The sequence below is a fragment of the Azospirillum doebereinerae genome (assembly GCF_003989665.1).
In the GTDB taxonomy this organism is placed as follows: Bacteria; Pseudomonadota; Alphaproteobacteria; order Azospirillales; family Azospirillaceae; genus Azospirillum; species Azospirillum doebereinerae.
Window position 1 is genome coordinate 167,387 of record NZ_RZIJ01000010.1, and the last position, 46,539, is coordinate 213,925.

Genomic DNA, 46,539 nt, shown 5'->3' on the forward strand with positions numbered 1-46,539 from the left:
TGGTTCCGCCGCACATCGACGCCGGCACCCGCATCGTCGTCGACACCGCGTCCGGCGAGTACGTCGAGCGCGCCAAGGACTGACACCGGCAACGGTTCGTCCCGATACCACCGGCTCTCGCAATTCGCGGGGGCCGGTGTATTCTTTTCCGGTTCCCGCACAGCACGGTACAAGACACGGTCATGGCCACCCGCTCCGCTCTCATCAACGTGATGGTCCGCGCCGCTGAAAAAGCGGCCAAGGGTCTCGTCCGCGACTTCGGCGAGGTCGAACACCTCCAGGTCTCGCGCAAGGGGCCGGCGGACTTCGTGTCCAACGCCGACCTCAAGGCCGAGAAGCTCCTGCGCGAGGAATTGCAGAAGGCGCGCCCCGAGTTCGGGTTCCTGATGGAGGAAAGCGGCCAGTCGAAGGGCAGCGACGCCACCGCGCGCTGGATCGTCGACCCGCTGGACGGCACCACCAACTTCCTGCACGGCCTGCCGCACTGGGCGATCTCCATCGCGCTCGAAAAGGCCGGCGAGATCGTGGCCGGCGTCGTGTACGAGCCGATCGGCGACCAGATGTTCTGGGCCGAGAAGGGCCAGGGCAGCTTCGTCAACCACCAGCGCCTGCGCGTCTCCGAGCGCCGCCGTCTGGAAGACTGCCTGCTGGCGACCGGCATCCCGTTCAAGGGGCGCGGCGACCACGCCGGCTTCCTGGCCGAGGCCGAGTCCGTGATGAAGGAGGTCGCCGGCATCCGCCGCTTCGGCGCCGCCTCGCTCGACCTCGCCTATGTCGCGGCCGGCCGTTTCGACGGCTACTGGGAGCGCGGCCTGTCCCCCTGGGACGCGGCGGCCGGCGCCCTGCTGGTGACCGAGGCCGGCGGCTTCGTCGGCGAGATCGGCGGCGGGCGCAACCCGGTGTTCGGCACCTCGATCCTGGCGACCAATTCCCACCTCCAGGTCCCGGTCACCCGCCTGCTGAAGGGTGTGGCCGACAAGCTCAGCCTTTCGGCCAAGGCCTGAGGGGGTCTTCGGGGCTGGGGCAAAGCAGGTCCGGCCCCGCCCCTCGCCCCGAACCCCATTGTCGCGGGAACCGCCGATCGGCTATGGTTCCAGAGCCTTTTGGGGGGTAGTGGGAACATCGTGTTGGACCTTTGGGGTTTCACCGGCCGCATGCGCCGCAGCGGGCCGAGTATGTTTGGACGCACGGGCGCGCTCTGCGCGCTCTGCGCCGCTGCGGCCGTCGTTGCGATGGCGCCGCCCGTCCAAGCGGCCCCGCAGAAGCTGACCTTGGAAAACGCGGCCCCCCTGCCCGTTCCGCCCCGGCCCAACCTCGGTTCGCCCAAGGCGATCAAGGCGCCGCCGCGTTTCGTGACGCCCCAGCTTCTCGACACGCCGCCATTGCCGGAACTGGTCGAAGGGCCGAATCGGCCGTCCCCCGCCGCCAAACCGGCCACCACCCCGAGCGCCGTTCTGTCCCCCACCCCGGCTCCGCCCCCTGCGGTCGCCGCCCGGCCCGGAACGCCAGTTCCTCCCTCCGCCTCCCCGTCCGTGGCACCCACCCCGTCGCGAACGGAGACGGCCTCCCTACCCCCTCCGCCGGACGCGGCACCCCCTGCGGCGAGCGCCACCCCTTCCAGCGTTTTGAGCCTTGTGTTCGATGGGGCCGCCACCAATCTGCCGGATGCGACCGAGACCACGGTCGACCGTATCGTCCAGCGCCTGCGCGCCAGCGATACCGCGCGGTTGCAGTTGCGCTCCTACGCCACCGGAACGAGCGAAACGGCACGCGAGGCGCGGCAGCTCTCCCTGGCCCGCGCCTTGTCGCTGCGCGAACGGTTGACCGCCTTCGGCGTCCGCAGCGGCCGGATCGACGTCCGCGCGCTGGGGATCGACAACAACGGCGGCGATCCCGACCGCATCGACGTCGAGTTCCTGAACGAGTAACGCCACCCGAACCGAGGCCCGATGAGCGCAATCGCACCGCCCCGACCGCTGGAGGTCTCTGCCCTGATGACGCGACCGGAACGCTTCCTGACCCGGATGATCCTGTTCCTGCTCGTGGTGACGGCGGTCTGCGGGCTTCTGTTCCCGGCGCTGCGCTCCGCCTTCATGAACAACGCGGCGCTGAACGGCGTCATCCTGGCGACGCTGCTGGCCGGCATCGCCTTCATCTTCCGCCAAGTCCTGATGCTGCGCCCGGAAGTGGCGTGGCTGGAGAAGTACCAGAGCGGCGTCGCCGTCACCGCCATGGACGAGCCGGTGCTGCTGGCGCCGATGGCCCGCATGCTGGGCGAGCGGCGCGGCCGGCTGACCCTGTCGGCGCTGTCGATGCGCTCGCTGCTCGACGGCATCGCCTCGCGGCTGGACGAATCGCGGGAGCTGTCGCGCTACCTGATCGGGCTGCTGATCTTCCTCGGGCTGCTCGGCACCTTCTGGGGCCTGTTGCACACGGTGCAGTCGGTCGGCGGCGTCATCGGCAGCCTGTCGGTCCATGGCGGCGACGTCGGCGCCATGTTCAGCAACCTGCAACAGGGGCTGGAAGCGCCGCTGGTCGGCATGGGGACCGCGTTCAGCTCCTCGCTGTTCGGTCTGGCCGGGTCGCTGGTGCTGGGCTTCCTGGAACTCCAGGCCAGCCAAGCCCACAACCGCTTCTTCCAGGACCTCGAGGACTGGCTGTCCAGCGCCACCCGCCTGTCGAGCGGCGTCGGCGGCGGGCTGGAGACCGGCGACCACTCGGCACCGGCCTATCTGCACGCCCTGCTGGAGCAGACCGCCGAGAACATGGAAGCGCTCCAGCGCACCGTCGCGACCGCCGAGGAAGGGCGCCGCGCCGCCAACGCCAACCTGATGGCGCTGACCGAGCGGCTGACCACCCTGACCGACCACATGCGGGCCGAACAGCAACTCCTGCTGCGGTTGGGCGAGAACCAACTGGAGATGAAGTCGCTGCTCGACCGGCTGTCGGAGGCCGCCATCGGCGGGTTCGACGACGGCTCGCGCCAGCACCTGCGCAACATGGACATCTATCTGGCTCGGCTGGTCGAGGAATCCTCCAGCGGGCGGGTCCAGTCGGTGCAGGAAATCCGCAGCGAGATCAAGATGCTGGCCCGCACCATCGCGGCGCTGGCCGAAGAGGCCGACCAACCGCAGCGCTGACCCGCCGCCGAACCTGCCGTCCATAAGGGACCAATCATGGCCAGCCTCAGCCGCCGCAACAGTCACCGCGACGCCAACGCCTGGCCCGGCTGGGTCGACGCGCTGTCGTCGCTGGTCATGGTGGTCATCTTCCTGCTGATGGTCTTCGTGGTGGCGCAGTTCTATCTGGCCTCCGCGCTGACCGGCCGCGACGAGCAGCTCGTCACGCTGAACCGCAAGGTCGCGGAGATGAACGACCTGTTGGCGCTGGAGCGCGAGGCCAACGCCGACCTGCGCGTCAACATCACCCAGCTGTCCACGGAATTGCAGACCTCCGTCGCCACGCGCGACGACATGGCGCTCGCCATGGGCCAACTGCGCGAGGACCGCGACCGCACCACCCGCACGCTGGAGGAATTGCAGCGCAACGTCCGCGTGGATCGGGAAAGCTTCGAGCTGAAGCTGAAGGAGATCCTCAGCCTCCAGAACGACATCAAGGCGCTGCGCGAGGCCCGGCAGAAGCTGGAGGGCGACCTCGCCGCCGCCGTCGCCGCGACCACGCTGACCGAACAGCAGCGCCAAGCCTTGCTGACCGAACTCGGCACCACGCGCGACCGCGCCAAGGCGCTGGAATCGCAGCTCGCCGAATCGGGCGAGAAGACGATGCTGGTCCAGAAGGAGATCGACCAGCGCGACATCCGCATCAAGGAGCTGCTGACCTCGCTGGCCGGCGAGCAAGCGGAAACCGGCCGGAGCCGCCAGCAGGTCGACATGCTGAACCAGCAGCTTCTGGCGCTGCGCGAGCAGTTGGCGCGTATCGCCACCGTCCTGGAAGCCTCGGAAAAAGCGTCGGCGGAGCAGAAGGTGCAGATCGCGGAGCTGGGCTCGCGGCTGAACCAGGCGCTGGCCGCCAAGGTGCAGGATCTGTCGCGCTACCGCTCGGAGTTCTTCGGCCGGGTGCGGGAGGCGCTGGGCACGCGCCCCGACGTGCGCGTCGTCGGCGACCGCTTCGTCTTCCAGTCGGAGCTGCTGTTCCCTTCCGGCTCGGCGACGCTGGAAGAGGCTGGCAAGCAGCGGCTCGCCGATCTGGCCCGCACGCTGATCGAGGTCGGCAAGGCGATCCCGCCGGACATCAGCTGGGTGCTGCGGGTCGATGGCCACACCGACGTGCGCCCGGTCCGCCTGCAATTCCCGTCGAACTGGGAGCTGTCCTCGGCCCGCGCCATCTCGGTGGTCAAATACCTGATCGACCAGGGCATTCCGGCCGAACGTCTGGCCGCCGCCGGCTTCGGCGAGTTCCAGCCGCTCGACAACGGCGGCACGGAAGAGGCGATGGCCCGCAACCGCCGGATCGAGATCAAGCTCGACCAGCGCTAAGCAACGGAACCGCGCCGGCCTCCGCAACGTTACCCTCCCATCGAACGAGGAGGGTACCCACCATGAAGGTTGTTTTCGCGACGATCGCCGTGGCCGCGCTGGCCATCGGCGCGGCGGCCCTGCCGCAGGACGCGGAGGCCAAGGGCTGTCTGAAGGGCGCCGCCGTCGGCGGGGTCGCCGGGCATATGGTCGGCTCGGGCCATGGTGTCGCCGGGGCTGCCGTGGGCTGCGCCGTCGGACACCATCAGGCCAACAAGAAGGACGAAGCCAAGCAGCAGGCCGAAACGTCCCAGAACCAGAATCAAAACACGCAGACCACCACGCCGCCGAAGAAGTAAACGGCGGCGCGCAGGCGGGTCACGCGTCGCCGGAGGCCAGCGCCACGGCGACGCCCCGCGCCTGCATCAACTCGGCGCAGCGGCGAACCAGGGTTTCACCGGCGTAGACCGCCCAGCCGCTCTGGAAACCGGCTTCCTCGTAATGCAGATCGACACGGCGGCCGGAATGCTCCACGGCGTAGCGGTGCGGGCTTTCTTTCGTCCAAGTGGGCTTCATCGACATGGTGTCACCGTTTGTGGCGTTGAAAACATGTCGAAGTGTGCGGTGGCCGGGTTAATGGCTGGTTAAGCCAATCGTCCTATTCCTGTACGAAATCGGGGTAGAACCCCACCCTTCGGACCAGCGCTCAGCCCTTCCACTCCTCGCGCAGCACGGCGTAGAGAACATGGTCGCGCCACGCGCCGTCGATGCGCAGATAACCACGCGCGTAGCCTTCGTGGGTGAAGCCGACCTTTTCCAGCAGGCCTCGGCTGGCGAGGTTGGTCGGCAGGCAGGCCGCCTCGATGCGGTGCAGCCCCATCTGTCCAAAGGCGAAATCCAGCACCAGCCGCGTCGCTCCGGACACGTAACCGCGCCGGGCGTGGCGCTGCCCCGCCCAATAGCCCAACGTTCCCATCTGGGCGACGCCGCGCCGGATGTTGGTCAGGCCGAGGCCGCCGACCAGCGCGTCGGTCTCGCGGTCGAAGATCAGGAAGCTGTACCCCTCGTCGTCCCGCCATTCCTGGGCCTGCCGGCGCAGCCGCCGGCCGAAGGCGGTGCGCGTCAGCGCGTCCGCCGGCCATGTCGGTTCCCACGGGGTGAGGAAGCTGCGGGAATCGGCCCGCAGGTCGGACCATTCCCGCCAATCGCGCGGCAAGGGTGGACGGATGTAGCAGGACGGTCCGTCCAGCCGCATCGCCGGAGGGCTGATCAGGCCGCCACCGAGCAGACGGATCATGGACATGAGGGAGCGCTCTGCCCCCTCCCTAACCCTCCCCCGCTGACGCGGGAGAGGGGACTGCCGCTGCCGTCCCCTCTCCCGACGCAGTCGGGGGAGGGAGGGGCCCACGCGCAAGCGTGGGAGGGAGGGGGCAAGAGCGACGCGTTCATCGTCAGGCGAGACGCTCCACGATGCGGTCGTAATCCTCCAGCCGGTCGATCGGGCCGAGGGCGGCGACGGTCGGGCGGCTCCGGCGCAGGCGCTGGGCGGCGTTCACCACCGAGGTCCGGTCCACCCCGTCGATCTTGGCGACGACCTCCTCGACCGGGATCGGGCGGTCGTAGATCAGCAGTTGCTGGCCGAGCTGCTCGCAGCGCGACATGGTGCTTTCCAACGCCATCAGCGTGCCGGCCTTCAACTGCGCGCGGGCGCGAGCCACCTCGTCCTCGGTCACGTCCTCGCCGACCTTGGCGAGTTCATCGCAGACGACGGGCAGCAACTCGGTCACCTCGTCCTCGCCGGTGCCGGCGTAGACGCCGAACAGGCCGCCGTCGTGGTAGCCGCCGGTGAAGGTGTAGATGGAATAGACCAGCCCGCGCTTCTCCCGCACCTCCTGGAACAGGCGGGACGACATGCCGCCGCCCAGCAGGGTGGAGAGCACGGAGTGCGCGTAGAATTCCGGATCGTGGACGCCAACCCCGTCGAAGCCGAGCACCAGATGCATCTGCTCCAGGTCGCGCGCCTCGCGGTAGTCGCCGCCGGCGTAGCGCGCCGCTTCCGCCGCGGGCGGGGCGTGGCTCGGCAAATCGCCGAAGGCCTTGAAGGCCATGTCGACCATCCGGTCGTGCTCGATCCGTCCGGCGGCGGACAGCACCATGCCCGGCGCGCCGTAATGCCCGCCGATGTAGTCCACCAGCGCCTCGCGCGGCAGGCTGCCGACGATCTCCGACGAGCCCAGCACCGGGCGGCCCAGCGCCTGCCCCGGATAGGCGGTGGCCTGGAAGTGGTCGAAGATGATGTCGTCGGGGGTGTCGGCGCTCTGGCCGATCTCCTGCAGCACCACGGTGCGCTCGCGCACCAGTTCCTCGGCGTCGAGCGCCGAGTGCTGGATCATGTCGGCCAGGATGTCCAGCGCCAGAGGGGCGTCCTCGTGCAGGACCTTGGCGTAGTAGGCGGTCTGCTCGCGGGTCGTGTAGGCGTTCAACTGCCCGCCGACGTTCTCGATCTCCTCGGAGATGCGGAAGGCGCTGCGGCGCTTGGTGCCCTTGAACAGCATGTGCTCGACGAGGTGGGCGACGCCGTTGACGCTCGCCGCCTCGTTTCGGGTTCCCACCCCGACCCAGCAGCCCAGCGAGACGGACTGCACATCGGGCATGGTGTCGGTCGCGACGCGGAGCCCGTTGGGCAGTGTCGTCACACGGATGGAACTCATGCGGCCTCCTGGGCGGCGCGGGCGCGGGCAACGACGAAATCCTGGACCGCCGCAACGTCGTTGGGCAGTTCGGACAGGCGTTCCTCGCGCTCGTAAAGGTCGGAAAGACGGGGCGGCAGCGGCGGCCGGCGGCCGGTCGCCTTCTCCACCGCGTCGGGGAACTTGGCGGGATGGGCGGTGGCGAGCACCACCATCGGGATGGACGGGTCGAGCGGGTCGGCCTTGGCCGCCGCGACGCCGACCGCCGTGTGGGGATCCAGCAGGTAACCGCTTTCCTCCCAGGTGGCGGCGACGGTGGCCATGGTGGCGTCCTCGTCCACCCGGTGGCCGGAGAAAATCGCCAGCGCGTCGGCCAGCTGGGCGTCGGTCACGGCGAATTTGCCCTCGGTGCGGAAGCGGTTCAGGGCGTCGGTCACGGCGCTGCCGTCGCGGCCGAGCAGGTCGAACAGCAGGCGCTCGAAGTTGGAGGAGATCTGGATGTCCATGCTGGGACTCAAAGTAGGCACGACCGGCGCCGCGGACATGGTCCCGCTCGCAAAAAAGCGCGCCAGGATGTCGTTGGAGTTCGAGCCCACCACCAGCTTCTCGATCGGCAGCCCCATCGCCCGCGCGCCGTAAGCGGCGTAGACGTTGCCGAAATTCCCGGTCGGCACGGTGAAGGCGATCTTGCGGTCGGGCGCGCCGAGCGCCACGGCGGCGGTGAAGTAATAGACGATCTGGGCCATGATGCGCGCCCAATTGATCGAGTTCACCGCCGACAGGCCCATCCTGTCGCGGAACCCCGTGTCGTTGAACAGCGCCTTCACGATGTCCTGGCAATCGTCGAAGGTGCCGTGCAGCGCGACGTTGTGGACGTTGGAGGACAGCACGCTGGTCATCTGCCGGCGCTGCACCTCCGAGGTGCGGCCCTTCGGGTGCAGGATGAAGATGTCGATGTTCTCGCGGTCGCGGCAGGCCTCGATGGCGGCCGAGCCGGTGTCGCCGGAGGTGGCGCCGACGATCGTCACCCGCTGCCCGCGCTTGGCCAGCACATGGTCGAACAGGCGGCCGAGCAGTTGCAGCGCCACGTCCTTGAAGGCCAGCGTCGGCCCGTGGAACAGCTCCAGCACCCAGGTCCGCTGGTCGAGCTGGACCAGCGGCGTCACGGCGCCGTGGTCGAAGCCGGCGTAGGCGTCCTCGACGATGGCGCGGAACTCGTCCTCGGCGATGGAACCACCCAGGAAGGGCCGCATCACCCGCACGGCGATCTCGCTGTAGGGCAGGCCGCGCAGAGCCCGGATCTCGTCGGCCGAGAACTGCGGCCAGCTCTGCGGGACGTACAGGCCGCCGTCGCGGGCCAGCCCGGCCAGAAGAACGTCTTCGAAACCCAGGACCGGGGCCGCGCCCCGCGTGCTGACGTACTGCACCGTTTCCACTCCGTCCGATGAGGATGGCATAGTTAGCGGGGTGCCGTCATGGGCGCAAGCGGCGTGCGCCCCGCTCCCAAGTCAAAGAAGGGCATGCCCAAGAAAAAGGCCCCCCGTCCTTGCGGACGGGAGGCCAAGCGCGCGAAAACCGGGCGCGCGATGCGTGGATCAGGCGGCGAGCAGGTCGCTGTCGTGATGCACCGTGTGCAGCAGCGACGGGTCGACGAAGCCGCCGAGATCCGTGGCCGAGGCCGTGTGGGCGTCCGCCGCGACCGAGGCCGCCGCCGCGTCGGCCGCCTTGGCCTGGATCGCCGTGTGCGCCCAGACATCGGTCCCGTCCGCCCCGTCGAGGGAAGCCGCCTTCGCCTTGGCCGCGCTGCCGCCGCCGGCGAACAGGCCGGGCTTCACGGCGTTCATCTTGGTCCAGTCGACGCTGGTCCAATCGTCCTTCAGGATGCCGCCGGTGTCGCCCGAGTTCGGATTCCACGACCAGTAGGTCCAGCTGGCCCCCTGCTTGCCGGCGCCGAGGTCGTTGGTCCCGTTGCCGTCGAAATCGCCGTTCATGTACTGGACCAGCTTGGCCATGTACTGCTGGTCCTGCGCGGTGTCCAGCTTGCCGCCGAATTCGCCGACCAGCACCGGGTGCTTGTCCTGCTTCAGCATCCAGCCCCAATTGTCGTCGTAGACCTCCGGCAGGTTGTTCGGGAAGTCCTCGTCGTTGAACCAGCTCATCTGGTGGATGGACGGGCCGTAGGAGTGGACCGAATAGACCAGCTTGTCCGGGGTGTTGAACTCGACGCCGTGTTCCTTGGCGCCGCGCAGGTTGCCACCCCACCACTCCCAGCTGTCGTTCTGGATCTCGACGCCCTCGACCATCAGCAGCCAGTCCTTGTTGACGGACTGGATGGCGTTGCCGATGCGCTCGGCGGCGGCGGCCCAGTCGGTGGCCGCGTTGCCGTCGCCCCAGGTCGCCTGACCGTGCGGCTCGTTGTGCAGATCGGCGGCGACCACCGTGTCGTTGCCGGCGTAGCGCGTCGCCAGCATCTTCCAGTTCTCGATCATCTTGGATTCCGGGTACTTGTCCGTGTACCAGAGCCCGTTCTCGTTGGCCGAGGCGCCGTCGTCCGAGCGGTGATGGTCGAGGATGATCTTCAGCCCGATGCGGCCGGCGTATTCGACGATGTGGTCGAAGACCTCCAACGTGGTCTTGCCTTCGAGGTCCGGGTTCTTCGAGTAATCGATGCCCGTCGGCACGCGGTCGCCGTCGAGCATCGCGTCGCTCCACGGCAGCCGGATGGCGTTGAACCCGAGGGTCTTCATCTGGTCCATCATGTGCCAGTAACCTTTGGTGTCCATCCCGTTCGGGTTGAAGGCGTAACCCTCCGCCCCGAACCAGTTGACACCCGTCAGCTTCACATTCTGACCTGAGGAATCGACGATCTGGTTGCCGTCCGTGTGCAGGAAGCCATTGGCGATGCTCATGGTGCGAAATCTCGTTTCCGTTTGCGTTGGACCGGAGATTGGCCGCGTATGGTTAACGAGATGTTACCGGTATTCGCATCGCCAGGAGCGTGCGGGACGGCGTTGTGATCAAATCGAGACGGCGAAGAACACAGGCCGCTGCAAGAATTATCGCCCAAGCAATGCAGAGCCTCGTGTTGTGTCTGTTGTCGAAAATTTTAGATGAATCCGCAGTACCGTCTAAGACGGGGTGCCGGCTATCCCTTTTTGCAGCGGTTATTTTTGATTTTCAGGCAAAGGCCGCCGATCTCAGCGTCGTTTCCACCCCGACGGCGCCGAGATGGCTCTCCACCCAGCGGTCGCCCGCCTTGCGCCCGGCCTCGCGCAGCCAGGACAGGAAGGCCCAATCCGTCATCATCTTGGAGTAGACACCGAGGTCGCCCAGTTCCGCATCGGCGTCGATCAGGTGCAGGCGGGGCGCCGCCCCGCAGGCCATCAGCGCCCGCAACTCGCGCACCAGCGGCGCGTTGAAGGTGATCTGGCTCAACCGCGCCGCGATGGCCCCCGGCTCCTCCGGCGTGTCCGGACTGGTCAGTGGGTTGATCGTCACCACCGCGATGTCGACGCCGGGACAGGCCGCGATCAGCGGGAACACCGCCGGGTTGGCGACGTAGCCGCCGTCCCAGTAATCCTGCCCGTCGATCCGCACCGCGCGGAACAGATGCGGCAGGCAGGCCGAGGCCAGCAGATGGTCCACCCCGACCTGTGTCTCGTCGAACAGGGTCAGCCCGCCGGTCCGCACGTTGGTCGCGCTGACGAAGAGGCGCAACCCGCTGTCCTTGATCAGCGCCGGCTCGATCACCTCGCCCAGCAGCGCGCGCAGGGGATGGAAGTCGGCCGATTGGATCTGATATGGCGTGATCCAGCGCCGCGCCCATTCCACCAAGTGCGTGCCCGGCGCGTTGTCGACGTTCCAGCGCCCGAACATCCGGCCGGTCAGGGTCGGCTGGATCGGGCCGAGCCGCCCGGCGGCGCTGACCTTTTCCCAGAAGCGGTCGAGTTCCGCCCGCGCGCCGTGCCGGCCGCCGCGCGCCCAGCCCTGGACCAGGATGGCGGCGTTCATCGCCCCGGCGCTGGCCCCGCTGACCCCGGCGATGTCGAGGCTTTCCTCCTCCAACAGCCGGTCGAGCACGCCCCAGGTGAAGGCGCCATGCGCGCCGCCGCCCTGCAGCGCCAGAGCCAGTCGGGTCTTGGGCCGGTCCATCGGAGGACGGGGGGAGGCGGGGGTTGGTTGCGGCGGAACCGGAACGGACGCTCCGGCGCCGCCCGGGCGGCGCCGCAGGGCGCCCCAGAGCTTCGCGAGTTTCGCCATGATCGGATCTCCACGGTTATGCTGCATTGCAACATTAGATCTCCCTATCCCACCGACAAGACCAAGCCGGGTTTCGGAGGAAAAGACCCAAGCGCCGGTGGCGTGGAAAGGCCCGGCTGAATGCTCTAAGCATAAGGTCCCGCAACGTCGCGAGTGCCTCACCCCGTGCCGACGATCATACCCATCGAGGATCCGGAGGATCCGCGCATCGCCGCCTACCGCGACGTGCGCGAACGCGATCTGGTCGGGCGCGACGGACAGTTCATCGCCGAGGGCGCGGTCGTCGTCCGCAGCCTCGTGGAGGCGGAGCGCCACCGCGCTCTGTCGCTGCTGATCGCCGACAAGCGGGTCGAGGCCCTGGCCCCCCTGCTGGCCAAGCTGCCGGAGGGCACGCCGGTCTACACGGCGGGACAGGCGGTGCTGGACCGCATCGTCGGCTTCGCGCTGCACCGGGGCATCCTGGCGCTCGGCGAAAAGGCACCCATGCCGAGCGTGGCCGACCTTCTGGCGGGAACCGGCGCGCGGGCGCGGGTGGTGATGCTGTTCGGCATCGGCAACCACGACAATCTGGGCGGCATCTTCCGCAACGCCGCCGCCTTCGGCGCGGACGGGGTGATCCTCGATTCCGGCTGCTGCGACCCGCTCTACCGCAAGGCCATCCGCGTGTCGGTGGGCGCGACCCTGCTGGTCCCCACCGCCCGGCTGGAAGCCGGGGAGGATCCCCTGGCCCTGCTCGACCGCGCCGGTTTCCAGGCGGTGGCGCTCAGTCCCGCCGGGGCCGAGCCGCTCTCCGCGCTGGCACCGCCGCCGCGCGCCGCCCTGCTGTTCGGGTCGGAGGGCCCGGGCCTGCCGCCCGCCCTGCTGGCCGGCAGCCGCACGGTGCGCATCCCGATGACCGGAAGCTTCGACTCGCTGAACGTGGCGACCACCAGCGGCATCGTCCTCCACCATTTCGCCGCCGATCCGGAGCAGAGCCGATGAGCAACCCCATCCAGGACACCGGCGACCATGACGACGGCGACGAAGCCCTCGCCGCCGCCGACCCGCATCTGGTCCACGACCTCGCCCTGGCGCACCCGGAGGTGACGACGCTGGCGGCGGCCGGGCTGGCGCGGATGATCGACGCGGAGGGGCGTGGGCTGGTTCCGCTCGGCCTGCCGCTCCCCAAAGGCAAGCGCGACCTGCTGGTGCCGGCCGAGCGGCGCGACGCGATCCGGCTGGAGATCGGCGGCCGCATCGACCGCGCCCACCGCCGGGACGCCCTGCTGGCCCAGGGGCGCCGCGCGCTGGACGGCACCCGCACCGCCCTGCTCTCCGCCGAGGATCGCACCCGCGTGCGCGCCGTCCGCACCGACGAACTGCGCTGGCCCGGCCTGCCCCTGCCCGTCCGCCTCCAGGCGAGCCGCAGCCTCGACGCGCTGGAGCTGTCGGATTTGGGCGACGCCGAACTCGCTGGCCGGCTGGAACACGACCCCGCCTTGGCCGGCGCTCTGGACGACTCCCTGTCGCGCGTCGCCGCCGCGCTCCGCGCCTACGCCGAAGAGATCGGCGAGCCGGCCGACGACTGGACCTTCGCCGCCTTCGCCGACCGGCTGACCCGCGCCGCCCGCAACCGCTTCGACGCCGACGATCTGCTCGACCGCTGGGAGCGCGAGCACGACCAGTGGCGCCGCGACCGTGCCGAGGCGCGCGGCCGGGCCTACGTCGACCGCCATTTCGACTTCGCCCGCTTCGAGCGGCTGTTCCCGGTGGCGCGCGGCCTCAATCGCAAACTGGTGCTGGTGATCGGCCCGACCAACTCCGGCAAGACGCACCGCGCCATCGGCGCCTTGAAATCCGCCCGCGACGGCGTCTACCTCGCGCCGCTTCGCCTGCTGGCGCTGGAGGTGATGGAGCGCCTGAACGCCGAGGGCACCCCCACCACGCTGGTCACCGGCGAGGAGGAGATCCGCACCCCCGGCGCCCGCCACACCGCTTCCACCATCGAGGTGATGGATCCCGACCGCCCGGTCGCGGTTGCGGTGATCGACGAGATCCAGATGCTGGCCGACCCGGACCGCGGCTGGGCCTGGACCGCCGCGCTGATGGGGGTGCCGGCGGAGACCGTCTACATCCTCGGCGCGCCGGAGGTCCGCCCGCTGGTCGAGCGCGCCGCCGCCCATCTCGGCGAGCCGCTGGAGGTGGTGGAATTGGACCGCAAGACCCCGCTGACCGCGCTGGACCGCCGGCTCGACTGGCCGGAGATCGAGCCCGGCGACGCGCTGATCGCCTTTTCCCGGCGCGAGGTCCATTCCGTGCGCGACACGCTGCTGGCGCGCGGCCTCACGGTGGCGACCGTCTACGGCGCCTTGGCGCCCGCCGTCCGGCGGCGCGAGGCGGCGCGCTTCCTGTCCGGCGAGGCCGACGTGGTGGTGGCGACCGACGCCATCGGGATGGGGCTGAACCTGCCTTGCCGCCGGGTGCTGTTCACCGCCCTGGAGAAGTTCGACGGCACCGCCATCCGCCCGCTGACCGCGACGGAGGTCAAGCAGATCGCCGGCCGCGCCGGCCGCTTCGGCCAGTTCGAGGAGGGCTTCTACGGAGTGGTGGCGCGCGGCACGCCGGCCCAACTGCGCCAGCTGCTGGAGCGCCCCGACCACCGGCTGCACCCCAACGCCCCGCTGTCCGTCCGCCCGACCCGCGCCATGTTGGCCCGGCTGGCCGGCCACATCGGGACGCAGGAGACCCGGCTGCTGGTCGATTGCTTCGCCGACGCCGCCGTCGCCGGATCGCCCTTCCGGCTGTCGGACCTGTCGGGGCTGCGGCGCGCGGCGCTGCTGCTGGACGCCCGTCGGCTGAGTCTGTCCGACCGGCTCGACCTGCTGCTCGCCCCTGCCGACCTGGAGGACCCCGCCGACGCCAAGGTCTACGCCGCGATCCTGGAGGCCGTCGAGGCGCGGGAGACTCTGCCGCTCGGTCGCCTGATTCCGCCCCGGCTGGACGGACTTGAAGCTGACCTGTTGGAGGGGCTGTCGCGCGCCTGCGATCTGTATTTCTGGGCGGCGCGAAAGTTTCCCGATTCTCTGCCGGACCGCGACCACGTGCGCGCAACCCGCGACGCGATCGGCCAGCGCTTGTCGGAACGGCTGGCGTCGCGCGCGCGACGCCGCGAACCGCCGCCCGCCGCCGGCTTCCGGGGGGCGCCGCGCAAGCGCTTCGGTCCGAAACGGCGTTGAGAAGGAGTGAGAATGAGACAGTGAACGATTTGCCCTTTACATTGTTCTGAACACACGGATCATCTCTCCCCGCGGGGTGGCCGGAGATAGGGAGAGGCTATCGCTGCGCATGGAAGTCCCGATTGGACCTTCGCGCCCCGCGATGCCACCTTCCAAGAACCGGCCACGCGCGTGTCCGGCAACCGTCGTCGTTCAGGAGCCTCCGGCGTGACCACCCCCTCTTCCCGCGCGCAATCCGCCACCGCTCCGGTTCCGATGCCCCCCCGCCGTTTCTGGACGATGATGGGCCCCGGCTTCGTCGTCGCCGTCGGCTACATGGATCCGGGCAACTGGGCCACCGACATCGCCGCCGGGTCGAGCTTCGGCTTCGCCCTGCTGTCGGCGGTGCTGATCGCCAGCCTCGCCGGCATCTTCCTGCAAACCCTGATCGTCCGGCTGACGCTGGCGACCGGCAAGGATCTGGCCCGCCTGATCCGCGACCGCTTCCCGCGCCCGGTGGCGATGGTGGTGTGGGCGGTGTCGGAGCTGGCGATGGTCGCCACCGATCTGGCCGAGCTGCTGGGCAGCGCCATCGCGCTGAAGCTGCTGTTCGGCATCCCGATCCTGGCCGGGGTGGTGATCGCCGCCGTCGCCACCTTCGCCATCCTGGCCCTGCCCGGCGCGCGCGGCCGGGCGCCGGAGCTGGTGGTGGGCGCGCTGATGAGCGTGGTCGTCGTCTGTTTCGGCTGGGAGTTGCTGATCGCCAAGCCCGACGCTGGCGCCCTGCTGGCCGGTCTGGTGCCCACCGTCGAACTGGCCCGCGACCCGGAGATGCTCTACCTGTCGCTCGGCATCATCGGCGCCACCGTCATGCCGCACAACCTGTTCCTGCATTCCGGCTTGGTGCGCTCGCGGCTGGCAGCGGAGGCGACCGACGCCGAGCGGCAACGCGCCGCCCGCTGGCTGACCATCGATCTGGCGAGCGCCCTGACGCTGGCCGGTCTGGTCAACGGCGCCATCCTGGCCGTCGCCGCCGTCGCCTTCCAAGGCATCGCGCCGGAAGCCAGCCCGCCCGGCATCGAGGACGCCCACGCCCTGCTGGACAGCACCATCGGCACCGGTGCGGCCCTGATCTTCGCCGTGGCCCTGCTGGCCGCCGGGCAAAGCTCCACCACCACCGGGACGATGGCCGGGCAGATCGTCACGGAAGGCTTCCTGAACCTGCGGATGCGCCCGCTGATGCGCGCGCTCGTCACCCGCAGCGCCTCCCTGGTGCCGGCGCTGGCCATCCTGTGGACCTCGGGCGACGGCGCGGCGGACGAGTTGCTGGTGCTGAGCCAGGTGATCCTGGCGCTGACCCTGCCCTTCATCCTGGTGCCGATGCTGCTGCTGCTGCGCAACCGCGATCTGATGGGCGGTTTGGCGATGGCGCCGCTGACCCTGCGGCTGGCCAGCGCCATGGTGCTGGTGCTGACCGGCCTGTCGGGCTGGCTGGCCGGGACCACCGCCATGGTGTCCTGACTGACGGGCTTGCTGCGGTAGCGCGTCGGACGCTCGACCGGGAGCGGGGAATGGTCCATGGTGCGCGCCCCGCTTCCCCCATTCCACCGGACACTTCTTATGGACCCCGCTCTCGAACAGCGTCTGACCGATCTCGAAAGCCGTGTCGCCCATCACGAGCGCATGGCCGAGGAAATGTCGGAGGTCCTCTACGAGCAGAGCCGCACCATCGACCGGCTGACGCTCCACCTGCGCCGCCTGCGCGAACAGATGGCGGAGGTCGAGGCCGGCGGGGGACGCTCGCCGCAGGACGACCGCCCCCCGCCGCATTACTGAGCGGGCGCCGGCTCAGGCGTAACCGTCGTAGACGACCTCGGTCATCATTCCCGTCGCCATGTGCAGCAGGTTGTGGCAGTGCAGCGGCCAGCGGCCGGGGTTGTCCGCGTCGAAGGCCACGGCGACGCTCCCTCTTACCGGCACCAGCACCGTGTCGCGCACCGCCCCGGCCAGCGGCGCGCCGTTCAGCGCGACCACCTGAAAGTGATGGCCATGCAGGTGCATCGGGTGGGCCATGTCCGACGCGTTCTCCAGCGTCAGGACCACCCGTTGTCCCTTGGCGACCGTCAAGGGCGCGTGCGCGCCGAACGCGCGGTCGTCGAGCGTCCAAGCATAGGGCATCATCGATCCGGTCAGCCGCAGGCGGGCCGTGACGTCCGCCGCCCGCGCCGGCAACGGGGCGAGCGCGGTGAGGCGCCCCTCCAACCCCAGGTCGAGCGCGCCGGTGGCCTCGGACGACCGGCCGGACAACTTCGTCACCGCCGCACCGGCGCTCGCCAGAACGATGCCGGTGCGTTCCACCGCCCCTTCGCGCAGAGCCAGGATTGGAAAGGCGCCGCCCTCGGCGGGCAGGGTCAGGCGGATGTCCAGACGCTGGCCCATCGTCATCCCGAAGCGGCGCCCCTCCACCGGTCGGACCGGCGTGCCGTCCACCGCGATCACGCGGCCGGTCAGGCCGCCAAGGTCGATGTGGAAGGCGGTCGAGGTCGCTCCGTTGATGATCCGCAGCCGCACCCGGCCGCCCCGCTCCACCCGCACCAGTTCGGGATCGTCGAGGGTGCGGTCGTTGGCGAGGTAGGCGTCGTACTCGACGTCGTTCAGGTCCATCGCCATGGCCCCGCCGCCCATCCCGTGCATGGCGTGGCCGGAAGCGGCCGGGGCCGGCATGGCGTGGTTCATGCCGGCGTGACCGCCGCCATGCCCGGCTCCATGGCCGGAGGGCACCGCGCCACCGGTCAGGCCGGCCAGCAACTCCGCCGGATCGCGGAAGGTGAAGTCGTGCAGCAGGACCACCACCTCCTGCTCGTCGGCGAGCCGGTCGTCGGCGCTTCGCACGATCAGCGGCGCGGCCATCAGGCGCTGCTCCTGCAGACCGTGGTGGGAATGCATCCAGTGTGTTCCCGGACGCGGCTCGTAAGCGTAGGACACCGTCGTGCCATCGGGGATGTTCGGGCGGTTGAGGTCGGCGACGCCGTCCTGGACGTAGGGCGGGGTCTGTCCATGCCAGTGGATGACGCTGTCCTCGCCCGATCGGTTGGCGAGGTCGACCAGGAAACGTCGGCCGGGATCGAGGGTCAGACCGGCGGTGCCATCGGGCTGGCGGATGCCGAAGACGGTGGCGGCCTTGCCGTTCACCTCCAGCGTGCGGCCGTCAACCGTCAGCCGGGTGGCGGCGCCGGCAGCAAGAGCACGCGGAAATGCGGGAAGCAGGGCGGCGCAGCCGCCGGCGGCGGCCGTGGCCAACAGGCGACGGCGGGAAACTGGGAGAGTCATGAGGGACTCCGGAAAAGGCAGGGATGAGGATGAGGGATGCCCCTAACCAGGGCAGCGGTCATCCCAAGCGTGGCGGCGGCAAATCCGGCGGCACGCCCACACCGTCCAGCAAGGAGGCTCCCGCCGGACGATCCGCTCCTCTGCCCGGCTCGGGCGCCGACAGGCTTTCGGCGGCGAGGCCCACAGGCATGGCAACGCAAGCCAGCCCCGCGCAGCAGGGAGGACGCGCCCGGCCCTGTCCGTGATGGCAGGGCGCCGCGTCATCCGGCATGGACAGCCGCGCAACGGGCGTCGCCGTGCCTGTGGCGTGCTGATGCGCGGCGTGGGCGGATGCCTTGTGGTTGGCCATGGCGGACGCACCACCGGACCACGACAGCAGGACAGCCAGAGCCAGGACGCTCATCAGCGCCGGCATCGCCCGTCCAAACCTTGTCCACAGCCCTGCCCGCATGCGGCGCCATCCCGTTTCCGACCCGCCACACATAGGCCGAAGGGCGCGGACGGTCAATCGGCCACCCCTTTCGGGACAGCTCCCGGCCTATGGTCATAGCCGATCGCGCGAGCATGGAAGTGCAACAATCAACCCCTATATTGGCGGTCACCCGAAACCACCCCCAGCCCCTTGTCATGACCGCCACCACCCGTCCGGCCCACCACGCCCACGCCCGTCAGCTTCATTGCGCCTGCTGCGGCCGTCCTTTCGCCCGCCCGTCGATGCGCGGGCCGGCGCCGCTCTATTGCTCGGCCGATTGCCAGAAGCAGATGCGCGTGCGGATGCGGGTGTGGAACGAGGTTGGGCAAGCCCGGCCGGAGCGCTTCCGCCGGGCGTCCTAGCGGCCCGCCGTCAGGCCCGTTCGGCCTTCTGACCGGTCTTGGGCAGTAAGACCGCGAACAGACCCAGCAACGGCAGGAACGAGCAAACCAGATAGACGAAATCGATGCCCATCCAATCGGCCAGCACGCCGAGCCCGGCCGCCCCGATCCCGGCGAACCCGAAGGCCAGACCGAAGAACAGCCCCGACACCATGCCGACCCGGCCCGGCACCAGTTCCTGCGCGTAGACCACGATGGCCGGGAAGGCCGAGGCCAACGCCAGCCCGATGACCGCGCTCAACGCGATGGTCGCCGTCAGCCCGACATGGGGCAGCACCAGCGTGAAAGGCAGGATCCCAAGGATCGTCGTCCAGATGACGGTCTTGCGGCCGATCCGGTCGCCGATGGGGCCGCCGATCACCGTGCCCGTCGCCACGGCCGCGAGGAAGACGAACAGGCAGAGCTGCGCCGTCCGCGCCGGCAGGTCGAAGCGGTGCATCAGGTAGAAGGTGTAGTAGCTGGTGATGCTCGCCAGATAGATGTATTTCGAGAAGATCAGCACGACCAACACCGACATCGCCCGGCGGACCTGGGCCTGGGTCAGGTCGGAATGCCCGGCCCCCGCCCCACGCGCCGCACGGCGCGTGTGCCCGTTGTGCTTGGACCAGTTCCCCAGCCCCGCCAGGACGACCATGCCCGCCAGCGCCGCGAAGGCGAACCAAGCGAGGCTGCTCTGCCCATGCGGCAGGATGACGAAGGCGGCCAGCAGCGGCCCCAGCGAGGAGCCGAGGTTGCCGCCGACCTGGAACAACGACTGCGCCAGCCCATGCGCGCCGCCCGACGCCAGCCGCGCGATGCGCGACGCCTCAGGATGGAAGATGGAGGAGCCGAGCCCCAGCAGGACTCCACCGGCCAGCAGCATCGGGTAGCCGGTCGCGAAGGCCAGGGTTACCAACCCGCCCAGCGTGGCGCCCATGCCGATGGTCAGCGAATAGGGCATCGGCCGGCGGTCGGTGAAGAGGCCGATGAGCGGTTGCAGCAGCGAGGCCGTGATCTGGTAGATCAGCGTCAGCACGCCGATCTGCGTGAAGCTGAGGTCGAAGCCCTCCTTCAGGATGGGATAGATCGCCGGCAGAAGCGACTGCATCATGTCGTTCAGCAGATGGCAGGCGCTGATCGCCCCCAGGATGGAAAACGCGGTCGTGCCGGCCTTGGGCCGGGCAATGGCGCTTTGGAACACGGTGGAAACCCTTTTTCTCCCCTCGGCCGGACCGGCGGCCGGGCGGGACGTTGCGCGTCATGGACCGTAAGCATATGAAGGACGGAAGAGGCCCGCCACCGAGGTCAGGCCGATTTTCTACGAGACTGGGCCATGGTCCGGAACGTTCCCATCGACGCCATCGACGCGGTGCCGCGCCCGCTGATCGTGACGGGCCACGACTACCAGGACGGCGGCATGCTCGCTCCCCACCGGCACCGGCGCGGGCAGTTGCTCTCCGGCGCCACGGGGGTGCTGGTGCTGGCGACCTCGCAGGGGCGGTGGGTGATGCCGCCGCAGCGCGGCCTGTGGATCCCACCGGGCGTCGTCCACGAGGTGCGCATGATCGGCGCGGTCAGCACCCAGAGCCTCTACCTGGAACCGGAATTGACCGGCGGCATGCCCGACCGCTGTCAGGTCGTCGGCCTGTCGCCCTTCATGCGCAGCCTGATGACCAGGGCGATGGACGTGCCGGTGGATTACGAGCCGGACAGCCACGCCGGGGCGCTGATGGCGCTGATCCTGCACGAGCTGCGGCAATTGCCGGTGCTGCCGCTCTCCCTGCCCTTTCCGGGGCACGCCGCCCTGGCGGAGCGGTGCCGGCACTTCCTACGCCGGCCGACGACGCACGCGACCATCGAGGAGTGGAGCGACGCGCTGGGCCTCAGCCGGCGCGCCTTCACGCGGCTGTTCCGGCAGGAGACCGGCCTCAGCTTCGTCGAATGGCGCCAGCAAGCCTGCCTCGTCGCGGCGTTGCCCCGGCTGGTGGCGGGGGAAGCGGTGACGACGGTGGCGCTGGACCTCGGCTACGACAACCCAGCGGCCTTCACGACGATGTTCAAGCGCGTCCTCGGCGCGCCGCCGCGCGCCTACCTCAAGCAGAACGCTTGAAACACGGACTCAGCGGATGTCCACGGTCGCGCTGTCGCTGCGCCCGTCGGCGTCCAATACGGTGATGCGCACCGGCCCCGGCCCTTCGGGGCGCCACACCACCTCGCGCCCGATGGGCGACAGGGCGATGCGCCGGCCGTCGATCAGCCAGGACAGCGGGCGCCGCCCGCCGGTGGCCAGCAGGGTCAGCGGCTCTCCCCGCCCGTCGGGTCCAAGCGCCTCCAGTTCCATGTCGCCGCCGGGGAACAGCAGGCGCGGACGGTCGGGCTTCTGAGCCGCCGTCACACCGGGTTCGCCCGCGTGCAGCCGGCGCAGAAGCTCCGGCGGCGCCTCGGACAGGATGGGACCAGCTGGGCGCCCGTGGTCGCGCGGCAGCAGGTCGTAGACCTGGAAGAGCAGCGGCGCCGCCGTGTTGCGGCCGTAGCGGTCGGGGCTGGGCGTTCCGTCCGGCCGGCCGACCCAGACACCCACCGTGTAGCGCTCCGTCACGCCGAAGGCCCAGGCGTCGCGGAAGCCGTAGCTGGTGCCGGTCTTCAAGGCGATGGGACCGCCGGCCCGCAACTCCTGCGCTTGGACGGTGCCGGGCGGCGGCGGCGTGCCCTCCAGGATCGCGCGGACCTGCTGCGCGGCGGAGGCGGACAGCAGGCGGGTTTCCGCCCCCTCGGCACCGGGAACCGCCCGCAGCGGCGCCACCACGCCGCCGCGCGCCAACCCGGCGTAGAGCGTCGCCATATCCCACAGATTGATCGACGCGCCGCCGAGCGCCACCGGCAGGCCGGGCGTCGTGCTGCCCGCCGGCATGACCAGCCGGGCGCCGGCCCGGCGCAGGGCGTCGGCGAAGCGCAGCGGCCCGACCTGATCGAGCACCATCACCGCCGGCACGTTCAGCGAGCGCTGCAACGCCTCCTGGATCGTCAGGTCGCCGTTGAAGGCGCGGTCGAAGTTGCGCGGCGCCCAGTCGCCGAAGCGGGTGGACACGTCCGACACCTGGGTCAGCGGGTGGACGACCCCGTCGTCGAAGCCAAGCCCGTAGATGAAGGGCTTCAGCGCCGAGCCCGGCGAGCGCACCGCCCGCACCATGTCGATGGGGCCGAGCCGCCGCTCGTCCAGCGCGTCGGAACTGCCGAGATAGGCCAGCACCGAGCGGGTCCGGTTGTCCACCACCAGCACCGCCAGACCGGCGCGCTCGTGCAGGGTCTCCGCCTCGCGGCGGGCAAGCGCCTCGACGGCGCGCTGCAAGCCGCCGTCCAAAGTGGTCGTAACCAGCGCCTCGCCCGGACGCCGCGCCCGTACCGAAGCGGCCAGATGCGGCGCCGAGGCCGGCAGGGGCTGGCGGACGGACGGCACCGGCTCGGTCTTCGCCTCCGCCACCGCCTTGGCGGAGAGCAAGCCGGCCTCCAGCGCCCGGTCGAGCACCTTGTCACGCGCCGCCCGCGCCCGCTCCGGGAAGCGGTCGGCGCGCAGGCGGGACGGCGCCTGCGGCAGGGCGACCAGCAGCGCCGCCTCCGCCGCGTCCAGCTCGGTCGGCGGCTTGCCGAACAGGGTCAGCGCGGCGGCGCGGATGCCCTCGACGTTGCCGCCGTAGGGGGCGAGGGTCAGGTACATGCCGAGGATCGCGCGCTTGTCGTAGCGCCATTCCAACTGCGCCGCGCGGGCCGCCTCGATCAGCTTGGCCGACAGGGTACGCGGGCGCGGCTCCAGCAGGCGGGCGACCTGCATGGTCAGGGTTGAGGCCCCCGACACCACACGTCCGGCCCCCAGATTCTGCCCGACCGCCCGCAACACCGCCAGCGGGTCGACGCCAGGATGACTCTCGAACCGCCGATCCTCGTAGGACAGCAGCAGATCGACGAAGAGCGGTGCCACCGCACTTGCGTCAGCCGGCAGCCGCCACGCGCCGTCCCGGTTGGTGAAGACCCGCAGGGGCTGCCCGCCCCGGTCCGCCACCGTCACCGACAGGTCGCCCAGCCGGGCGAGCGGCGGCGGGAACAGCGCGTCCAGGGTCAAGGCCGTCCCGGCCAGCGCCACGGCTCCCGCCGCGACGCCGGTCAGGACTTTACGCAACCGCGCCCTCAATCGGTCACTCCGCCGGATGGACGGTGATGCGGCCGATGGTCTGCCGGGCGAAGAAGCGCGGCTTGTACATGTCCTCCACCGACGCGCCCGGCAGCTCGTAGACGCCCGGCGTGATGGCGCGGACGATGAAGGCCAGCTTGAAGCTGCGTTCCTCCTCGGTCAGGTCGAAGGCGGCGACGAAGCGGTCGTCCCGCGCCTCGGTGGTGTTGGTCCCGGTCAGGGAGCCGAGCCACGGCATGTCCGTCACCTCGCCGGCCCCCAGCTTGGCGTTCTCGATTTCCCAGCCAGCCGGCAGCGGGTGGGTCAACACGGCCTGATGGTACAGGCTGGTGTTGGCCTCGCCCTCCAGCACGACGACGAACACGTCGTTCTGGCGGATGGCGTCGAGGTTCAGCGGCTCGCCCTTGCGGGTGAAGAAGTTGCGCTTGATGCGCAGCCCCTCGCGCGCCGCCGGGGCGGGCGCCACCGGCACGCCGGACACCGACACCGCCTGCCATACCGCCGCCTTGCCGTTGTTGGCGACCGGAAGCCCGGCCCTCAACTGCGCCAGCGTCGGCGTCAGGTCGACCCGCGCGCCGTCGCGCTTCACCCCATTCAAGGTCATCTCGACCCGCGCCGGGGCGCCGCGCAGCAGCGCGTCGGCGGCCAGCACCGCCCAGGCCTTCTCCTGCGTGTTGGTGCGGTTCGCCGCCGTGGCGGAGACCGGCAGGCGGTCGAGCAGCGCCGGCAGGCGGTCGCCGATCATGTTGACCTCCGCCGCCAGCGCCACCAGCGCCGCCGCGTCGCGCACGGTGGAGCCGTAATCGATCCGCCACTCGTCGCGCGCCAGCCGCGAGACGGCCGAATTGAAGGCGCTGGTCGCCCGCTCGGTGTCGCCCATGCGGGCGAGCGCCGCCCCGAGTTGGCCCTTGGCGAGCGGGCTCGGCAGCGATTCCAGCGCCGTGTCGTGCAGATAACGCGCCGGCCCCGGCAGCGAGATCCCCGCCAGCGCCAACGTGTGCAGGGCGTAGGCGCGGACCGCCAGTTCCTCCGGATCGCTCGCGCTGGAGATGGCGCGCTGACGCAGCCACGCCAGCGCGTCGGTCAGCGGCTTGTCCGGCACCGCCTGCCCCTTCTGCTTGGCGCGCACCAGGAACTCGGTGGCGTAGGCGCTTAGCCAGCCGTCGGCCGTGTCTTGGGCGCCCCACAGCCCGAAGGCGCCGTCGAAGCGCTGCTTGTCCAGCGTGCGCGAGACCGCCTGCTGGATGCGGCTTTCCAGCCCGTCGTCCGGCTTGCGGTCGGTACCCAGCGCCAGCTCCACGTCGCGCACCGACAGCAGCGGCAGGGCGCGGCTGACGGTCTGCTCCAGGCAGCCGTAGGGGTAACGGTCGAGCGCGCGTAGGATGCCGCCGACGTCGAAGGGCGGCGCGGTGGTGAAGCTCGCCGACCACGCGGTGGTGCCCGGCACATAGGCGGCCAGCTCCGCCCCGTCGAAGCGCCAGCTTTCGCCGGGCGCCACCTGACGGGTGACGAACTGGGTCTCCACCGCGCGCGCCGGGCGGACGGTGATGCCGTACTCGTGGGTGACGGCGAGGTTCTCCGGCCCTTTCACCGACAGGGCGACCTGACCGATGCCGGCCGACAGGCCCTTCAACGGCACGATGAGGGTCTTGCGCTCCCCCTTTTCCAACGGGACGGAGAGCGAGCCGCCCTCCACCGACACCGCGTCGCGGCCGGTCACCGTCACCGCGTAGGTCCCGGCGGCAGCCTCGACGTTGTGCAGGGAGAGGGTCACCCGGCTGTCGTCGCCCGGTGCCAGGAAGCGCGGCAGGATCGCGTCGGCGACCAACGGGTCGCGCACGGTCACCGGCTTGGCCGCCGAGCCGACGCGGTTGCGGCTGTAGGCGACCGCCATGACGCGCAGTTCGCCGTTGAAGTCGGGCACGTCGAAGGCGATGCGGGCGATGCCGTCCGCCCCGACCTTCACCGGCCCTTTGAACAGCGACACCACGGTGAAGGGCACCACCGGCAGCCCCGCCCCGCTGGAATCGCCGCCCTGTCGCATGGCGCCATAAGGCCCGTCCAGCGCGTCGATCAGGCGGCCGTAATCGTCGCGGATGTCGAGGCCCAGCGTCCGCTTGCCGAAGAAATGCTTGCCGGGCTCCGGGCTGGCGAAGTCGGTCAGGCGCAGGATGCCCTCGTCGACCGCCGCCAGCGTGACGTAGGCGTCCTCCACCGTGCCGCCACCGGCCGGGGCGACCTTCACCGCGACCTCCAGCTTGCCGTTCGGGCGGATGGTGGCGGGCGCGTCGAGCGTCACGTCCAGCGTCCGCACCGAGGGGTCGATGCCGACCCAGGAGACGCCGACCGCGCGCACCGGCTGCCGCTCCCGCCCCTTGACCGGCGGGCGGAAGGCGGTGGCGGTGACGTAGGCGCCCGGTCCCCAGGCGGCGTCCACCGGCAGTTCGACCGTGGCGCCTTCGGCGGGGATCGACAGGTTGCGCACCTCGAAGAGGCGGTCGGTCGCCACGGTCAGCAGCAGTTCGCCCGCGAAGGCCGGCACGATGTGGACGCGGGCGGTGTCGCCGGGGCGGTAGCTTTGCTTGTCGGTCGAGACCTCCAGCTTGTCGGGCGTGCCGCCGTTGTCCTCGCTGGTCTGCCAGCCGGCGTAGAAGCGGTAGGAGGAGGAAACGCCCGCCGCCTTGTCCGTCACCTCGACGCGGTAGCGGCCGAAGTCGCGCTTGCCCAGCGCCAGCACCGCCGGCTTGTCCGCCGTCGTCGCGACCGTGCCCGACGCCAGCGGGATGTTGCGCGTGCTGGCGTTGTAGCTGTAGCGGCCGTTCTGCCGGTACCATTGGTAGACGGTACGCTCCTCGACCAGCTCCCAGCTCAGGCCGGGCTTGACGATGGCGGTGCCGTCGGGGGCCACCGCCACGAGGTCGAAGCTCGCCTCCTGCCCCTCGCCGATCCGCCCATCGGCGAAACGCGGGCGCAGCCCCAGCGCGTGGGCCTTGGCGCGCACCGGCACGGTGACCGACTTGCGCACCGGGCGCCCGCCCGGCTCGGATAGGTTGACGGTGATCTGCGCGCGCAGCGGCTTGCTGGTGTCGGGCACGTCGGTCAGTTCGACCGCGACGCGGGAGCGGCCCTCGGCGTCGGTGGTCGGGAAGGACAGCTCGTTGAACTTGGAGTCGAAACCGTCCTGCACCCGGCCGAACCGGTAGTCCCTGAAGGCCGGGTACGGCGCCGGATCGGGCTGGAGCAGCACCTCGGCGGTGCCGTCCAGGCCGGCGGCGGGCGGGCCGTAGAGGAAGCGGCCCTGCGCCACCACCTCGAAGGGCTGGCCCGGCACCAGGAACGGCCCGCCGGCCGTCAGGTCGAGCGCCAGCTTGATCGGAACGAAATCCTCGACCTGGAAGGAGCCGCGCCCGACCGGCTCGCCCTTGGGGTCGCCGTAGACCAGCACCTGCCAGCCGCCGAGCGGCGCCGTGCGCGACAGGGTCAGCGGCACGAAGAAGCCGCCCGCCGCCTGGGACTGGACCGGGCCGGAAAAATACTCGGTGCCGCTGGGGCGCAGGATCTTGACCGTCAGCGGGAAGTTCTCGACCGCGTCGGTCTTGTCGTCGCGCAGCAGGACCGACAGGTTGACGGTCTCGCCCTGCCGGTAGACGCCCCGGTCGGTGTAGACGAAGGCGTCCATCGGCCCCGGCGCCGGGCGTCCGCCGACGCCCCGGTCGCTGAGGTCGAAGGCGGCCCCGGTCAGGTCCTGCACGGCGAAGTCGCTGCCGAGATAGGCCATCACCATGTTGGGCGCGTTGCCGCCGGTCTTCAGCAGGCCGGGCGCGAAGCGGGCGCGGCCAAGCTCGTCGGTCTTCGCCCGCGCCAGTTCGGCGTTGTTGGCGGCGACCAGCGCGACCTCGACCCCGACCAGCGGCTTGGCCGTGCCGTAGGAGCGGGCGAAGACGGTCAGCCCGTCGGCGCCCCGGACGCTGGTCAGCCCGATGTCGGAGACCAGCACCCACTGGGTCGCCAGTTCCTCCCACGGGTCGGCGTCGGCGACGTCGGTCGGCTTGGCGGTGACGGCGTAGAGGCCGGGCTTGGGGTCGTCGCCGACCGCCTTGCGGAAGGGAAGCGCGGTCAGCGTGTCGCGGTTGCGGTCGACCTTGACGTCCAGTTCGCCCTTCCACACCAGTTCGCCGGTGCGGTCAGCCAGTTGTTCGGCGGCGTTCTCGGTCAAGGGATTGAACAGCCGGCCTTCCTGCGCGCCGGCGATCAGCGCGCGGTCGTTGACGCGGTAGACCTGGACGGCGATCTTCTCGGTGTTCACGGTCACCAGCGGGATGCCGTCCGGCCCGCTGCGCGGCAGGATGAAGGCCGAGCCGCGGAAGGACGCCATCGCCGGCCGGTCGGGGACGCGGACCGACTGGGTCTCGTCGGCCTTCAGGTCGATGCCGTCTTCGCCGGGCAACCCCTGGCGCAGGGTGACCCGGTAGGCCGAGCCATGGGCCAGACCGCGCACGCACAGCGTGTTCTCGCGGGTCTCGACCGACAGCTTGGTCGCCGGCTCGACCCGCAGGAAATCGTCGAAGCGGACGCCCCGGCGTAGGCTGAGGGTGTCGGTGAACTGGAAGCAGGCGCGCGGGCCGTCGTCCGGGTTGACGGTGACGCCGGTCAGGCGCAAGCCCGCCTTGCGGCGCATGGCGAGCCAGCGGCCTTCCAGTCCCGGCGCGTAGGTGTCGATGACGGCCGCTTCCATCCGCCCGGCGATCTCGCGGATCGAGGCCAGCGCCTTCACCGCCTCCTCCGGCTTGCCGAAGGATTCGTCCATCAGCGTGGCGATGCGCCAGAGGATGGCGACGCGGTCCTCGTCCTTGGTGTTGGCGCGGCCGGCCAGCACGGCGGCGTGCAGCGCGCGGTCCTTGTTGGGCGCCGGCAGGGCCGACCACGCGGCGCTCAATTCCAGCCAGACCGAGGGCGTGTTGGCGCCCTGGGTGATCGCCTGCTCGAATTTCGGGACGGCGGCGGTGGCGTCCTTGCGCTCCATCGCCGCGCGGGCCTGTTTCAGCGCCTCGGCCTGGAGCTTCGGATTCGGTTGCGGCGGGGCCTTGGCGAACAGGCTGTTGGCGTAACCGGCGGCGTCCGCCAGCGCCCCCGGAGGCGTGAAATCGGCCCTCACCGGGCCGCTTGAGACAAAGACCACCATCAGGACCCAGACCAGCGTCAGCAGCCTTGCCATCATCTCGCCTTCAACCGAGTTCGCGTGCGGGTTCCCTTATACGTTGATAACCATACGGTGACGACCCAGACTGCTGGGGTAATGCCCGTCCGGCCTATGACCCTATGACCGCCAGCCGGACGAACTCACGCTCGGCGGCGCTGCGGTGACGGTCGCGGTGGCGCACGAGGTGGAAACCGCGCTCCGGCAAGGCCAGCCCGCCGACCGCGACGAGGCGCCCGTCGCGCAATTCGTCGGACACCACCAGATCGGACAGCACGCTGGCGCCCAGCCCAGCCAGCAGGGCGTGGCGGATCACCGAACCGCCGGGCAGGGTCATCGCGACGGTCAGCGCCGCCGGGTCGAGGCCCACGTCGCGGATCGCCGCCTCGAACAGGGCGCGGGTGCCCGAACCGGGTTCGCGCAGGATCCAACGGGCGGCGGCAAGGTCGGCGGGGGCCACCGCGCCGCGTCCGGCCCAGGGGTGGCCGCGCCCGACCGCCAGCACCAGACGGTCGCCGGGAATCACGTCGCTCATCAGGGACGGGTCGCTCACCGCCCCCTCGGCGATGCCCAACTCGGCGCGGCCATCGCGGACGGCTTCGGCCACGTCCTCGCTGTTGCCGATGGACAGGTCGATCCGGATGCCGGGGAAGGCGGCGGCGAAGCGCGCCAGCCGGGGCGGCAGCCAGTGGTTGCCCACCGTCTGGCTGGCGACCAGACGCAGCGTGCCGCGCGTCAGCCCGGACAGTTCGGCCAGCATCGCGCCGGTTTCCTCCACCTTGCGCAGGATCGACCGCGCCTCGTCGCGCAGCAGCGCACCGGCGGCGGTCAGTTCCACCCTGCGGCCGATGCGGTCGAACAGGCGCAGGCCGTGTTCGGCCTCCAGCGCAGCGACGGCGGCGCTGACCGCCGGCTGGGACAGGCGCAGCGTCTCTGCCGCACGGGTGAAGTGGAGGGCGTCGGCGACCGCCGCGAAGATGCGCAACTGCTCCAGGGTCATCGGCGAGGGCTCCTCCGGCGGTGGGGAGAGAGCGCCGGCCCCATTTGCCCCCTCCCCATCCCTCCCCCGCCTGTGGCGGGAGAGGGGGCCGGATGCTTGTCGGCGTTCGGCGGCAGTCCCCTCTCCCGCGTCAGCGGGGGAGGGTTAGGGAGGGGGCACACGGGTCGGCGCCCGACATCAAGCGAACCACAAAATGCCGACCAAGCTGAAACATGCAAGGAACAGCGTCGCCCCCAGCCCGAGCAGCAGCGGGCGCGGCCCCCTGGCCAGCAGCTTCGACGGGTCGGCGTCCAGCCCCATGGCGCCCAGCGCCATCGCCAGCAGGAAGGGCGCCGCCTGCCCGGCCCAGCCGCGCAGCATCTCCGGCACCAGACCGGCGCTGTTCAGCGCGATCAACCCAATGAAGCCGGCGACGAACCAGGGAAGCGGCGCCGGCACCGCGCCCGTTGCCGCCCCGTCCCGCCGGGCCAGAGCGGCGCCCAGCCCGATCACCACCGGGGCCAGCAGCATCACCCGCCACAGCTTGGCGATGGTGCCGATCTCCCCCGCCTCGCGGCCGTCCTGAAAGGCGGTGGCGACCGCCTGCCCCACCTCGTGGATCGAGGCGCCGGCCCACAGCCCGAAGACATGCGGGTTCAGCGCCAGCGCCTCGGCCAGCGGTGGGTAGGCCAGCATCGACAGCGTGCCGCACAAGGTGACGCAGGCGATGGCGTAGGCGACGTCCTCCTCCTCGGCGCGGGTCACGCTGTTGACCGCCAGCACCGCCGAGGCCCCGCAGATCGAGGTCCCCGCCCCGATCAGCCGCGCCAGCCGGGGTTCGACGCCCAACAGGCGGCCGAGTTGCCCGGTGAACCACAGGCTCGCCGCCAGCGAGGCCGCGACCACCGCCAACCCGGCCCCGCCCAGCGCCCAGACCTGCGCCGCCGTCACCTGCGCGCCGAGCAGCACCACCGCGCCGCGCAGCAGCGGCCGGACGGTGAAGGCGATGCCCGGCCGCAGGGCTTCCCGCCCACCGACCACCCCGCGCAGGGCCATTCCCAGCAACACCGCCAGCACCAGCGGACTGACCGTGCGCCAGCCGAATCCGGTGACCGTCAGCGACGCCGTGGCGGCGAGCAATGCCGACACGGCGACGCCGGGGATAAGGCAAGCAAAGCGGTTCTGGATCGTCATCGTCGCGGCCTCCAATTTCACAAGGAAACTGGAGGGGAATCGATGATCCGTCCAATCTATTGCTTTTACCGTTTCGATCAGAAATACGGATCGATCAGGCGAACAGGCCGGTGAAGGGCAGGAAGTCCACCAGATCGCCGGGGCGGACGCCCCGGCTCTCGGCCGGCACGTCGACCAGCCCGTCGGCCTCGACCATCGAGGTCAGCACGCCGGAACTGTTGCTGGGGAACTTGACCGCCAACGGGCGGCCGTCCTCGCCGCGCTCCAGCCGGGCGCGCAGGAATTCGCGGCGCCCCGGCTTCTTGTCGAAGGAGAAGCCCGCCACCACGAGGCTGCGCGGAGTGGCCGTGCTGGTGGCGCCGGACAGGCGCAGCACCAGCGGACGCCCGACCAGCAGGAAGGTCACCATCGCCGAGACTGGGTTGCCCGGCAGTCCCAGGAAGGGCGTGGTCCCCACCCGGCCCAGCGCCAGCGGCTTGCCGGGCTTGATGGCGAGCGTCCACAGGTCGATGGAGCCCAGCGCGTTGACCGCCGCCTTGACGTGGTCCTCCTCGCCGACCGAGACGCCGCCGCTGGTCACCAGCAGATCGGCGGTCCCGGCCGCCTCGGCCAGCGCCGCGCGGGTGGCGTCGGGCCGGTCCGGCAGGATGCCGAGGTCGCGGACTTCCACCCCCAGCGCGTCGAGCTGGGCCGCCAGCGTGTAGCGGTTGGCGTCGTAGATGGCGTGGGACGGTTTGGGCTGTCCCGGCTCGCGCAGTTCGTCGCCGGTGGAGAACAGCACGACGCGCAGCCGCTTGCGCACCGTCAGGGCGGCACGGCCGACGGCGGCCGCCAGCCCGACCTCCTGCGCGCGCATCCGCTGGCCGGGGTGAAGCACCACCGAGCCGGCGGTCATGTCCTCACCCATCGGGCGGACGTTCGACGCACGCTTCAGCGCGGCGGGAACGAGGACGGCGTCGCCCTCGGTCCGGCAATCCTCCTGCATGGCGACGGTGTCCGCCCCGGCGGGAACCGGCGCGCCGGTGAAGATGCGCACCGCCTCGCCCGGCTTCAACGCGCCCTCGAAGCTGGAGCCGGCGGGCACGCGGCCGACGACCGTCAGCCGCCGCATGCCGTCGCTAGTCTCGGCCCCGGTTCCGGCGGCGTAGCCCCAGCCGTCCATCGCCGACACGTCGGCCGGCGGCACGTTCAGCGGCGCCACCACATCCTCCGCCAGCACACGGCCCAGCGCGGCGCGGAGCGGCACCTCTTCCGTTCCCGTGACGGCGCCGAAGCTCCCGTCGATGCGCGCCACCGCCTCGTCGAGCGACAGGGCGGTCGGGGCCTGAGCGGTGCAATCGTCCATCAATCTGTCCTTACCCGTGTCATGGTCGTGGAAGCGGCGTATACCGCATACCCGACACCGTCCCCTTGTCCTGGGTCAAGCGTTCGTTCGGCAAACCAGCGAAGAGAGGGACGGGAGCCTCAGCGCAACAGTTCCCGCATGGCGCCGTCCAACCCCTCCAGGGTCAGCGGGAACATGCGTCCATCCAGAAGGCGCTGCATCAGCCGGGTGCTTTCCGAATAGGCCCAGTACTGTTGCGGGGTCGGGTTCAGCCACACCGCCTTGTGATAGACGGACAGCACCCGCTGCATCCAGACCTGCCCGGCTTCCTCGTTCCAATGCTCGACGCCGCCGCCGGGGTAGACGATCTCGTAGGGGCTCATCGCCGCGTCGCCGACGAAGACCAGCTTGTAGTCCGAGGGGTAGGTGTGCAGCACGTCCCAGGTCGACGTCCGTTCGGTGTTGCGGCGGGCGTTGTCGCGCCACACGCTCTCGTAGACGCAGTTGTGGAAGTAGAAATGCTCCAGATGCTTGAATTCGCCGCGCGCGGCGGAGAACAGCTCCTCCACCAAGCGGATGTGGTCGTCCATCGAGCCGCCGATGTCGAGGAACAGCAGGACCTTCACCGAATTGTGCCGCTCCGGCACCATCTTCAGGTCGAGCCAGCCGGCGTTGGCCGCCGTGGCGCGGATGGTGCCGGGCAAATCCAGTTCGCTCGCCGCCCCGGTGCGGGCAAACTTGCGCAGGCGGCGCAGCGCCACCTTGATGTTGCGGGTGCCGATCTCCACCCCGTCGTCGAGATTCTTGAACTCGCGCTTGTCCCACACCTTCACGGCGCGGCGGTTCCGGCTCCCGGCCTGCCCGATGCGCACGCCTTCGGGGTTGTAGCCGTAGGCGCCGAACGGCGAGGTGCCGGCGGTGCCGATCCATTTCGACCCGCCCTGGTGCCGGCCCTGCTGCTCGGCCAGCCGCTGGGCCAGCGTCTCCATCAGCTTGTCCCAACCGCCGAGCGCCTGGACCTGCGCCTTCTCCTCGTCGGTCAGGAAGCGTTCGGCCAGCTTGCGCAGCCATTCCTCGGGGATCTCGGTGACGGGAACCTCGTCGGCGCCCTCGCCGCCCTCCCCGGTCAGACCCTTGAAGGTCGTGCCGAACACACGGTCGAAGCGGTCGAGATTGCGCTCGTCCTTCACCAGACAGGCCCGGCTGAGGTAATAGAACTCCTCGACGCGGAAGGACGCGGTGCCGCGCTTCATGGCCTCCATGAGCGTCAGGTATTCCGTCAGAGAGACGGGAACGCCGGCCTTGCGCAGATCGAAGAAGAAACTCGTGAACATGAGCGGTCCTTCGCGCGGGGTCTCGGGCGGAGAGTAGCGCCCTAGAAGAGAGAACGCCATGAGCCTGCCGTCTGCTCCCCTTTTGGACTTCGCCCGCGCGCTGGATTTCGCCGCGCACAAGCACATCGACCAGCGCCGCAAGGGCGTGCGCGCCGAACCCTACGTCAACCACCTGTCGGAGGTGGCGCTGCTGGTCGCCGAGGCGACCGGCGGCGCCGACCCGGTGGCGGTGATCGCAGCATTGCTGCACGACACGCTGGAGGACACCGACGCCAGCTACGAGGAGATCGAGCGGCTGTTCGGGGTGGAGGTGGTGACGGTCGTCGCCGAGACCACCGACGACAAGCGCATGTCCAAGGCCCAACGCAAGCAGCACCAGATCGACGCGGCGCCGACCGCGTCGAAGCGCGCCAAGCTGGTGAAGCTGGCCGACAAGGTGTCGAACCTGCGTTCCATGGCGGCCAGCCCGCCGGCCGATTGGCCGCTGACCCGCAAGGTCGAGTATTTCGAATGGGCGCACGCGGTGGTCGCGGGCCTGCGCGGCACCGACGCCCGACTGGAGGCGCTGTTCGACCGCGCCTATCACGACGGGCTGGCGGAACTGCGCGGCGAGGGCGTGTGACCTAACGGCCGGCGGCCAACGCGCGCAGATCGGCGGCCACCCGCCCGACGACCGGCTCCCAGCAACCGGGCCAGTCCTGGCGGTAGAGGCGAAGGCTCGGGTACCAGAGGCTGTCGCTCCGGTTCTCCAGCCAGCGCCAGCAGCCATCGTAACGCGACAGCACCCAGACGGGCTTGCCCAGCGCCCCGGCCAGATGAACGACCGCGGTGTCCACCCCGATCACCAGATCGAGCCGCTCCACCAGCGCCGCCGTGTCCGCGAAGTCGCCCACCGAGCCCATCGCGTCCACCAGCTCCATCCCGTCCGGCGGCGTGGCGGCCTGCGCGGCGGCCTCACCGTCCTTTTGCAGGCTGTGGAAGCGCATGCCCGGAATTCCGGCCAGCGGCGCCAGTTGGGCCAGCGCCATGGAGCGCTGGCGGTCGATGCTCTCCACCCGCCGGTGGCCCGGCTGCGGGCTGCCCGCCCACACCAGCCCGACCTCCAGCCGCCCATCCGATGGAAACCGCTCCGCCCAGGCGGCGCACAACGCCGGATCGGCTTGCAGATAGGGAACCGCTGCCGGAACGCTGTCCAGCCGGGTGCCGAACGCCAGCGGCAGGCTGAGAAGCGGGCAGTGAAGATCGCAGTCCGGCAGCGGTTCGCCGCGCGCGATCACCTGGACGGCGCCGGGCAACCGGCCCAGTAGGCGCTTGAGCGGCGCCTGGATCTCCAGCACGACCGCCCCACCCTTTTCCGCCACCATCGCAGCGTAGCGGACGAATTGCAGAGTGTCGCCAAACCCCTGTTCGGCGTGCAGCAGGATGCGGCGGCCGTTCAGCGCCTCCCCGCGCCACTGCGGCCAGGGAAAACCGCGATCCCGCTGCATGGATGAGCGCCAGCGCCATTCATACTCGGCCCATCCCACCGCGAAATCACCCGTGGCGAGCAGCAGATGCGAGCGGTTCAGGCGCGCGTCCGCCGAATCCGGAGTCAGCAAGACGGCGCGGCCATGGGCTGTCAGGGCCTCATTCACCCGGCCGCTGGCCTTCAGCGCCGATCCCAGATTCGACCACGCTTCCGAGAGGGCGGGCGCCAGCGCGACGGCGCCGTGCTGAGCGGCGACGGCCTCTTCCACCCGACCAAGATCCTTCAACGCCAGTCCCAGATTCGACCGCGCCCCCGCCAGAGCGGGAGCGAGCCGAAGGGCGATGCGATGAGCCTCGACGGCAGCGTCCGGCCTCCCGAGCGCGTGGAGCGCAAAGCCCAGATTGCTCCAGGCGGCATCGAGGTCCGGGCGCAACGCGACGGCGATCCGTTGGGCGCTCCGTGCCTTCTCGAAGACACGCTGACCTTTCCAGGCGTTACCGAGATTGCACCACGCCTCGGCGAAGTCCGGCCGCTGGGACAGGGCGGCACGATAGGCCGCCACCGCCTCCCCCTGGCCGCCACGGGCTTGCAGCAGGTTGCCGAGGCTGTACTGCGCTTCGGGAAAATCGGACCGCAGTTTGGTCGCCGTCCGGAGCGCGGCCAGCGCTTCGTCCTGTCTTCCGGCGTCCTGCAACGCCAGCCCGAGATTGTGGTGGAGATCGGCATTCCACGAATCGAGAGCCAGGGCGCAACGGTAGGCCGAAACCGCTTCGGCACCCCCGAGCGCCTCCCCCAAGCGGCAATAGGCGTCGAAATGGGCCGGATCGGCGCAGACGGCAGCACGGTAGACCACGACTGCGCCCTTCCCCTGCCGTTCGAGCAGGCGCCCCAGCGCATAGAGCGTACCGGCCGCCGGATCGAGGCTCGCGGCGGTGCGATAGGCCGACACCGCCTCATCGCCTTGCTCCATCTCAACAAGGATATTCGCAAGCGTGACGTGGTAGTGCGAAGCGTCGCCGCGTCCGGTGATGGCGCGCCGGACCCTCCCGGCCGCCTCCGGAAAAAGCCCCATCCGGGCTGCGCAGACGCCCCAGACGTGCAGGGTGTCGGGATGCTCGGGAACCGCGTCCAAAATCCGGCCGCAGAGGGTGTCGGCCTCGGCAAGCCGCCCGGCTTCCATATGGTCCAGCGCCGCGTTCAACGCCTCGTGCAGGCTCGCCATTGCCCTTCCCCATAAAGAAGGAGCCGGCCTCAGGTCTCCCCGAAGCCGGCCCCTGCAATCCCCGATACCGGAAAGCGTCAGGCCCCCAGCATCTCCAGCGCCTTTTGCAGCTTGCCACGCGCCTGATCGGCGGCCTCGCGGCGGTCGCGCTGCTCCACGATCACCTCTTCGGGGGCCTTGGCGACGAACTGCTCGTTCGACAGCTTGGCGTCGATCTTCTTGATCTCGCCCGCCAGCTTGTCGATCTCCTTGCTCAAACGCGCGCGCTCCTTGTCGAGGTCGACGATACCTTCCAGCGGAAGCACCAGCGTCGCCTCGTCCTGCACCGCCTGGACGGCGCTCTTGGGCACCGGGCCGGAGAGCGGCTCGACGCTCGACAGGCGGGCCATGCGAAGGATCAGGTCGCGGTGGGTGTCGAGCCGCTTCAGGCTGGCCTCGCCGGCGTCCTTCAGCTTCAGCTCGATCTGCGCTCCCGGCGGCACGTTCATCTCGGAGCGCATCGAGCGCACCGAGGAGATCAGCCGCACCACCCAGTTCATCTCGTCACGCGCCGCCTGATCGACCAGTTCCGGGCCGACCTCCGGCCAATCGGCCGTGATGAGGCGGCTGGCGCGGTTCGGCGACAGCTGCTCCCACAGCTCCTCGGTGATGAAGGGCATGATCGGGTGGAGGATGTGCAGGATCTGGTCGAGCACCCAGGCGGTCGTCGCACGGGTCTCCGCCTTCGCCGCCTCGTCGGTCCCGGCCAGGATCGGCTTGGTGAACTCCATGTACCAATCGCAGAAGCCGCCCCAGGTGAACTGGTAGGCCGCGTTGGCCGCGTCGTTGAACTTGTAGGCGTCGATGGCGGCGGCGACCTTGTTCGCCGCGTCCGCCAGCTCGCCGACGATCCAGCGGTTGACCGTCTGCGTCAGCCCCACCGGGCGGTAGCCGGCGACCGGCTCGCAGCCGTTCATCTGGCAATAGCGCGCGGCGTTCCACAGCTTGGTCGCGAAGTTGCGGTAGCCCTCGACCCGGTTGGTCGCCAGCTTGATGTCACGCCCCTGCGCGGCCATTGCCGTCAGGGTCAGGCGCAGGGCGTCGGTGCCGTACTCGTCGATGATCTCCAGCGGGTCGATGACGTTGCCCTTGGACTTCGACATCTTCTGGCCGCGCTCGTCGCGGACCAGGGCGTGGATGTAGACGGTGCGGAACGGCACGTCCTTCATGAAGTGCAGACCCATCATCATCATCCGGGCGACCCAGAAGAAGATGATGTCGAAGCCGGTCACCAGCACGTCGGTCGGGTAGTAGCGGTCCAGCTCCGGCGTCTGGTCCGGCCAGCCCAGTGTCGAGAACGGGAACAGCGCCGACGAGAACCAGGTGTCGAGCACGTCGGGATCGCGCGTCAGCTCGACGTCCGAGCCGTAATGCTTGGCGGCGGCGGCGCGGGCGGCGTCCTCGCTCTCCTCGACGAAGAAGGTTCCGTCCGGCCCGTACCAAGCCGGGATCTGATGGCCCCACCAGATCTGGCGGCTGATGCACCAGGGCTGGATGTTGCGCATCCACTCGAAATAGGTGTTCTCCCACTGCTTGGGCACGAACACGGTCTTGCCGGTCTCCACCGCCTCGATGGCCGGCTTGGCGAGCGTCGCGGCGTCGACGTACCACTGGTCGGTCAGCCAAGGCTCGATGGCGACGCCGGAGCGGTCGCCGTGCGGCACCATGTGGGTGTGCGGCTCGATCTTCTCCAGAAGCTCCAGGGCTTCCAGCTCGGCGACCACCTTCTTGCGCGCCTCGTAACGGTCGAGGCCCTGGTAGGCCTCCGGCACGTTCTCGTTCATGCGGGCGTCGCGGTCGAGGATGTTGATCGCCTCGAGCCCGCAGCGCTTGCCGACCTCGAAGTCGTTGAAGTCGTGGGCCGGGGTGATCTTCACCGCGCCCGAGCCGGTCTCCGGATCGGCGTACTCGTCGCCGACGATGGGGATCAGCCGGCCGACCAGCGGCAGCCGCACGTTCTTGCCGATCAGGTCCTTGTAGCGGTCGTCCTCGGGGTGCACCGCGACGCCGGTGTCGCCCAGCATGGTTTCCGGACGGGTGGTCGCCACGACGATGAAGCGCCCCTCCTCCCCGTCGATCGGGTAGCGGAAGTGCCAGAGGTTGCCCTTGATCTCCTTCTGCTCGACCTCGAGGTCGGAGATGGCGGTGTGCAGCTTGGGGTCCCAGTTGACCAGCCGCTTGTCCTTGTAGATCAGGCCCTGGCGGTGCAACTCGACGAACACCTTGGCGACGGCGCGCGACAGGCCCTCGTCCATGGTGAAGCGCTCCTTCGCCCAATCGGGCGAGGCGCCCAGGCGGCGGAGCTGGCGGGTGATGGTGCCGCCCGATTCGGCCTTCCACTCCCACACCTTGTCGATGAAGGCCTTGCGGCCGAAATCGTGGCGGGTCTTGCCCTCCTTGGCGAGGTTGCGCTCCACCACCATCTGGGTGGCGATGCCGGCGTGGTCGGTGCCCGGCTGCCACAGGGCGTCACGCCCGCGCATGCGCTGGTAGCGGGTCAGCAGATCCTGGATGGTGAAGGTCAGCGCGTGGCCCATGTGCAGGCTGCCGGTGACGTTCGGCGGCGGCATCATGATGGTGTAGGGCTTTTCGTTCGACCGCGTGTCGGCGGCGAAGACGCCCGACTCTTCCCACAAGCGGTAGTGCTTTTCCTCGACCTCGGCGGGCCGGTACGTCTTTTCCAACATCACCAGAAACTTTCGCTCGACATCTCAACCGAAGGGCGGAATGGACTTCAGTCCTTAGAACTTCTGCGACCGGCGGATCATCCGGTCGATCTCCTGCTGGACCAGCCGCTCGACCACCGTCGGCAGGTTCTCGTCCAGCCACTCCTTCAACAGCGGCTTCAGCAATTCGCGCACGACCTCCTCCACCGTGCGGATGCCGATCGGCATCGGGCCGATCGACAGGTCGTCGCCCAACTCGCGCGCCAGATGGGTCAAGTGGTGCGAGGCGTCCTCCGCCGTGCGGCGGGAGATCAGCCCGTCATCCACCACCGAACGGCGGCGCGGACGCGGCGGGGGCGGCGGCTCGTCGTCCTCGAACTCATCGTAGACCGGCGGCGGGCGCCGGGCCGGGCGCGGCGGGGGCTCGGGCTCCGGGTCGTCGTAGATCGAGGGGCGCGGCGGAGGCTCCGGAAAGGACGGCTCGTCCTTCCATGGGTCCGGCTCCCCGAAATCCGGACGGTCATCGACGGGATCGTCCTCGACCATCTGGGTCAGTTCCAGCACGTCCTCCTCATCGTCCTCCTCCATCATCATGGGAGGCGGGGGAGGAGGTGGCGGCGGAGGCGGCGGTGGAGGGGGAGGTGGCGGCGGAGGCGGGGGTGCCGCCGCTGGGGCTTCCGATTTCGCGGGCTCGCCGTCCTCGGAAATGATCCGACGGATGGAGGCGAGGATTTCCTCCATCGACGGTTCTTGCTGGCCCTTATCGCTCATCGTGACAACCCGAGACGTCAACCCGCCCCAAACCTAGGGCAGACGCCGGTAAAAAGCCACAATACAAAAACGGCCCGCTTGCGCGGGCCGTTTCGATCATTCGGACACCGAAGTGCCGATCCACTTGCCCCGAGTCTTTTCGTAATTCGCCTGCGGGTCATAATATTGGATCGGCAGGCTCAACTGCTGCGCCGTCAACTGGCCGGTCGACGCCAGGACATTGAACGCCGCGACCATTTCGTCACGCTGGGCACGCACGAGATAGACGCGGCCGTTCAACAGTTCCTGCTCCTGGTTCAACACGTCCAGGACGGTGCGGGAGCCGACCTGCGCCTCCTGCCGGACGCCTTCCAGGGCGATTTGCGCCGCGTTGATCTGGGCCGTGTAGGACTCGATGCTGGCGCGCGCGGTCTGCAGGGCCTGCCACGCGCTGATCGCGGTCTCGGTGACGTTGCGGCGAGCCTCCTCGATCTGCAGGCGCGCCTGATTCGCGGTCTGCTTCGCCTCGCGGACCAAGGCTTCCGGCTGGCCGGCCTGATACAGCGGGATGGTCACCTGGGCGGTGAACTGCGCGCTGTCCGAATGCCGGAGATCAACGCCCGAGGAGCGGCCCGGATCGTAGGTGCGGCTGCCGGTCGCCGACAGGTTGACCGACGGCAGCAGACGCCCGAACTGCTGGTCGACGGTCGCCTGCTGGGCGGCCTCCGAATAGCTCGCCGCCAGGACGTTGGGGTTGTTGGCGCGGGCCAGCTCGACCAGCTCGTCCAGGGTCTTGGGCAGCTTGAAGGCCGGCTTGGGCGCCTTCAGATTGCCCGGAGCGGCGCCGACGACGCGCTCGTAGGTGGCGCGTGACGCCTTCAACTGGCCGTCGGCCGAGATCTTCGAGGCGATGGCGCCGGCCAGACGCGACTCGGACTGGCTGACGTCGGTGCGGGTGTACTCGCCGACGCGGAAGCGGTCGCGGGCGGCGTCGAGCTGACGGCGGAGCACCTGCTCGTTGTTGTTCTGGAGCTGGAGCACCGCCTGGTTCTGGACGATGTCCAGATAGGCCTGGGCGGCGGTCAGCAGCACCGACTGCTCGCTGGCGATCAGCGTGGCGCGCTGCGCCTCGACCAGACGCTCGGCGCGGCGGACGGCCGGACCGACCGTCGCGTCGTAGACCGGCTGGGTCGCGCTGAGGCCGAGGGCCTTGGAGTTCGCCTCCGACCCGGTCTCGCCGCCGTTGTACTTGCTCTCGCTCGCCGACCGGGTGATTCCGGCGGTGGCCCGCACGGTGGGACGGTAGCCGGACAGCGCCTGCGGCACGCCTTCGTCGACGGCCCGCAGACGGGCGCGCTGGGCGCCCAGCGTCGGGTTGTTGGCGTAAGCCTGGGCCAGCGCCTGCTCCAGCGACTGCGCCCAGGCCACGCTGGAACCGCCACCCAGGGCGACGGTCAAGGTCAAGGCCGTCGCCAGCAACGGGCGCGCAAAACGGCTTCGCACGGTCATGTTCAATAGACCTTCATGTTCGGGTCGATTCGGCGCGCCCAGGCATCGACGCCGCCATCGAGATTGATGGCGCGGCCGAAGCCCTGGGAACGCAGCCACATGGTGACTTGCGCGCTGCGGCCACCGTGATGGCACACGACGACGATGTCGCGGTCCTTCGGCAATTCGGCGACGCGGCCCGGAAGGCCGCTCATCGGAATGTGCAGGCTGCCGTCGATGGCGCACAGCTCGTATTCCCAGGCTTCGCGCACGTCGAGGACGAGGGCGTCGTCGCCGGCCTTGCGGCGGCTGTCCAGCTCTTCGACCTCGATCTCGAACGGTGCGGGCATGGGTTGATACTTTCGCGCAAAGGGGTCGGACGACCGTATCTCAGAACCGGAGCGATGTGAACTGCACGGTTCAGTTCATGAGACTCTTTTTAGAACACGAACGTCGTCTTCTTGGCAAAGCCCGGCAGGGTGTGGGGCTGGGCCTCGAACAGGATGCGGCTGGACAGCACGCCGCCGGCCTTCTGGAACAGCCGCACCTCGCCGACTCCGCGCTCGTCCTGCACGATGGCGACGAGACGGCCGTCCTCGGCCAACTGCTCGGCCAGAGCCGCCGGCACCTCCGGCACGGTACCCTCGATGACGATGACGTCGTAAGGGGCGCTCTGGGTGTACCCCTCCGCCATCGGGCCGGTCGCCACGGTCGCGCCGACGACGCCTTGGGCGGCCAGCGCGGCCTTGGCCTGCGCGGTCAGCCCGGCGTCGCTGTCGAGGCCGACGACCGACGCGGCCAGACGGGCGAGCACCGCCGTCGAGTAGCCGCCGGCGCAGCCGACGTCGAGCACGCGGTCGGTCTCCTGCACGGAGACGTATTGCAGCATGCGGGCGAAGACCATCGGCTCCAGCAGGTAACGGCCGTTGCCGAGCGGCAGGTCGTCGTCGACATAGGCGACGCCGCGCGCGGATTCGGGAACGAAGGCCTCCCGAGGCGTCTCGGACAGGACATCGACGAGGCGATGGTCCGTGACCTTGTTCGGACGAATCTGTCCCTCGACCATGAAGAAGCGGGCGGCGGCGAAATCGGTCATGGCGGTCGCTTATGGATTCTGTTGTGACGGCACCGGCACCAAGCCGAACACGGAACGGCTCCTGCCATGGCAGCTTATATAGCCGTAAAGGGCATGGGAACACAACGCCACAGCCGCGCGGCTCCAGCTTGCCGATGGCCCCATGCGAGACGTTTCAGGAAGTGTGGGAAAAGCGTCACCATTCGCCTTGACCGGTCCGCGACGGGTCGCTATACCCTCGCTCCACACCACGGCGCTCTCCCGGAACGGGAACGGCGCCGGCGCTGACTGGGATGGCGCGGTGGCAGAGTGGTGATGCAGCGGACTGCAAATCCGTGTACGTGGGTTCGATTCCCGCCCGTGCCTCCATCCTAACCCTCTGGAAACCTTAGGGTTTTCAGCTTTTAGCCCTGAAGCCTAGTTGGCGCAGGGCACCCAATTTGCTCCCATCTTGCTCCCAATTGCACCCAAGGCTTCGGCCTGCTGTGGGCGTTTGTTCCCACGGCTGATCCGCTGCCCAACGAATGCCCCCTATCTGCCTCAGCGACTCGCCGCAGTCCAGCCCCTTCCCTTCAGGCATCGCAGGGAAGCCTTTTGTTCTGTGGGAGCGGAATGGGAGCAAAGGCGCCACCGGCCTACAGTTTGGACGGCACAGTTGAAATTCAGGCGCCGCGCCTCCCCCCGGTGGGGGCCGATTTACGAATTGGTGCCCCCTCTCGGGGAACGGAAGATCGAAGGGGGCCGGGGGGTGCCGGGAGTCCCTTCGGAAAATCTGGCGGGCTTCCCCATGGTGAAGGGCCGGAACAACAACTAATCAACAGCGGTTTAGCCCCCGATCTACGAACCACGGTTTTCGAGGGGCCGGGGGAGGGCAGACAGTATCTTCCGGTCCCTTGGGACTCCTACCGCCCTACCCTGCCGTTCAGGTGTCGGAACCAAGGATACGGTAGACGCTCGCACGGCCGATCCCGAGTCGCTTGGCTATCTCGGTAGCGCCCAGCCCTTCCGCCTTCAGGGCCATTAGCTCTGCGGTATTGATGGACGGCTTACGGCCCTTATAGACGCCTTCCGCCTTGGCCTTGGCGATCCCCTCTAACTGCCGCTCTTTGCGAATGTTCGTCTCGAACTCCGCGAAGACGCCCAGCATATCAAGGAAGGCTTTGCCGGCCGCGGTGCTGGTGTCGATGGGCTGTTCGGTTGCCTTCAGCGCCGCGCCTTTAGCCCTCAGTTCCCGCACAATGTCCTGAAGGTCAGCGATGGACCGGGCAAGGCGGTCAACGCGAGTGACCATCAATGTGTCACCAGGGCGGAGGAACTGAAGGAGGGTTTCCAGTTCGGCCCGTCCGTTGCGCGTGGTGCCGCTAACCTTCTCCGTGCGGATCACGTCACAGCCGGCAGTCCGAAGCGCCTCTTCCTGAACGGTAAGGTTCTGATCGGTGGTGCTGACCCGTGCGTAGCCGTAAACCGCCATGATGCCTTGCCCCCTGTCTCGTTTGCCTCTAGACCCTGCTTTGATGCACTGTCTTGCAATTACCGTCAACCCAAATAAGACGCAGGAAGCCTAGGCTTGGGTGTCTCGCGCAAATGCCTTGCATGGGTTAACCCTATCAGGACGACATTTCGCGCATGAACCTCCAGCCGGTTCGCCATCACTAGCGCATTAACCTTGAGAACACTTCATTTCGGAGGTAGATACGCAGTCATATTCGCTTGAAAGGAGAACCATTGACATGAACGTGACCATTGGAGTGCCGGAAAGGCTGGATTTAAGTGGTTCCTTACAGTTCGCTCGCCAGCTTCTCGCGCTTTCAGAGGCTGACTGCTACACGTTCGACTTCGAGCATATGTCTTGGACCGAGCCCTTCGGTATGCTCTATGCGTCTGAGGCAATTAAGCATTTAATGAAGCGATTTCCCGGAGCCAAATTCCTAGTGAAAAATTATGAAAGCCATGGCTATCCGGGGCACATGGGCTTCTTTCAAGCGTTCGGCTTAGACTTTGGGAAGAAACCCGGTGCGGCAACCGGGGGAGATAATTACCTGCCGCTTACCGAACTCAGTATTGCCGCCATGTACCGTGAGGCACGTGAGCGCGATGTTGCTGTCGGTGAAATTGTTGATGAGCACGCAGCAAGGCTTGCGGCAGTTCTCACTAGACATGCGGCCGGCGCACTTTTTGAAACCGTCCAGTATGCCCTCCGCGAGATAATGCGGAACACTGCGGAACATGCCCGAGCACCAACACTAAGTTATTGCGCTCAATATTGGCCACAGAAAGACAGAGTGCAAATTGGGATTATAGATGCCGGGGTTGGCATCAGAGAAACACTGTCTAAAAATCCATTCTTACATATTGAAAGCGAATGTGATGCTTTGAAGCTTGCTGTAATGCCGGGAGTTTCTGGGAAAATGTATCAAGGCGTCGAAGTGAAGCCTTACGATGTCTGGCAAAATTCTGGGTATGGTCTATATATGATTAGCCGTATTTGCCGGAATGCCGGAAGTTTCCTAATTTCAAGCAAAGAGGGGACACTTGGCATACTGAAAGATAAACACGAAAGCCAAGCTATGAATTTGCTCCCCGGCACCGGCATCAGATTGCTTCTCAATCCCTCGAAGTTCATGGCTTTAAAGCCACAACTTCAGATATTCGCGAAGGAAGGGCAGGAAGTGGCGGCGCAGGTGAAAGGTGCGCAGACTATCAAGGCGTCCGCCGCATCAATGATGCTTCACAACCAAGAAGTTACGGCATAGATATTCCCGCCTTCTACCCTCAAGATGGGGCGCTTTAGTTCTGAAGGCGCTCCATCATTTCAAGAATGCACACCTAATCCATAAAAATGCGTGCTCCGATCTGTATTTTCATCGAAGCGCTGTGGCGCGAGAGTTCGCTTGGTGCTTGAAATCTCTAGTGCACAGGAAGATTATTGGTTTCCCACACTGTCCTGTTACCAAGATTTCTGGCTTCGCCGACTGGCCGTGTTGGCTCCGCCAGCGCCTAATTCCCCCACCCTTTGAGAACCCGCAATTCACCCACCCTTAGGCGGACGGCCCCATGCCGCCTCTCAGGACCAGGGCACCGGAGAAGCCGGTAAGCGGGTCAACCCACTCTCAAAGGACGAACAACGATATGCACATTCCGAAGATTTCCACTCTCCGCCGGGAACCCCTCTGGCGGGACAAGCAAGGCGTTACCGTGGCCGCTATGGCGGAACGCTGGGGTATAGCCGACTCCACCCTGAGGGCGCTCTTGGATCACCACGGGTTCCTAGATACGGTCCCCTATGGCGGACAACAGCGAAGGGCACTGGTGCCGGACAATGTGTTCCATGCTGGGTACGGACATAACGTCATCCCCGGCAAAGGGTCTGGGGTATTCCAGGGGGATAAATCAACAATCATCTTCCCCGTCTTCTATGAAGAGGTGTTGGATAATATCTGGTGGTGTCTGGACCATGCAGGGATCACTGAAATGGCTTCCAACATTGATAATAAGAAATGGCGATTGAACTATCTCCTTAGCGACCATGGATACCTACCGAATACCGAAATATCTTTGCTGTCTGGTTATACGGTTAATGGTGTGTCCGTAGCGAGACTTCGGAGGCAGGGAGAGCAAAGGGAGATGTTGGCAGCCTGAGGGCTATAATAACTTACGAACCAACTTTTCCCCTCAGTCACGCCAGCGCCACCAAGGCCGCATCGTCCGCAGCAAGCCGCAGGGCTTCCGCGAAGGTCTGAGGCACCCGGAACGCCGGTTGTGCCTGCACCAGATCACCGCGGCGATACGCGGCGAACACCCGGACCAGGGTTACCCGAACCTCCTTCGCCTTTTCGGTACGGGAGAACATGGCGACCAAAAGGGCCTGTTCTTCGTTCAGATAGTAGGCTTTGCCGGGGCGGCCACCGCGGGGACCGGGGGTTATGGGGCGACTCCCGCAAACCTCCGAAGCCTTCAAGCTCTGCCCGGTTCGGAATGATAATGTCCTTACGGATATCGTTCGGGCGGGCCATACCAAGGGCCGCCGCAAGCTCCGTGTGCAGAACACGGGGTTCACCTTCAACGGCGGTAACGCAAATCAGGTCGTTCATGGTCCGGGAGACCTTCAGGAAGCCCGTGGGCGACTCGCTGAAGGCCCTTGGCGTGGGCGTGGCTACATGGTAGCGGGCAATGGTAGGGACGCGGTAGTGATCCCCTGGGGGGCGCTTATGGGCCTCCCTCCATCACCCATCACATTGGCGGCTTGTCCCTTAAACCGATTAAGGTACTCCGCCGTCCTTGCGGATCGCGGGCAACACGTCCCGCGTCACCCAATCCTGAAACTTGCGGGCCTCGGGCTTGTCCGAACGCATCACCAGCTTGTAAAGGCCAGACTCCGTTATGGTGTAGAGAGACTGCATCCCGCCACGGGTATCAATCCGATTGAACCCCTTTTCATCGTCGGTCAGGGGGCGCAGGGCCTCGGTGGTGTTGCGCAGTCCAAGGCATGTGAAACGTCCTTCGCCACGAACCACGGCGCCCCGTTGATTTCCAGGGTGCGGACAGGAACGGCCATGGTGGCGGTTCCGGCGGGCAGACCTAGAGTGATCCGATCAATGTTGCGACGCTCATCGGTGGAAAGCTTCGCTTATGCGCTCCGTTGATTTTTCGCGGACAGTCCAAGGCATCGGTAAATGCCGATCCCCACGAACCAAGGCGCCCTGTCGAGTTCAACGGTGCGGATGCTGATCGGGCCGGCGGAGGCGGAGGCGGAGGCGGAGGCGGAGGCGGAGGCGGAGGCGGAGGCGGAGGCGGAGGCGGAGGCGGAGGCGGAGGC

General features: G+C 68.7%; 39 protein-coding genes and 1 tRNA gene (1 of these 40 running past the window's edge). 16 read left to right on the forward strand and 24 right to left on the reverse strand.

Annotated elements, in window-relative coordinates; all coding sequences use genetic code 11:
- The 6 genes from efp to EJ913_RS14730 all read left to right on the forward strand — a co-directional run.
- A protein-coding gene (efp, locus tag EJ913_RS14705; RefSeq protein WP_126999110.1) for an elongation factor P crosses the window boundary here: on the forward strand, positions 1 to 83 show its final stretch. It extends 484 nt beyond the left edge of the window; only the last 83 of its 567 coding nucleotides appear in the window; the start codon falls outside the window, past its left edge; its stop codon occupies positions 81 to 83.
- A 99-nt stretch (positions 84 to 182) separates the two neighbouring features.
- Positions 183 to 1,004, forward strand: a complete 822-nt coding sequence (locus tag EJ913_RS14710) for an inositol monophosphatase family protein (protein WP_126999112.1) — start codon at positions 183 to 185, stop codon at positions 1,002 to 1,004.
- A 171-nt stretch (positions 1,005 to 1,175) separates the two neighbouring features.
- A complete protein-coding gene (locus EJ913_RS14715) occupies positions 1,176 to 1,928 on the forward strand; it encodes an OmpA family protein (protein WP_244939360.1) in 753 nt (250 codons plus the stop codon).
- Positions 1,929 to 1,949: 21 nt separating this feature from the next.
- Positions 1,950 to 3,140 (forward strand): flagellar motor protein MotA, encoded by a 1,191-nt coding sequence (locus EJ913_RS14720; protein WP_126999114.1) that lies wholly within the window; start codon positions 1,950 to 1,952, stop codon positions 3,138 to 3,140.
- A gap of 36 nt (positions 3,141 to 3,176) precedes the next feature.
- The gene (locus EJ913_RS14725) at positions 3,177 to 4,496 is read left to right on the forward strand and encodes a peptidoglycan -binding protein (protein WP_126999116.1); all 1,320 of its coding nucleotides are present in this window, start codon (positions 3,177 to 3,179) and stop codon (positions 4,494 to 4,496) included.
- Positions 4,497 to 4,558: 62 nt separating this feature from the next.
- Positions 4,559 to 4,834, forward strand: a complete 276-nt coding sequence (locus EJ913_RS14730) for a hypothetical protein (protein ID WP_126999118.1) — start codon at positions 4,559 to 4,561, stop codon at positions 4,832 to 4,834.
- A gap of 19 nt (positions 4,835 to 4,853) precedes the next feature.
- Here the strand turns inward: EJ913_RS14730 and EJ913_RS14735 are convergent, their stop codons facing one another.
- The 6 genes from EJ913_RS14735 to EJ913_RS14760 form a co-directional block, all read right to left on the reverse strand.
- A complete protein-coding gene (locus tag EJ913_RS14735) occupies positions 4,854 to 5,057 on the reverse strand; it encodes a hypothetical protein (protein ID WP_126999120.1) in 204 nt (67 codons plus the stop codon).
- Positions 5,058 to 5,181: 124 nt separating this feature from the next.
- The gene (locus tag EJ913_RS14740) at positions 5,182 to 5,772 is read right to left on the reverse strand and encodes a GNAT family N-acetyltransferase (protein WP_126999201.1); all 591 of its coding nucleotides are present in this window, start codon (positions 5,770 to 5,772) and stop codon (positions 5,182 to 5,184) included.
- 154 nt (positions 5,773 to 5,926) lie between these two features.
- Complete coding sequence (locus tag EJ913_RS14745; protein WP_126999122.1) at positions 5,927 to 7,186, reverse strand: M16 family metallopeptidase; 1,260 nt, start codon at positions 7,184 to 7,186, stop codon at positions 5,927 to 5,929.
- Positions 7,183 to 8,592 carry a threonine synthase gene (gene thrC / locus EJ913_RS14750; RefSeq protein WP_126999124.1) on the reverse strand — a complete coding sequence of 470 codons (1,410 nt, stop codon included), beginning with the start codon at positions 8,590 to 8,592 and terminating at the stop codon, positions 7,183 to 7,185. Before thrC ends, EJ913_RS14745 begins: the two co-directional genes overlap by 4 nt.
- 168 nt (positions 8,593 to 8,760) lie before the next feature.
- The gene (locus EJ913_RS14755) at positions 8,761 to 10,074 is read right to left on the reverse strand and encodes a glycoside hydrolase family 5 protein (protein ID WP_126999126.1); all 1,314 of its coding nucleotides are present in this window, start codon (positions 10,072 to 10,074) and stop codon (positions 8,761 to 8,763) included.
- A gap of 268 nt (positions 10,075 to 10,342) precedes the next feature.
- Entirely contained in the window at positions 10,343 to 11,425 is a 1,083-nt protein-coding gene (locus tag EJ913_RS14760) for a patatin-like phospholipase family protein (RefSeq protein ID WP_126999128.1), read from the reverse strand.
- A gap of 165 nt (positions 11,426 to 11,590) precedes the next feature.
- Between EJ913_RS14760 and EJ913_RS14765 the strand changes: the two genes are divergently transcribed.
- From EJ913_RS14765 to EJ913_RS14780, 4 genes are all read left to right on the forward strand, one after another.
- Positions 11,591 to 12,406, forward strand: coding sequence for a TrmH family RNA methyltransferase (locus EJ913_RS14765; RefSeq protein WP_126999130.1), 816 nt, complete (start codon positions 11,591 to 11,593; stop codon positions 12,404 to 12,406).
- Positions 12,403 to 14,640, forward strand: a complete 2,238-nt coding sequence (locus EJ913_RS14770) for a helicase-related protein (protein WP_126999132.1) — start codon at positions 12,403 to 12,405, stop codon at positions 14,638 to 14,640. Before EJ913_RS14765 ends, EJ913_RS14770 begins: the two co-directional genes overlap by 4 nt.
- A gap of 207 nt (positions 14,641 to 14,847) precedes the next feature.
- Positions 14,848 to 16,140, forward strand: coding sequence for an Nramp family divalent metal transporter (locus EJ913_RS14775; RefSeq protein WP_238520163.1), 1,293 nt, complete (start codon positions 14,848 to 14,850; stop codon positions 16,138 to 16,140).
- A gap of 99 nt (positions 16,141 to 16,239) precedes the next feature.
- Positions 16,240 to 16,455, forward strand: a complete 216-nt coding sequence (locus tag EJ913_RS14780) for a SlyX family protein (protein ID WP_126999134.1) — start codon at positions 16,240 to 16,242, stop codon at positions 16,453 to 16,455.
- 12 nt (positions 16,456 to 16,467) lie between these two features.
- Here the strand turns inward: EJ913_RS14780 and EJ913_RS14785 are convergent, their stop codons facing one another.
- Together EJ913_RS14785 and EJ913_RS14790 are read right to left on the reverse strand one after the other, a co-directional pair.
- Entirely contained in the window at positions 16,468 to 17,949 is a 1,482-nt protein-coding gene (locus tag EJ913_RS14785; RefSeq protein ID WP_126999136.1) for a multicopper oxidase family protein, read from the reverse strand.
- Between the two features lie 58 nt (positions 17,950 to 18,007).
- Positions 18,008 to 18,364 carry a hypothetical protein gene (locus EJ913_RS14790; protein ID WP_126999138.1) on the reverse strand — a complete coding sequence of 119 codons (357 nt, stop codon included), beginning with the start codon at positions 18,362 to 18,364 and terminating at the stop codon, positions 18,008 to 18,010.
- A gap of 212 nt (positions 18,365 to 18,576) precedes the next feature.
- On the opposite strand from EJ913_RS14790, the gene EJ913_RS14795 reads away from it, so the two are divergent.
- Positions 18,577 to 18,783 (forward strand): hypothetical protein, encoded by a 207-nt coding sequence (locus EJ913_RS14795; RefSeq protein ID WP_126999140.1) that lies wholly within the window; start codon positions 18,577 to 18,579, stop codon positions 18,781 to 18,783.
- 10 nt (positions 18,784 to 18,793) lie between these two features.
- On the opposite strand, the gene EJ913_RS14800 is transcribed toward EJ913_RS14795, so the two are convergent.
- The gene (locus EJ913_RS14800; RefSeq protein WP_126999142.1) at positions 18,794 to 20,002 is read right to left on the reverse strand and encodes an MFS transporter; all 1,209 of its coding nucleotides are present in this window, start codon (positions 20,000 to 20,002) and stop codon (positions 18,794 to 18,796) included.
- Between the two features lie 132 nt (positions 20,003 to 20,134).
- Between EJ913_RS14800 and EJ913_RS14805 the strand changes: the two genes are divergently transcribed.
- Positions 20,135 to 20,911 carry an AraC family transcriptional regulator gene (locus EJ913_RS14805; protein WP_126999144.1) on the forward strand — a complete coding sequence of 259 codons (777 nt, stop codon included), beginning with the start codon at positions 20,135 to 20,137 and terminating at the stop codon, positions 20,909 to 20,911.
- Positions 20,912 to 20,920: 9 nt separating this feature from the next.
- Here the strand turns inward: EJ913_RS14805 and pbpC are convergent, their stop codons facing one another.
- The 6 genes from pbpC to EJ913_RS14835 all read right to left on the reverse strand — a co-directional run bounded on the left by pbpC (position 20,921) and on the right by EJ913_RS14835 (position 33,015).
- Positions 20,921 to 22,975 carry a penicillin-binding protein 1C gene (gene pbpC / locus EJ913_RS14810; RefSeq protein WP_244939361.1) on the reverse strand — a complete coding sequence of 685 codons (2,055 nt, stop codon included), beginning with the start codon at positions 22,973 to 22,975 and terminating at the stop codon, positions 20,921 to 20,923.
- A 16-nt stretch (positions 22,976 to 22,991) separates the two neighbouring features.
- The gene (locus EJ913_RS14815) at positions 22,992 to 28,205 is read right to left on the reverse strand and encodes an alpha-2-macroglobulin family protein (RefSeq protein ID WP_244939362.1); all 5,214 of its coding nucleotides are present in this window, start codon (positions 28,203 to 28,205) and stop codon (positions 22,992 to 22,994) included.
- Between the two features lie 91 nt (positions 28,206 to 28,296).
- The gene (locus tag EJ913_RS14820) at positions 28,297 to 29,184 is read right to left on the reverse strand and encodes a LysR family transcriptional regulator (protein ID WP_126999146.1); all 888 of its coding nucleotides are present in this window, start codon (positions 29,182 to 29,184) and stop codon (positions 28,297 to 28,299) included.
- Positions 29,185 to 29,361: 177 nt separating this feature from the next.
- On the reverse strand, positions 29,362 to 30,357 hold the full coding sequence (locus EJ913_RS14825; protein WP_211098956.1) for a YeiH family protein: 996 nt from the start codon (positions 30,355 to 30,357) through the stop codon (positions 29,362 to 29,364).
- A 94-nt stretch (positions 30,358 to 30,451) separates the two neighbouring features.
- A complete protein-coding gene (locus EJ913_RS14830; protein WP_126999148.1) occupies positions 30,452 to 31,702 on the reverse strand; it encodes a molybdopterin molybdotransferase MoeA in 1,251 nt (416 codons plus the stop codon).
- Between the two features lie 119 nt (positions 31,703 to 31,821).
- The gene (locus tag EJ913_RS14835) at positions 31,822 to 33,015 is read right to left on the reverse strand and encodes a vWA domain-containing protein (RefSeq protein ID WP_126999150.1); all 1,194 of its coding nucleotides are present in this window, start codon (positions 33,013 to 33,015) and stop codon (positions 31,822 to 31,824) included.
- A gap of 58 nt (positions 33,016 to 33,073) precedes the next feature.
- Here EJ913_RS14835 and EJ913_RS14840 point away from each other — a divergent pair, with 58 nt between their 5' ends.
- Positions 33,074 to 33,637 carry an HD domain-containing protein gene (locus EJ913_RS14840; RefSeq protein ID WP_126999152.1) on the forward strand — a complete coding sequence of 188 codons (564 nt, stop codon included), beginning with the start codon at positions 33,074 to 33,076 and terminating at the stop codon, positions 33,635 to 33,637.
- Position 33,638: 1 nt separating this feature from the next.
- Here EJ913_RS14840 and EJ913_RS14845 read toward each other — a convergent pair whose 3' ends face one another.
- The 6 genes from EJ913_RS14845 to EJ913_RS14870 all read right to left on the reverse strand — a co-directional run bounded on the left by EJ913_RS14845 (position 33,639) and on the right by EJ913_RS14870 (position 41,744).
- Complete coding sequence (locus tag EJ913_RS14845; RefSeq protein WP_126999154.1) at positions 33,639 to 35,705, reverse strand: tetratricopeptide repeat protein; 2,067 nt, start codon at positions 35,703 to 35,705, stop codon at positions 33,639 to 33,641.
- 77 nt (positions 35,706 to 35,782) lie between these two features.
- Positions 35,783 to 38,431, reverse strand: coding sequence for a valine--tRNA ligase (locus tag EJ913_RS14850; protein ID WP_185909783.1), 2,649 nt, complete (start codon positions 38,429 to 38,431; stop codon positions 35,783 to 35,785).
- Positions 38,432 to 38,485: 54 nt separating this feature from the next.
- Positions 38,486 to 38,974: a DUF2497 domain-containing protein gene (locus EJ913_RS14855; protein WP_238520209.1), complete on the reverse strand. Its 489-nt coding sequence runs from the start codon at positions 38,972 to 38,974 to the stop codon at positions 38,486 to 38,488.
- 303 nt (positions 38,975 to 39,277) lie between these two features.
- Positions 39,278 to 40,669: a TolC family outer membrane protein gene (locus EJ913_RS14860; protein ID WP_126999160.1), complete on the reverse strand. Its 1,392-nt coding sequence runs from the start codon at positions 40,667 to 40,669 to the stop codon at positions 39,278 to 39,280.
- Positions 40,670 to 40,671: 2 nt separating this feature from the next.
- Positions 40,672 to 40,998, reverse strand: coding sequence for a rhodanese-like domain-containing protein (locus EJ913_RS14865; RefSeq protein WP_126999162.1), 327 nt, complete (start codon positions 40,996 to 40,998; stop codon positions 40,672 to 40,674).
- An 89-nt stretch (positions 40,999 to 41,087) separates the two neighbouring features.
- Complete coding sequence (locus tag EJ913_RS14870) at positions 41,088 to 41,744, reverse strand: protein-L-isoaspartate O-methyltransferase family protein (RefSeq protein WP_126999164.1); 657 nt, start codon at positions 41,742 to 41,744, stop codon at positions 41,088 to 41,090.
- A 274-nt stretch (positions 41,745 to 42,018) separates the two neighbouring features.
- On the opposite strand from EJ913_RS14870, the gene EJ913_RS14875 reads away from it, so the two are divergent.
- Positions 42,019 to 42,092: transfer RNA gene (locus EJ913_RS14875), tRNA-Cys, on the forward strand.
- 553 nt (positions 42,093 to 42,645) lie between these two features.
- Here the strand turns inward: EJ913_RS14875 and EJ913_RS14880 are convergent.
- Complete coding sequence (locus EJ913_RS14880; RefSeq protein WP_126999165.1) at positions 42,646 to 43,194, reverse strand: recombinase family protein; 549 nt, start codon at positions 43,192 to 43,194, stop codon at positions 42,646 to 42,648.
- Between the two features lie 259 nt (positions 43,195 to 43,453).
- Between EJ913_RS14880 and EJ913_RS14885 the strand changes: the two genes are divergently transcribed.
- Both EJ913_RS14885 and EJ913_RS14890 read left to right on the forward strand, forming a co-directional pair.
- Positions 43,454 to 44,476, forward strand: coding sequence for a hypothetical protein (locus EJ913_RS14885; protein ID WP_126999167.1), 1,023 nt, complete (start codon positions 43,454 to 43,456; stop codon positions 44,474 to 44,476).
- 376 nt (positions 44,477 to 44,852) lie between these two features.
- A complete protein-coding gene (locus EJ913_RS14890) occupies positions 44,853 to 45,362 on the forward strand; it encodes a hypothetical protein (RefSeq protein WP_126999169.1) in 510 nt (169 codons plus the stop codon).
- 37 nt (positions 45,363 to 45,399) lie between these two features.
- Here EJ913_RS14890 and EJ913_RS14895 read toward each other — a convergent pair whose 3' ends face one another.
- Positions 45,400 to 45,582, reverse strand: a complete 183-nt coding sequence (locus tag EJ913_RS14895; RefSeq protein ID WP_126999171.1) for a hypothetical protein — start codon at positions 45,580 to 45,582, stop codon at positions 45,400 to 45,402.
- A 400-nt stretch (positions 45,583 to 45,982) separates the two neighbouring features.
- Complete coding sequence (locus EJ913_RS14900) at positions 45,983 to 46,237, reverse strand: BRO-N domain-containing protein (protein ID WP_126999173.1); 255 nt, start codon at positions 46,235 to 46,237, stop codon at positions 45,983 to 45,985.
- Between the last annotated feature and the right edge of the window lie 302 nt (positions 46,238 to 46,539).

What these genes read in the sequence shown, in the direction of transcription:
- EJ913_RS14710 (WP_126999112.1), top strand. Translation starts at nt 183, where the DNA reads ATGGCCACCCGCTCCGCTCTCATCAACGTGATGGTCCGCGCCGCTGAA.
- EJ913_RS14715 (WP_244939360.1), top strand. Translation starts at nt 1,176, where the DNA reads ATGTTTGGACGCACGGGCGCGCTCTGCGCGCTCTGCGCCGCTGCGGCC.
- EJ913_RS14720 (WP_126999114.1), top strand. Translation starts at nt 1,950, where the DNA reads ATGAGCGCAATCGCACCGCCCCGACCGCTGGAGGTCTCTGCCCTGATG.
- EJ913_RS14725 (WP_126999116.1), top strand. Translation starts at nt 3,177, where the DNA reads ATGGCCAGCCTCAGCCGCCGCAACAGTCACCGCGACGCCAACGCCTGG.
- EJ913_RS14730 (WP_126999118.1), top strand. Translation starts at nt 4,559, where the DNA reads ATGAAGGTTGTTTTCGCGACGATCGCCGTGGCCGCGCTGGCCATCGGC.
- EJ913_RS14735 (WP_126999120.1), bottom strand. Translation starts at nt 5,057, where the DNA reads ATGTCGATGAAGCCCACTTGGACGAAAGAAAGCCCGCACCGCTACGCC.
- EJ913_RS14740 (WP_126999201.1), bottom strand. Translation starts at nt 5,772, where the DNA reads ATGATCCGTCTGCTCGGTGGCGGCCTGATCAGCCCTCCGGCGATGCGG.
- EJ913_RS14745 (WP_126999122.1), bottom strand. Translation starts at nt 7,186, where the DNA reads ATGAGTTCCATCCGTGTGACGACACTGCCCAACGGGCTCCGCGTCGCG.
- EJ913_RS14755 (WP_126999126.1), bottom strand. Translation starts at nt 10,074, where the DNA reads ATGAGCATCGCCAATGGCTTCCTGCACACGGACGGCAACCAGATCGTC.
- EJ913_RS14760 (WP_126999128.1), bottom strand. Translation starts at nt 11,425, where the DNA reads ATGGCGAAACTCGCGAAGCTCTGGGGCGCCCTGCGGCGCCGCCCGGGC.
- EJ913_RS14770 (WP_126999132.1), top strand. Translation starts at nt 12,403, where the DNA reads ATGAGCAACCCCATCCAGGACACCGGCGACCATGACGACGGCGACGAA.
- EJ913_RS14780 (WP_126999134.1), top strand. Translation starts at nt 16,240, where the DNA reads ATGGACCCCGCTCTCGAACAGCGTCTGACCGATCTCGAAAGCCGTGTC.
- EJ913_RS14785 (WP_126999136.1), bottom strand. Translation starts at nt 17,949, where the DNA reads ATGACTCTCCCAGTTTCCCGCCGTCGCCTGTTGGCCACGGCCGCCGCC.
- EJ913_RS14790 (WP_126999138.1), bottom strand. Translation starts at nt 18,364, where the DNA reads ATGCCGGCGCTGATGAGCGTCCTGGCTCTGGCTGTCCTGCTGTCGTGG.
- EJ913_RS14795 (WP_126999140.1), top strand. Translation starts at nt 18,577, where the DNA reads ATGACCGCCACCACCCGTCCGGCCCACCACGCCCACGCCCGTCAGCTT.
- EJ913_RS14805 (WP_126999144.1), top strand. Translation starts at nt 20,135, where the DNA reads ATGGTCCGGAACGTTCCCATCGACGCCATCGACGCGGTGCCGCGCCCG.
- EJ913_RS14815 (WP_244939362.1), bottom strand. Translation starts at nt 28,205, where the DNA reads ATGATGGCAAGGCTGCTGACGCTGGTCTGGGTCCTGATGGTGGTCTTT.
- EJ913_RS14820 (WP_126999146.1), bottom strand. Translation starts at nt 29,184, where the DNA reads ATGACCCTGGAGCAGTTGCGCATCTTCGCGGCGGTCGCCGACGCCCTC.
- EJ913_RS14825 (WP_211098956.1), bottom strand. Translation starts at nt 30,357, where the DNA reads ATGACGATCCAGAACCGCTTTGCTTGCCTTATCCCCGGCGTCGCCGTG.
- EJ913_RS14830 (WP_126999148.1), bottom strand. Translation starts at nt 31,702, where the DNA reads ATGGACGATTGCACCGCTCAGGCCCCGACCGCCCTGTCGCTCGACGAG.
- EJ913_RS14835 (WP_126999150.1), bottom strand. Translation starts at nt 33,015, where the DNA reads ATGTTCACGAGTTTCTTCTTCGATCTGCGCAAGGCCGGCGTTCCCGTC.
- EJ913_RS14840 (WP_126999152.1), top strand. Translation starts at nt 33,074, where the DNA reads ATGAGCCTGCCGTCTGCTCCCCTTTTGGACTTCGCCCGCGCGCTGGAT.
- EJ913_RS14845 (WP_126999154.1), bottom strand. Translation starts at nt 35,705, where the DNA reads ATGGCGAGCCTGCACGAGGCGTTGAACGCGGCGCTGGACCATATGGAA.
- EJ913_RS14850 (WP_185909783.1), bottom strand. Translation starts at nt 38,431, where the DNA reads ATGTTGGAAAAGACGTACCGGCCCGCCGAGGTCGAGGAAAAGCACTAC.
- EJ913_RS14860 (WP_126999160.1), bottom strand. Translation starts at nt 40,669, where the DNA reads ATGACCGTGCGAAGCCGTTTTGCGCGCCCGTTGCTGGCGACGGCCTTG.
- EJ913_RS14865 (WP_126999162.1), bottom strand. Translation starts at nt 40,998, where the DNA reads ATGCCCGCACCGTTCGAGATCGAGGTCGAAGAGCTGGACAGCCGCCGC.
- EJ913_RS14870 (WP_126999164.1), bottom strand. Translation starts at nt 41,744, where the DNA reads ATGACCGATTTCGCCGCCGCCCGCTTCTTCATGGTCGAGGGACAGATT.
- EJ913_RS14880 (WP_126999165.1), bottom strand. Translation starts at nt 43,194, where the DNA reads ATGGCGGTTTACGGCTACGCACGGGTCAGCACCACCGATCAGAACCTT.
- EJ913_RS14885 (WP_126999167.1), top strand. Translation starts at nt 43,454, where the DNA reads ATGAACGTGACCATTGGAGTGCCGGAAAGGCTGGATTTAAGTGGTTCC.
- EJ913_RS14890 (WP_126999169.1), top strand. Translation starts at nt 44,853, where the DNA reads ATGCACATTCCGAAGATTTCCACTCTCCGCCGGGAACCCCTCTGGCGG.